Origin of the sequence: Sphingomonas sp. (assembly GCF_039595165.1) — a bacterium.
GTDB lineage: Bacteria > Pseudomonadota > Alphaproteobacteria > Sphingomonadales > Sphingomonadaceae > Sphingomonas.
Map to the genome: position 1 here is coordinate 57,672 of NZ_JBCNMA010000001.1, position 57,671 is coordinate 115,342.

A 57,671-nucleotide genomic window follows, 5' to 3' on the forward strand; every position below is an offset into this window, starting at 1 on the left:
GATCACCGCCCGTCCGCGCAACCGGGGCAGGGGGGCGGGGTGATAGCCGACCACGCGTCCCCCCGCGGCGGCGCGGAACTCGGGGCCGCAGATCTGCGACCAGCCGATGACGAACACGATGTCGGCGGCGATCCTCCGCATTTCCTCGAGAAACGCCGGCGCATTGCATTGCGCGACGGGGATCAGCGATGCGCCGTGCCGAGCGGCAACCGGCGCGAGGTCGACGAAATCCGAATGCCGCGCGGCGAGCTCGGGCGGGAGCGTCGCGATCGCGGCGAGGTCCCAGCCCGGAGTTCCGGCGATCGCGTTGGCGGCGACGCGCGTGCCCTCAACCGCGCCGATCAGCAGCGCGCGCATACGCCCTCCCGATGCTGAGGCCGTCGATGCGCTCGCCCTGGGCAACCGTGGAGAAGGTGCGAAGGATGATCCTGGCGTCGCGCGCGAGCGAGCGGTTGTCGATGTACCAGAGGTCGAGTGCGAGCTTGTCGGCGTCGCTGAGCAGCGCGTTGCCGTTGACCTGCGCCCAGCCGGTGAGCCCTGGCCGGACCTCGCCTCGGCGCTTCCCGCGCGCTCCCATCGCGTCGACCGTCTCGGGCAGGAGCGGCCGCGGCCCGACAAAGCTCATCTCGCCGCGGAGGATGTTCCAGAGCTCCGGCAATTCGTCGAGCCGGCTGCGCCGCAGGAGCTTGCCGAAGGGCGTGAGACGCGCTTCGTCCGGAAGGGGCGGGCTGTCCGTGTCGAGGTCGCGCATCGAGCGGAACTTGACGAGCTCGAACGCCCGTCCGCCCTCGCCCGCGCGGCGCTGGCGGAACAGCACCGGCCGTCCCAGCATGAGCGCGACCGCGCCGGCGATCAGCAGCAGGAATGGCGCAGCCGCCACCAGCGCCAGCGCCGCCAACCCCCGCTCGGCGAGCCGATGGTCGCTCAGCGCGCGGCGCGCGGACCGTGGGGGCGGGGCGCCGGTGAGGCCCATCTCGCCGAGCAGCTGCGCATTGACCTTGTCGACGCGGAAATGTTGCTGCGCCAATTGTCGCGAATGCGCGCCCATCGACCGCACCAGCGCGGGATCGGCGGCGAGCTGCGCCATCGCCTCGGCCAGCGCAGGGACATTACGCGGCGGGACGAGCAGCCCGTTCTCGCCCGGCAGGACGGTTTCTCGGCAGCCCGGCGTATCGGTGGTGATCACCGGCCGCCCGGTCGCCAGGGCTTCGAGGATCGTCCGCGGTAGCCCCTCGCGGTACCAAGTGGGCAGCACGAAAACGCTCGCCTGGGCGAGCCTGGGACGGACGTCGCGCGTTGCGCCGAGATATTCGATACCCTGCGCACGCCATGCGTCGACCTCTTCGGCGAGAAACCCGGCGGGACCCGGCTCGTGCGGGCCGAGGATCTGGAACCGCGCATCGGGATGCCGGTCGCGGATCGCAGCGGCCGCCGCGACGAACTCGCCGATCCCCTTGTTACGCATCAGCCGGGCGATGAGGAGGAAGACCGGCGGTCCGTCCGGGATCGGCACGTGCCGGAATTCGGAGGTGTCGATCCCCGAGCCCGGAACCTGGACGATACGGCGGTCGCGCCCGACGATGCCGTGGTGGCGCATCTCGTCGGCGTCATCCGCGTTGAAGACGAAGATTCCGGCCGCCCGCGCGACCGCCACACGGTAGAGCAGCGAGATCAGCCGCCGCAGCGGCCATGGCGTCGATGCATCGTCCGAATAGACGTGCCCGAGGCCGCTCACCATCGCGAAGAAGCGCGCGTCGCCGCCCGCCAGCCGCGCGGCGATGCCGCCATAGACGATCGGCTTCTGCGTATAAGCGAGAATCAGGTCAGGCGCTTCGGCGCGGATGGTCTTGATCAGCGCGCGGAGCGTGGCGAGGTCGCGCCACGGATTCGTCCCCGCGCGATCCATCGGCACCTGCCGAAAGCGGACGTGCATCGCCGCCAGCTCGGCGATCGTCGCCGCATCCTCGTCGGGGGCGCAAGCGACGACGTCATGGCCCTCGGCCACCATCTCGCGCAGCAGGGGGCCCCGGAAATTGACCAGGGAGTAAGCGAGGCTGGCAAGCACCAGGACCTTCATGCCCGGCCCACCCCGGCATCGCTCGCAAGCGTGCCCGCGCTGGCCGGGGCGGCGTCCATGGTCGTTCGCGCGATCGCGCTGGCGTAGAGCCGGCGATACTGCACCGCGATGTCGTTGATGTCGAAATGGGTGACGGCGCGCGCGCGTCCGGCCGCCCCGATGTTGCGCCGCGCATCATCGTCCAGCGCCGCGAGCCGTTCGAGCGCCGCGCCCATCGCCTCGGCATCGCGCGGCGGGACGATCAGGCCGCCCTCGCCGATCACCCAGGCGCTGTCGCCGACATCGGTGGCGACGCACGGCACGCCGCACGCCATCGCTTCGCCGAGGATATTGGGAAACGCCTCGCCCCAGGCGGAGGAGAGCGCCAGCAGGTCGAGCCCCGGCAGCCATTCGGCGATGTCGGTCCGCTCGCCAGCGAGCGTCACCGCGTCGGCGGGCAGGCACTCCGCGATCGCCCGCCGCAGCGCGCCGTCGGGCCGGTCCATTCCCGGCCCGACCAGGAGCAGCCGCAGGTCGTGACCCGCGGCTCGCGCGCGTGCGATCGCGCGGACCAGCATCGCATGGTCCTTCATCGGGTGGTTGCGCGCGACCATGCCGACCAGCATGCCGTCGCCGGAAACCTCGAGCAGCGCGCGCAGCCGCTCGCGTGCTGCCGGATCGGGGCGGTAGCGGGCCAGGTCGAAGCCATTGGGGATATGGATCGCGCGCGACGGGTCGAAGCCGATCGCCGCATGTTCCTTGGCCGCGGTGCGCGAATTGTAGATGATGCCGTCGACCGAGCGCGACAGCCGCGCGCTGAGCGCGAACAGCGCGCGGTTGCTGCGCTTCTCGACGCGCGGATCGGCCAGCGAATGGCGCACGTTCCACAGCACCGGAACCTTCCGGCCGGCAATCAGGCTCGCCACGCTGGCGGCGAGATTGCCATGGTACATCCAGCCCTGGAGAATGTCGGGCCGCAGCATCGCGGTGATGCGGAGCAGCCGGAGCGTGGCGATCGGGCCGGGAGTCCCGCGCGTCATGCCCAGCGTGTAGGTCGGGCAGCCGGTCTCCCGCAGGCGCGGCGCGAACGTGCCGGGCCGCATCAGCGAGAGCACCGCCGGCCGCGCGCATTTGCGCTTGGCCGCGCTGACCTCGATCAGCTTGACCAGCATCGCCTGGGCGCCGCCGACGTCAAGGCTGGTCGTGACATGCTGCACGAGCCCGGGCATCGCGGCCGGACAATTGAATGGCGCCGTCATGCTGCGAGCACCTCCCGATAGATTGCGGTGACCTTCTTCACATGATGCTCGACGCTGAACTTGCGCAGCGCCTCCTGGCGGGCGCGATGCGCGATCGTCTCCGCCAGATCGGGGTGGTCGATCAGCTCGAGCACGTGCGCGGCGAGATCGGCGGGATCGTCGGCGCGCGCGAGCAGGCCGGTGCCGCGGTTGCGGATCGCCTCGAGATTGCCGCCGGACGCCGCCGCCACGACCGGCGTGCCGACCAGCATCGCCTCGACCAGCGTGCGCCCGAACGGCTCCTCCACCGCGGGCACCACGAGCATGTCGCTCGCGGCCAGCCAGGGCTCGATCGGGCGGAGAAAGCCCATGATCCGAATGTGATCCGCCACGCCGATCTCGGCGATGCGGGCGCGGATGCGCGCCTCGATGCCCGGCTCGAACTCCTCGCCGAACATCAGCCCGACCAGGCGCAGGTCGGGCCGCAGCCGGCGCAGCGCGGCAATGGTCTCGACGAAGACGAGCGGGCGCTTGCGCGCGGAGAACTGGCCGAGAAAGGCGAGGACGATGGTGTCCGGCTCCACGCCGAGGCGGGATTCGAGCGTCCTGCGCGCGGCCTCGCGATCGATCTGCGCGATCGAGGTGTCGAACGGGCTGTGAACAACTGAGGATTTGCCGTGCGCCGACCACAGGCCGGGATGGGGGGAGGCGAAGTTCGAGACGCAGAGCACGCGGCTGGCCGATAGCGGCGCCTGCGTGCGCAGCCCCATGGCGCGGGGATTGCCGCGATGATGCCAGATATGTTCCGCGCCGGCGAGCCGCGTCGGCAGCGACCAGGTCGCGTGCATCGGCCCCTCGTTGGTGTGCACGATGCGGATGTCGTGCGCGTGCAGGAAAGCCCGCATCCGCAGCACGTCGCGCGGGAGTTGCGCGATCCTGGCGAGCGTGACGCGCTCGCCGGGCTGCCACACATGCACGTCGGGCGCGGGCGCGAAGCGGACGTCGGCGCCTTCGACGAACGCACGCAAGGGCCCTTCCACGTCGTGCAGGAGCACGATCGGCTCGAACTCCGACATGTCCAGCGACTGGACCAGCTTCATTGCCGAGACGTGGCTCCCCCCGACCAGGCGTCCAGCGAAGGGAAAGCAGATCCGCGTCCGCCGCGGATGGGCGTGATGCGAATGATGACCCTGTTCGCGCCCTTGAAGCGTCGCGATGGCGCCTTCGGGAACAGCTGCGGTTCGTCGCTCGAGATTCATCGATCGCCTGGCCCCACTGTTCAAAACACATGGGATTGTCGCGCATCGAACCCGTGCCCTCCACGGCAACTTCGGACATTGCCCAAAGGAATCAGGGCCGCGCACCGAAAGATTTTTCGCCGATCCGCAAAACGGGGGCGGCCGCGAACTCGGGCTATGCCGTCGACCGTCGGATGATCTGCTTGCCCCACGCCCGATCAAGAAGAGGTAGGCGGCCGGCTAAAAGGCGATCGGCCTGTCCTTTTGAACGCAATCTCTATGCCCGGCTTATTGCGCTCCGGCTTCAAGGTTAACTTTTCCCGACCACAGACATCGCGAGCGCAGGCAGCCGCCGGTGCTCGTGTCGCGACGGGGCAGCGGCATGACCATAAGCTTGGAACATCGGACTTCGTCTCTTGCGCGCGCGTCGCTCATCTATCTGATCGACGGCGTAATCGCGGCCATTTCGCTGGTCGCGGCGATCAGCCTGCGCGTTGGCTCGCTGCGCGCCGAGCAGGTGCTGGCGGAGCACCGCGCCGCTCTGCCCTTGTTCGTCGCGGTCGCGCTCGTCACCTTCGCCGCGATGCGGCTGCACCGGCAGGTCTGGCGCTATTCGTCGACCGACGAGATCTTCGGGATCATCAAGGCGGCGAGCGTCGCGGTGTTCGCCTATGTCGCGCTGCTGATCGTGATCGGCGGCGCCGACTGGCTGCCGCGGTCGATCCCGGTCATCCAGTGGCTCGTGCTCGTCGTGCTGATGGGCGGCGCGCGCATGGCGCGACGCCTCGCGGCGGAGTATCTGGGCGGGCGCTTCCATCCGCCCGCCGCGACGGCGCATCCGGAGCATGCCAAGCGCTCGGCGCTGCTGTTCGGATCGAGCGACGATATCGAGCAGCTCCTGCGCCAGCTCGAGCGCGAGCCCGATGCGGGGTTCCGCGCGGTCGGGATCCTCGACGAGACCGGTGCGCATACCGGGGCGCGCCTGCGCGGGGTTGCCGTGGTCGGGCGGCCGGCGGACCTCTCGCGCGTGGTCGGCAACCTCGCCGCGAAGGGCGAGCGTCCGGCCTGCCTGATCTTCGCCGGCCCGGTCGAACGGCTGCAGCGGATGGCGATGGTCGACATCATCGCGCAGGCGCAGAGCCTCGATCTGGAGATCGCTTATCGCCCGGGCTTCATCGGCTTCGCGCCGGAGCCTGGCGCCACGCTCGACTTCCGTTTCCTCAACGTCGCCGACTTGCTCGGGCGCGCGCAGGCCCCGCTCGACGGGCGCGCGGTCGCCGGGATGATCGCCGGGCGCCGCATCCTCGTCACCGGTGCCGGCGGCACGATCGGACGCGAGCTGGTGCGCCAGATCGCCGAGTTCGCACCCGCGCAGCTCGTCCTGCTCGATGCGAACGAATTCAACCTCTACGACGTCGATCTCGAGATGCGGGAGAACCACCCGCAGCTGTCACGCACGCCCGTGCTTTGCTCGATCCGTCAACGCAAGCAGTTGATGCAGGTGTTCGCCGAGCATCGCCCCGAGCTGGTCTTCCACGCCGCGGCGCTCAAGCACGTACCGCTGGTCGAGCTGCACCCGTCCGCGGGGATTCAGACCAATGTGCTGGGGACGCGCAACGTCGCCGATGCCGCGCGCCGCTACGGCGCGCGCGCGATGGTGCAGGTGTCGACCGACAAGGCGGTCAACCCGGTCGGGTTCATGGGCGTCACCAAGCGGCTCGGCGAGCTCTATTGCCAGGCGCTCGACATGGCGAGCCGGGGCGATCCCGCCGCGCCGCGCTTCATCACGGTGCGCTTCGGCAACGTGTTGGGATCGAGCGGCTCGCTGATCCCGCTGTTTCAGCGCCAGCTGAGCCGGGGCGGGCCGCTCACCGTCACCCATCCGGAGATCGAGCGCTTCTTCATGACCGTGCACGAAGCGGTTCAGCTGATCCTGCAGAGCGCATCGCGCGGGCTGCGCGACGGCATGCATCACGGTCGCATCTTCGTGCTCGATATGGGCGATCCGATCCGCGTGATCGACATCGCGCGGCGGATGATCCGGCTGGCCGGGCTCGATCCCGAGATCGATGTCGGGATCGACATCATCGGATTGCGGCCAGGCGAGAAGCTCTACGAGGAGCTATTCGACGTCGAGGAGGAGCGGTTGCCGTCGTCGATCCCGGGCGTGTTCGAGGCGGAGCCACGGCCGATTCCGCTGCGGACGCTGAACAAGGCGTTCGATGCGCTCGAGCGCGCCAGCGACGAAGCCGATGACAAGGCATGCGTCGTCATCGCCACGGGCCTGCTCGACCGGAAGGAAGCGCTCGTCGCTGAGGTCACCACGACCCCTACCGCCCGCCTGGAGGTCATAGCGCATGGCTGAGGTAGCCGTCTCGCTCGCTCCGCAGCAGCGTCCCGTCGCGCCGACCAAAGCGCGGGTCGGCGATCCGATCCGGTCGCGCTGGCCGGTCCATGACGAGGACGAGATCGCCGCCGTCACCGCCGTGCTGCGCAGCGGCAAGGTCAACGCCCTGCACCATGGCGAGCAGACGCGCGCGTTCGAACAGGCCTTTGCCGAACGCTGCCGCGCGCCGCACGCCATCGCGGTGGCGAACGGCACGCTGGCGCTGGAGCTGGCACTCCGCGCGCTCGGCATCGGGCCCGGGCATGAGGTCGTGGTGCCCGCACGCAGCTTCATGGCGTCGGCGAGCTGCGTCGCCGCCGTGGGGGCGACGCCGGTCTTCGCCGACATCGATCCCGACTCGCAAGCGATCAACCCGCACACGATCGCCGCTGCGCTCACGCCGCGGACGCGCGCGATCATCGTCGTGCATCTCGCCGGCTGGCCCGCGCCGATGCAGGAGATCATGGTGCTCGCCCGCGCGATTGGGCTGCTCGTGATCGAGGATTGCGCGCAAGCGCATGGCGCGCTGCACGATGGCGCGCCGGTCGGCGCGAACAGCGACGCCGCGGCCTTCTCGTTCTGCACCGACAAGATCATCTCGACCGGCGGCGAGGGCGGCATGCTGGTGCTGCACGAGGATGCGGTGTGGGAGCGCGCTTGGGCATATAAGGATCACGGCAAGTCGCCGCATGCCGGCGCGGCGATGGGCCCGCCGGGCACCTTCCGCTGGCTGCACGGCAGCCTCGGCAGCAACTATCGTGCGACGGAGATGCAGTCGGCGATCGGGCTGTGCCAGCTCGCCAAGCTCGACGACTGGATCGCGGCGCGCCAGCGCAACGCGCACATCCTCAATGCCGCGCTGGCGCCGCTGGCGGCCGCAAGACTGACGTTGCCGCCGTCGAACGTTCGCCACGCCTATTACAAATATTATGCCTTCGTGCACCCCGAGCGGCTGGCGCCGGGCTGGTCGCGCGATCGCATCGTCGGCGAGTGCATTGCCGCCGGGGTGCCGTGCGGCACCGGCAGCTGCCCCGAAATCTACCGCGAGCAAGCCTTTGTCGGTAGCCCGTCCGTACCGTTGAATCCGCTGCCTGTTTCCCGAAGGTTGGGCGAGACCAGCATGATGCTGCCGGTCGATCCCACGCTCGATGCCGATACGGTCGAGCGGATGGGGGCGATCGTCGCATCGGTGATCGAACGCGCCACCGCCTGACGGGGACATATATGGATTCGCCGCCGCTCCCGCAGTTGATCGTGATCGGCGCCGCCAAGGCCGCGACGACCTGGATCGCGCACCAGCTCCGCACGCGGCCGGACGTGTGCATGCCAGGCCCCGAGCCGCATTATTTCAGTCGTGAGTTCGATCGCGGCGAGGCGTGGTACCGGTCGTTGTTCGCCGACGCCCGACCGGGGCAGCTGGTCGCAGAGAAGTCCGCCGACTATCTCGCCCATCCCAAGGCGCCCGCGCGCATCGCGGCCTTGGTGCCCACGGTCCAGCTGATCGCGCAGCTGCGCAATCCGGTGGAACGGGCCTATTCCGATTACTGCATGCTGTTCCGCCGGGGGCAGGTCGACGGCGACGTCGATCGCTATCTCGACGGCCGGCGCACGACCGAGCGGCGCTTCCTCGAGGACGGGCTGTACGGCCGGCACATCCGCCGCTTCCTTGACCATTTCCCGCAAGCGCAGCTCAAGGTCATCCTGCACGACGAGATCAAGCGCGATCCCGCGGCGGTGGCGGCGGACGTGCTGCACATGCTCGGCCTGCCGCCGCGTGTCGACGGCGAGGCGATCGAGCGGCGCGTTAACGACGGGGCATCGGCGCTCGTCCCGCTCGCGCTGCGGCGGCTGCCCGCGCCAGTGAAGCGGCTCGCTGATCCACTGCGCGGCAAACCGTTGTTCGAGCGCGCGCGCCGGCTGATCGCGCGACCGGTACGCTATCCGCCCTTGTCCGACGACACGCGCAAGCGGCTCGCCGATTTCTACAGCGAGGATATCGACCAGCTCGCCCGCACGCTCGGACGCGACCTCGGTGCCTGGACGAAACCAGCACTGGCCGTCCAATGACCCATGTCGGGACCGCCTCGCCCGACTGGGTGATCGAGGACCAGGACCGGACGCCATACCATCATGCGATGCTCCGGCTGGCCGGGCCCGTGCTCCTCGCCGCGGTGTTCCTCGCGCCCTATGTCACCTGGCGTATCCTGCCGTCCTATCTGTTCACCTTCAGCGATGCGCTCTTCTGCCTCGCAGCGGTGTTGCTGCTCGCCGGGCGCGGGATCGCGATCCGTCCGCTGCAAGGCTGGTGGGCGCTGTGGATGCTGGGGCTGAGCGGCCTGCTGCTCGGCTTCTTCATCGGCAGCGTCGTCAATGGCGATGCGCTGCGCTGGATCATCGTCGCGGCCCAGTACAGCTTCGCCTTCGCGCTGCTGCCGGCGCTCATGCTGCGCGAGCGGCGGTCCTCGCTGGTCGCGGCCGCGCTGGCGCTGGTCGCCGGCGTCACCGCGATGGAGCTGTTCGGATCGGTCGTCTACCACGCGACAGGTGCTTCCTATGGTGCAGCCAAGCGCTTCGGATTCGAGTTCATCACCGGCGCGCACCGGCTCGGCGCGTTCATGGCCGACGCCAATTGGAACGCGGCGATGATCGCGATGACGACTCCGTTCGTCCTCTATCTCGCACGGATCGGGCGGCTGAACATGATCGTCGCCTTCGCCGCGCTCGGCATCCTGTGTTCGGGCCTGCTGCTGTCGGGCTCGTTCACCGGTTTCACCAGCACCGCGATCGGCATCGTGGCGTTCCTGATCCTCGACTGGGGCAAGCGGTCGATCGGCATGCTGTTCGGCATCATCGCGCTGGCGAGCGCGATGCTCGCCACCGGCGTGGCGCTGCCCACGGCGTTCCAGAACCGCGTGGCGATCGCGCTCGAGGCCGGCGACATCAGCCGCGCCGGCACCTTCGCCGGCCGGATGGAGCTGGTCGAAGAAGCCTGGGGCATCGTCGGCGACACCACTTTCGTGGGGTTGGGCGTCGACCAGTATCGCGTGGTCAGCGGGGACCGGGCGCCGGTGCACAATATCTACCTGCTCGCCTGGGCCGAGGGCGGGCTATTGTCGCTGATCGGCTGGCTGCTGATGATGCTGGTGCCGCTGTCGATCGCGATGCGCACCTTCGCCTATGACCGCGCTGCAGCGGCGCTGGTCATCGCCGTCGCGCTGCCTTTCCTGATCTTCTCCAACGCCGCGCCGCACATGTATGCGCGCAGCTGGGTGGTGCCCTTGATCCTGGCGCTCGGCGTCGCCCTCACGCGTCCCTCGACCGAGGTGATGGCGGTCCGCGAGGGCTAGCCCATTTGGGGCGTCCGCTGCCCACCATGCGTTCCCCAAGGGACAGGTCGAACCGGTAAACTCGCGCCACTGCCCTGCAATCAGGAAGGGGGAATTGCCGTGAACCGCCGAACGCTGTTGAGTGGCATCTGCGCATTGCCCGTGGCGGCATGCTCACAAGCCTATTCCGATCTGCCCGTCGCGAGCGCCGGCTCCGCCACGCGTTACACGCTCGGGCCCGGCGATTCGATCAAGGTCGCGGTCTATGGCTTCGACGCGATGGCCGGGAGCTATACCGTCAGCGACGCGGGGACGATCTCGCTGCCGATGCTGAGCACGCTGCAGGTCGCCGGCAAGTCGGCGCCCGAGCTCGAGACCGAGATCGCGGGCGTTCTGCGCACGCGCGAGCTGGCGCCCAACGCCAATGTCAGCGTGCAGGTGGAGAAATATCGTCCCTTCTACATCCTCGGCGAAGTCCAGCGCCCCGGCCAATATCCCTATGTGCCGGGCATGACCGTGCTCACCGCGGTGTCGATCGCGGGCGGCTACACCTTCCGGGCGAACAAAAAGGTGGCCAGCGTCGACCGGATGAACGGCGGCGCGCGTGCCAAGGCACGGCTCGACGCCGATTCGCAGGTGCTGCCCGGCGACACGATCGTCGTTCCCGAAGCCTGGTTCTGAGGGAGCCGGATCATGGCCAAGTGCCGATCCGTTCCGGCGACGCTAATGGGAGCGCGCCGCCGGGCGCTGCCGCTGATCGCGATTGCTCTCATCGGGGCCTCGCCCCTTGGCGCGCAGGAAGTCCGGCGCGGCGCGTCGCCGCTCGATCTGCCGCGCCCCGGCTATGAGCGCCGCCCGATCCGGCTTGGCCCGGCGCAGATGCGGATCGATGTCGAGATCGCCTCGATCTATGACACCAACGTCTATTCGACATCGCAAGACGAGATCGACGACATCGCGGTGGTCGCACGCCCGCGAGTCCAGATCGACTGGCAGTCCACCAACTCTGAACTTCACGGCGAAGCCTATGCCGACACCAAGCGCTATCTCGACCAGGGACGCGAGAGCGCAACCAGCTTCGGCGCCGCGGTGTCTGGGGGGATAGCGCCGGCACGCAATCACGCGCTTTCGACCGAGCTCCGCTTCGATCGCGCGGTCGAGAACCGCGCCGATCCCGAGGCACGCGCCAGCATCCTGCTCCCGCCGCGCAAGATCGACATCCTGACCAGTGAGTTCGGTTATGCGGTCAACGGCACGCGGATCGGCCTCAATCTGACGGGGGCGGTTCAGAAGTTCGATTTCCTCGACTCGGCTGAAGACGACCGCGACTTCACCATGCTGCGCGGGTCGGCGCGCGCCACCTGGCGGCCGGCGGCGCCGATCTCCTTCTTCGTCGAAGGCTATGTCAATCGGCGGAACTTCCGCACCGCGTTCGACATCAGCGGGATCAATCGCGACGCCACCACCTATGGCGTGCTCGCGGGCGTCAGCCGCGAGGTCAGCGCGCGGCTGCGCGGTCGGATCGGCGCCGGTCTGTTCCGTTTCGACCCGGATGACGGCGTGCTGGACGGGTACACCGGGTTCGCGCTGAGCGGCGACCTCACCTGGGCACCCCGCGCACGTACCGCCGTGACGGCGCAGCTGTTCCGTGGCGATGTCGCCACTGCGCGCGCCGGGGCGACGGGCCGAACCGACACGCGGCTCGCGGTGACGGTCAGTCAAGAAGCCTATCACAATGTGCTGCTTTACGGCCGCGCCGGCTGGACGCAGAGCCGGTATCGCGGGCCGGGCGCGGACACGCTGAATAGCTGGAGCCTGGCGGCCGAGGGCGAGTATCTCGTCGATCGCCGCTTCTCGCTCTTCGCCGGCGCGACCTATGCGCGGCGCTCGGCGCACGATCCGCTGGACGAGTATTCGCGTGCGCAATTCCAGGTCGGGCTTCGCGCCCGGTTTTGAGGATGACGATGGCCCATAGCGCTTCTGGACCCTTCTTCTCCCGGGCGACGCGCCCTGCCGCGGTGATACTCGCCATCATCTTGTCCTGCTCGATGACCGCATCGTGTCAGGCAGCCGATGACGAGCCGATCGTCGAGCGTCCGCTGGCGCGCGTGGCGCAGGCGGACCGGCTGGCGTTCCCGGGCGCCGAAGGCCATGGCCGCTTCGCACGCGGCGGGCGTGACGGGCGGATCATCGCGGTGACGACGCTCGCCGACGAGGGCGCGGGCTCGCTTCGCGCGTGCATCGAGGCGGTGGGTCCCCGCGTCTGCGTGTTCCGCGTGGCCGGCGTGATCCGCTATGTCCGCGAACGGCCGATCATCGTGCACCCCTATGTCACCATCGCCGGCGAGACCGCGCCAGGCGACGGCATCCTGCTCACCCATTCGGGTGGCAAGCAGGCCTTCACGCCCTTCGTCGTCAAGAACTCGCATGACGTCATTGTCCGCCACATCCGCGTGCGCACCGACCTTCCGGGTGAGCAGCGCGGCGCCAACAGCGCGTTCATCATCGAGAACAGCCGCAACGTGATCCTCGACCATGTCAGCGCGTCCTGGGCGCTCGACGAGAATGTCGGCGGCTATGCGCAGAACGATGCGATCACCATCTCCTGGTCGATCTTCGCCGAGGGCGTGCCGCGCCACGACAAGTGTGCGCTGCTGTCGAGCGACCCCAAGGGGCCCCAACAGCTAAGCTTCGTCCGCAACCTCTGCGCGCACAATGGCGACCGCAACCCGGACGTGAATTTTCCGCCCGGCTCCTGCGTCGAGGTGATCAACAACGTGCTGTACAATGCGAGCTCGCAGTTCACCGAAGTGTGGGAGAGCTATGGCGGCACGCCGGCGAACATCGTCGGCAACTATTACAGGCAGGGACCGAGTACCGCGGGACGCGCCTATGCCATCGACCGGCCGCTGGTCGGCTCGACCGGAAGCGCGCGTATCTATCAGACCGGGAACGTGATCGACGGCGATCGCGTGGTCTTCGCGCCGATCGCGCAGCAGGCGTTCGTCTCTGCGCCGGTCTGCCCGCTCAAGAGCACGGTGCTCGACGCGCGAGCGGCCTATACGCAGGTGCTCGGCGGGGCAGGGGCGTTTCCGCGCGATGCGGTCGACCTGCGGATCGCGGAGGAGGTCCGCACGCGGGCCGGCAAGATCGGCCGCGATAACCACGTCCTTCCGGCACTGCGCGCAGGCAGCCCCTATGCCGATGCGGACCGCGACGGGATGTCCGATGCCTGGGAACGTCACCACGGGCTCGACCCGGCGCGCAACGATGCGTGGAGCGACAGGGACGGCAATGGCTGGGCCAATCTCGAGGAATTCCTGAACTACGCCCACGAGTCCCGGCTGGCGGGTCGCGCGGTGCGCTAGATCAGCCGGCGAGTTCCATTATCAGATCCTCGACCTCCGATCCCGGACCGTGGCGTTCGACCACCGACAGCCGCCGCGCCTCGTCCATGCGGAACAGTGTGCCGCGATGGTCGGATGCGCCATGCGTGCGCAGGACGAGCAGCCATGCCCCCTGACCGGAAAGATAGGCGATCGTGTTGGCGACGGCGTCGCGCAGCGCGTCCGGCTCGAAATAATGGCGGTTGAGCAGGTTCGCCGCGCGCACCAGGTCGAACCGCGCGACAAAGGCCGGGTTGCGGCGCGTGATGTCGTCCTCGTGCCAGCGGAACGCGCCGGCGTGCCGCAGCCGGGGGCTCAGCAAAGCGACTTCCTGGCCTTCGCCGGCCGCGGCGCGCGCCATGGCGGGCTCACGCAGTCGCCGTTCGACGAGGGAGCGCAGGACGGCCATCCCGGTCCAGCGGTCGAGCCGCCGTTCCCACGGGCGAACCGCGCGCCCGAACACCTCATATTGAAGGACGTGGCCGTCGAGCTCGACGAGCGCGCGGCAGCCATGGGGAAGCGTAACGAGCCGCGCCCGCACCGACCGGTCGGTGCCGGTCACCTCCACTGCATGCCCGGCGGCACGCAACGCTTCCATCAGCTCGAGCGTGGTGACGCCCGACGAGATGCCGAGGTCGAGCACGTCGCCGAGCGGGCTGTCATGGGCGGCAAGGGTCGCGACCAGCGCCGCGTCGATTTTCGCCAGTCGGCACGGCTCGGTGCGCTTGAACGTGTTGTTCGCGGTCTTGAGCAAGCCGAAGAAGCGTGCCTCGTCACGAGTGGTGATCCGCTCCGGCGCGGCGGCGAAGAACGAACTGGCGCAATCCACGGCGGCTTCGGCTCCCGGTTGGCGTCCGGGCGGGCCGGACACGGTTCCGCTCTAGCACCGGGCGGCGCGACGATGGGGGGAACCCTCGGGGTACTCCTCCTGCCCACCCGCGCGAGCAGCCGCTTCGGAGTATCCATGCATCCATAGACGGCGGGGATGATCATGATGTTGAAGACTGCGGTCCGGGAAGAATCTGATTCCCGCGCGGGAGCATGGCCCGGTGCGCTCCGCCGGCCGTGGCGAACCGCCGCGATCACCGCCGGCGCGCTGTGCCTGCTCGCACTGTTCGCACGCATCATGACCTATCCGTTGCAGCACGATGAGCAATTCTACGTCTCCGCGGGAGTCCTGTTCGGCGACTATCCGCTCTATTCGGGAATCGGGTTCACCCACCTGCCCAACATCGCGCTGCTCTATGCGGGAGCCTTCGCGCTGTTCGGGGATACGCATTATCTGCTGATCGGCCGGCTCCTGACCGCCGCCGCCTGGATCGCGACGATCGCCGCGCTGTGGCTGATCGCGCGCGCCTATGTGCGAAGCGCGCTGATCGGCGGGCTCATGCTCGCACTGCTCGTCCTCAATCCGATGTTCCTCAACGCGACCGGGATGACGGCAACCAACAATTTTCTGCCGGTGCCCTTCATGCTGTTCGGGCTCTTCCTGTTCCTGCGCGCCGCCGACCGGAGCGGGCCCTCGCCGGTGCTTGCGTTGGCGAGCGGATTCCTCCTCGCCGTCGCAGCGGGGTTCAAGGCCAATTATGTCGTGCTGCTGATCCCGTTCGGGGTGGCCGCGCTATTGGTGCCGCCGGACCTGCCATTGCGCAATCGTCTGACGCGGGTGGCGCTACCGCTCCTGATCGGCGGGATCATCGGCGGCCTCCCATCCATCGTCTATGCGCTGGCCGATCCCGAGGGGTTCATCGCGCATGTGTTCAGCGCGCATCGCGGGCCGCAGCTCGCCTATTGGGCGGCCCATCCCGATCCAGCTGATCCCAAGGTGATTGGTATCGCCGGCAAGCTGCTGCTGACGCATCGCCTGTGGCTGTCGGGGGTGCCGATGCTGATGCTGGTCCTGCTATTGTCGTTCGTCGCGATCGCCGTTGTCCGGCGAGAGACGCTGGCGGTGCGCTGGCCGCACCTGCTGGTCGCCAGCCTCGCGACGTTCGGGACGGTCATCTCCTTCGCGCCGAGTCCGTCATTTCCGCAATATTTCACGCCGCCGCTACCTTTCGCCATCGTTCTTATCGGCCTGTTGTTCAGCGCGCTCGATACGCCGGGGCGTAATCTCGCGTGGCCACTGGTGGCGGCGGTGCTGGTGCTGACGGTGGTCACAGGTGCGCCGCTACTGCTGCCTTCGCTCGCCGGAGTGACCAATGCCAGCGGGTGGACGGGCTTCCGGGTTGCGCGCGATGGGGCGGCGATCACCGCACTGATGAAGGAACGGGGCGTGGACGGCCCGGTGGCGACCTTGTCCCCGATTCACGTGGAGGAAGGACATCTGCCGGTCTACCCGCACTTCGCGCTCGGACAGTTCCAGGTTCGCGCCGCGCAATGGGTGCCGGCGAACGAACGGCGGCACTATGACTATTTCGTCACGCCCGACGAGATCCCGGCGATGTTGCGCGCACGGCCGCCGGCGGCGATCCTGACGGGGATGGAGGGGAAAACCGATGCGGCGCTCGATGCGTTCGCCCGGGAACGGGGCTATCGCATGGTCCCGCTCTCCCTGCGCAAGGTCGAGGATGCCGACAGTGTCCGCCTTTACGTGTCCCGCTGATCAGCCGCGCATCTCGTCGCGTACGCCGTAGGTGACGGCGCGCAGCGGATGCGGTCCGGCGCGCCCGATCTCCGCCTCGACGATCGGCCGCGGCCGTCCTTCGACCTGCCGGAAGATACGGCCGAGATACTCGCCGATGCCACCCGTCCGTTCCCGATCGCGACCGTGAAGTCGTTGGTCATGAAGTGAAGATCGTGGAAGAACTTCTTCATGAGCAGCATCTCGTAGCCGCACGCGACGACGAAATCGGTGAAGCCGTAGCGCGAATGGATGTCCATGACGTGCAGGATGATACGCTTGCCGCCGATCTCGACCATCGGCTTGGGCGCGCGCACGGTCTCTTCCGAAAGGCGTGAACCAGGCCGCCGGCCATGAATACCATCTGCATCGCGCCGCTCCTCGCATGCCGCGGCTATTCCAGTACGGCTTCGTAACGCGGATCCAGCCTCGCGGCGCGCTTGGCGTCGGCCGTGGCGCCCTTCGCGTCGCCGCGCTGCTGGCGGACGATGCTGCGATTGTAATAGCCCCGCGCGGCTTGCGGCGCATGGCGCACCGCCAGGTCGAGATCGGCCGCAGCGCGGGCCAGTTCGCCATTGCGCTGATGGGCGAGCCCGCGATTGAGATAGGCGAAGGCGAGTTTCGGGTCCAGCGCGATCGCCTGGTCGAACGCGTCGATCGCGCGGTCCCAGTCCTGCCGCCAGCCCAACGCCAGCCCATCGGCGAGCCGCGCGGCGGCAATGCCTGCGGCGCCCTTCGCAGCCGGATTCACCAGGCGCCTGCAGCCGCGCAGGCTCTGCTCGGGGTCGTTAACCGTGCAGGCATTCCAGTCGCCGCGCCGCGCGACGGCAGCACGCGCGCGGGACAATTTGGCCCCCGAAACCACGATGTCGTCGCCGTCCGCCACGTTCGCCTCACCGGCCGCGGTGACGGGCGACGCGGATGCCATCTCAGGGCGGCGCACCCGGCTGCCCGTCACGACGATCGAGGGCTCCGGCGCAGGCGCGCTTTGCTTTGCCTCGGCGACGTGCGCGGGGGCTCTCGGCGCCGCAGGCGGGGGAGGCGCAGGTGCAGGCGGGGCAGGAGGTGCGGCGCTCGCAAGCGGTGCCTCCTCGAACCCTGAGGTCGGCGCTTCGCGTTGCGCCGTTTCGCCGCGTGCCGCGGCTTGGTCCGTCCTCGGCGCCGGAGCGGTCGCGGCCGTTGCGGAAGGCGCCGCGCCGGGCTTCCAGGCGGGCGCCGCGGGAGCCGGTGCGCTGGTCGCCACGGGCTGTGGCGCGCCGGCATTCGCCTGACGCTCGACGGCGCGGACGTCCGGCTGAGCGGCGGGCGGCTGAGCGGCGGGCGGCCGTCCGGGCGGCGTCTCAAGAGCCATCGGGATGCTGATCACCGCGACGAGAAGGATCGAAGCGAACGCGCCGATCTGTCCCCACCGTGCCTTCCATCGCGGCGCGCGAGGGCGTTCCGGCTCGGCGGCGGGTGCATCGGGAACCCCGTCGAACCGCCGCATCGCCGCCGCGATCGCCGCGTCGCGCCGGGCCGGGCGCGGCGGCGGGGGCTTGGGCAGCAGGCCGGAGAGATCATCCTGGTCCATTCAAGCCTCCCGACCAACCTGTCGGCGAGTGCCGGAGCCGGGCGCGCGATGAAGGCTGGGTACGGGCATGGGTCGACCTATAGCGGCAATCCCCGCCCGGTCGAAAGCACGATCGCGCGGCCTTCGCGCGGACAGCGGGGTACCGCCGCCGCGCTGCGGCACCCCTCCGTCATCATCGTTCCAGCGCCGCCATCGAGCGCGCGGTTTTCGCGGTGCGCACCAGCTGGAGGAATTCGGAACGATAGCCGAACCCGTCCTCGCCGCGCGCCGCGCTCGCCATGCGGAGCACGTCGTCGAAGGTCAGCGCGCCGTTGTGGCGTCCGCCGCGGAGCAGCTCGGCGAAGCCCGCGACCGCGGCGGCGAAGCGCGCATCCTGCGGCGCGTCCTCGAACCGCGCGTACTGCACCCGCCGGTCGATCGGGGTCGAGATCAGCCGGCTCGTGTCGGACTTGGGCAGCTTATAGCGGATCTTGACGAAGCCGAGCTCCTCGGCGCCGCAACCCGGGCAGCGCGGTGCGCCGACCTGGATGCCGTAGCGTAGGTCGCCGATCGTGCGCGGTCCGCCGACGGGCACGACCTCGTACAGCGCCGTCACCGTCTGGCCCGATCCGACATCACCCGCATCGACCTTGTCGTTGTCGAAATCGTCGCGATTGAGCAGGCGCGTCTCATAGCCGATCAGGCGATACTCGGCGACCGCGCGGGGATTGAACTCGACCTGGATCTTCACGTCCTTGGCGATCGGGAACAGCGTCGAGGTCGCCTCGTCGACCAGCGTCTTCCGCGCTTCGCCGACCGTGTCGATATAGGCGGCGGCACCGTTGCCGTTCTGCGCGAGCGCCTGCATCAGCGCGTCGTTGTAGTTGCCCATGCCGAAGCCGAGCACCGACAGGAAAACGCCCTTGCCGCGCTCCCGCTCGATATAACCCTTGAGCTCGTTCTGGTCGGTGATGCCGATGTTGAAGTCGCCGTCGGTGGCCAGGATCACCCGGTTGACGCCATTCGCATCGAAATTCTGCGCGGCGAGCGCATAGGCCTGGCGGATGCCCTCGGCCCCGGCGGTGCCGCCTCCCGCGCCGAGCCGATCGATCACCGCCAGGATCCGGTCCTTGCGGCTCGCCGGCGTGGGCTCGAGCGCCGTGCCGGCGGTGCCGGCATAGGTGACGATGGCGACGCTGTCGTTGCCGTCGAGCTGCTCGAGCAGCATCGCCAGCGACTGCTTGACCAGCGGCAGCTTGTTGGGCGCGTTCATCGACCCCGAGGTGTCGACCAGGAAGACGAGGTTCGCGCGGGGCCGCGTCGCGCGCGCGATCTCGAAGCCCTTCACGCCGATGCGGACGAGCTTGCGGCCGGGCGACCACGGGCTTGGGAACACGGCGACATGCGTGCTGAACGGCTCGGCCGCGGCGCGGGCCGGCGCATAGTCATAGGGGAAATAGTTGACCAGCTCCTCGGTCCGCACCGCCGCCGGCTGGGGCAGCACATTCTGGTTCAGCGAGGCCCGGACGAAGGAATAGGACGCCGTGTCGACATCGAGCGAGAAGGTCGACACCGGCTCCTCGCGGGCGATCTTGAACGCATTTTGCGCCGTGGTGGTGAACTTGTCGCGGCCGGTATCGCGATAATAGGGACGGCCCGGCCAGCGCTCGGCGTGGGGGGCATAGGCACGGCTGGCGAGGGTGGGCGGCGGCGGGGCCGAAGGTGACGCGACGAGGGTCACCGCCGTCGGAGCGCGCTGGTCCGGGCGGGCAATGCGCGTGCCGGTCACGACGATGTCCGATGCGGCTTGTGCTTCCTTCGCCTCCTGCGCGACGGGATCGCCGGTCGAAGACAGTGGCTTGTCGGCGCCGGCGCACGACGCGACGAACGTCAGCGCCAGTCCGGTCGCGATCACCTGAGGCAAACGGGGCATGATTCTCTCCCTTGGTTGTAGCGGGCGATATCGTCCGCATTTCCCTTCGACGCGCCGCGTCGGGAAATCCTTGGAGAGGGTTGGAGATTTTTTCGAAGCGGCTTCAGGCGTCTGTGTCCGGCCGTCCGGCGAGCAGCCGCCGCACCTCGTGCATGCGCCACGACACCGTCGCTTCGGCGACGCCCATGATCGCCGCCGCCTCGGCATGGGTGAGCTGCTGGCCGGCGACCAGTACGACCGTGTCGCGATAGGCCGCGGGCAGGCGGGCGATCGCGCTCTTCACCCACATCGCATCGTGAAGGTCGCGCCCATCCGGCCCTGGCGCCAGCCCTGCAACCACCGCGAACCGCTGGGCGAAGCCGCTGAACGACCGGCGGCGGCGATGCAGGTCGCGGCACGCGTTGAACACGATGCCGCACAGCCAGGTGGTGAACCTGGCCTCGCCCCGGAAGCTGCCGATCCGTTCGACCAGCGTGCAGCAAACGTCCTGCGCGATATCGTCGGCGTCGGCGCGCGATCCGGTCAGCTGCCACGCCAAGCCATGGATGCGATCGTAATGCCGCTCGAGCAATCGGCCGAACGCCTCGCGCTCGCCGGCGAGCGCGCCGGCAAGGAGGTCTGCGTCCGGATCGTCGCTTCGATCGGCCATGGCTCAGCCGAAATCCCGGCGGCGAAGGCGCGGGATTCGCTGCAGCGCGGCGCGACCGCATCGTTTCACCACCAGCGCGCCGCCGCTTCCCCTGACATGGCCGCAATGTGCACGATTCGCGACCGCGACGCCATCGGCGGCGGGCTGCGGCGTCGCCATTTCGCTTCCGTCGCGCGCAAGCCACTGTCATGATCTCGTCATCTCGCAACCGGAAGGGAGGATGGACGTGACCCGACGAATTGCCATTTCCCCTTCGACGACGATCTTCGAGAGCACATCGCGCCGGGCGCAGGCCCGCGGCGCGATCAATCTCGGCCAGGGTTTTCCCGATTTTCCGGAGCCCGCCGAGCTGCTCGACGCCGCCGCGCGCGCGGTGCGCGAGCGGTCGAACCAGTATCCGCCGATGCGCGGGCTTCCCACGCTGCGCGACGCGATCGCCGCTTATTACCGCGGGACGCAACAGCTCACGGTCGCGGATGAGGAGATCGTGGTCACTTCCGGCGGCACCGAGGCACTGGCCGCCACCTTTCTCGCGCTGCTGGAGCCGGGCGACGAGGTCATCCTCGTCCAGCCGCTCTACGATTCCTACCTGCCGCTGGTCGAGCGTGTCGGCGCGACCGCGCGGCTGATCGATCTCCAGCCGCCGGGCTGGACGCTGCCCCTCGAAGCGCTCGAGGCCGCGATCTCGCCGCGCACGCGGCTGATCGTGCTCAACACGCCGCACAACCCCAGTGGCACCGCGATCGACATGGCGACGCTCGAGGCGGTCGGCGCGCTGTGTGAGCGTCACGACCTGTTCCTGCTGTGCGACGAGGTGTGGGAGGCGACCCTGCTGGACGGCGCGCCGCACGTCTCGCCGCTGCATATCTCGAGCTTGCGCGAGCGCGCGGTCAAGATCGGATCGGCGGGCAAGATCTTCGCGCTGACCGGGTGGAAGGTCGGCTGGGTGGTCGCCGCACCCCCGATCGCCGCCGCGATCGCCGCGCGTCACCAGTTCCTCACCTTCACCACAGCGCCGTCGCTGCAATGGGCAGTGGCCGAGGGGCTCGCCCTGCCGCTGGTCTGGTACGACGCCCAGCGCGCGCGGTTCGAGGCTGCGCGCGACCGTCTCGTCGCCGGCCTCGGCGAGGCCGGTTACCGCGTCCTCCCGGCGCGTGGCACCTGGTTCGTGACGGTCGATCTCGCCGGCTCAGGGCTGCCCGCGGACGATCTCGCGGTCGCCGATCAGCTGATCGATCAAGCCGGCGTCGCGGCGATCCCGGTCTCGGCTTTCTATGTCGAGCGTGCCGAGACCAACTATCTCCGCTTCTGTTTCGCGAAGGAAAGCGCCGTGCTCGACACCGCCATCGAACGGCTCGCCGTGTTCCGCCGGGCGGTCGCGTGACCAGCTTCGCCGAAGCCGCCGACGCGATCATCGCCGCGGGCAACCGGCTCGACCAGCGCGGCCTGGCGCCGGCCACCGCGGGCAATTACTCGATGCGGCTGGCGGACGGGACTCTCGCGGTCACCGTCTCGGGCGCGCACAAGGGGCGGCTGGCGCCGGCACAGATCATGCGCGTGGACGCCCGCGGCGCCCCGCTCGACGCCAAGAAGCCCTCTGCCGAGACGCTGCTCCATTGCCTGATCTACGAGCTCGACCCGTCGGCCGGCGCGATCCTCCATACCCATTCGATCGCGGGGGTCGTGCTCAGCCGCAAGCTCGCCGAGGCGGACGCGATCGTTCTGTCCGGCTATGAGCTGCTGAAAGTCTATCCCGGCATCGATACCCATGCCGTCGATGTCGCGATGCCGCTGGTCGAGAACAGCCAGGACATGACGGCGCTGGCCGAGGAGCTGCGTACCTTGCTCGCCGCGCAGCCGGCGTTGCTGCCCGCCTTCTACATCCGCGGACACGGGCTCTATGCCTGGGGTCCGACGATGGCGGCGGCCGAAGCGGTGGCCGAGGGCAGCGAATATCTGCTGGCATGCGAATGGGAAGCCGCGAAGGCGCAAGGAGCGTAACGATGACCAGGCTGACCGGCTATCACGACACCGCCCCGCATGCGGCGCAGCACGACCTCACCGATCGCGACGCGATCGTCGCGGCGCTGGCGCCGACCGGCGTATATCTCGAGCACTGGGACGCCGCGTCGCTCGGCGACGATACGAGCGACGCGGCGATCCTCGCCGCCTTCGCGGACGAGATCGAGCGGCTGAAGGCGCGCGGCGGCTATCAATCGTGGGACGTGGCACGGCTGACGCCGGATCATCCGCAGCGCGCCGAGTTCCGCGCCAAGTTCCTGGCCGAGCACGTCCATGACGATGACGAGGTGCGCTTCTTCGTCGAAGGATCGGGCCTGTTCTACATCCGCAGCGGCGGGACGGTGCATGCGCTCGAATGCACGGCGGGCGACTTGATCGTCCTGCCCGCCGGCACGCGCCACTGGTTCGATACCGGCAAGCGCCCGCGCTTCACTGCGATCCGCCTGTTCACCACGCCCGACGGCTGGGTCGCGCGCTTCACCGGCGATCCGATCGCCGAAGCGATCCCGCACTATGACGGCGCCGCGTGAACGTCCGGGCGATCCTGACCGATATCGAGGGCACGACCTCGAGCATCGCGTTCGTGGCGGAGGTGCTGTTCCCCTATGCGCGCGCGCGGCTCGCCGATTTCGTGCGCGCCAACCCCGATGCGGTCGCGCCAGTGCTGGAAGGGGTTCGGCAGGAGGCGGGCGATCCGGAGCTGGACGTGGAAAGCTGCATCGCGCAGCTGCTCGCCTGGCACGACGCGGATCGCAAGATCGGACCGCTCAAGACGCTGCAGGGCATGATCTGGGCGGACGGCTATGCCGCGGGCGCGCTCTCCGGCTATGTCTATCCCGATGCGGTCGACGGACTGCGGCGCTGGCATGCGGCCGGGATCGCGCTCTACGTCTATTCCTCGGGCTCGGTCGCCGCGCAGAAGCTGCTGTTCGGCCATAGCGATCATGGCGACCTGACCCCGCTCTTCGCCGGCTATTTCGACACCGCGGTAGGCGGCAAGCGCGAGCCCGGCTCCTATGCGGCGATCGCGCGCGAGATCGGCTTGCCGGCGGATGCGATCCTGTTCCTGTCCGACGTGGCGGAAGAGCTCGACGCGGCGCACGCAGCAGGCATGCCGGGTATCCTCCTCGCGCGTGGCGATGCGCCCGCCGACGTGTCCTACCCCGTCGCGGCGAGCTTCGCGACCATCCTGGCTGAGGATATTCCGGCATGAAGATCGCAGGCGAAGCGACCCGCTCGATCTGGCTCGAACCGGACGGGTGGAGCGTCGGCATCTTCGACCAGCGCCGCTTGCCCTGGTCGGTCGAGCCCCTGCGCCTGGCACGCATGGAGGATGCGGCCATGGCGATCGCCGACATGGCGACGCGCGGCGCACCGCTGATCGGCGCGGTGGCCGCCTATGGCCTTGCCCTGGCGCTACGCGAGGATCCGTCCGACATGGCACTGGAGGCGGCGTTCGCCGCGCTGCTGCGCACGCGCCCGACCGCGGTCAACCTGCGCTGGGCGCTCGAGCGCATCCATGCCGCGGTGCGCCCGCTCGCGCCGGCCGAGCGCGTTGCCGCCGCCTATGCCTGTGCCGCTGCGATCTGCGACGAGGATGTCGCCGCGAACCGCGCGATCGGGGAGGCGGGACTGCCGCTGATCGAGCAACTCGCGCGCGCGAAAGACGGCCCGGTCAACGTCATGACGCATTGCAATCCCGGCTGGCTGGCGACGGTCGATTGGGGCACCGCAACCGCGCCGCTCTATCTCGCCCACGACCAGGGCGTCCCGCTGCACGTCTGGGTCGACGAAACCCGGCCGCGCAACCAGGGCGCGCTCACCGCCTTCGAACTGGCCGGTCACGGCGTGCCCCACAGCTTCATCACCGACAATGCCGGCGGCCTGCTGATGCAGCGTGGCGAGGTGGACATGGTCATCGTCGGCACCGACCGGGTGACCGCCAATGGCGATGTCTGCAACAAGGTCGGCACCTATCTGAAAGCGCTGGCGGCGGCGGCGCACGGCGTGCCCTTCTATGTCGCCTTGCCGTCGAGCACCTATGATTCCGCTACCGTCGACGGCGCGAGCGTGCCGATCGAGGAGCGGTCGGCGGACGAAGTACGCTTCGTGAGCGGCCCCGACGACGCCGGTGTCCTGCGTCGCGTCGCGACCTCGGTCTCGCCGGCGCGCAACCCTGCGTTCGACATCACCCCGGCCGCGCTCGTCTCGGGTTACCTGACCGAGAAGGGCTTGGTCACGTCCCCGGAAGAATTGTCGGCGATCCTCGCGCCAGCAAGCTGAGCCTCAGTCGACCGCTTGCTCGCCCTCGAACCGCGTGATGAGCCGCGCGCTGCGCTGGTTGCGCGTGTAGATCCACAGCCAGTTGAGCGCGACGCTCAGCCGGGAGCGGACTCCGACCAGAAAATAGATATGCGCGATCCCCCATAGCCACCAGGCGATCGCGCCGCGCAGCTTCAGCCAGCCGAAATCGATCACGGCCTGGCGCTTGCCGATCTGGGCGAGGCTGCCTTCATGGTGATAGCGGAACGGCGGTCGTTCGGGGCTTCCCGCGAGCCGCCGCCGGATTGCCTTGGCGACGAAGGCTCCTTCCTGCTTCGCTGCGGGCGCGATGCCCGGCACCGGCGATCCGTCCGGTGCGGTCACCGCCACGGTGTCGCCGATCGCGAAGATATCCGGATGGCCGGGAACGCTGAGGTCCGGCGCGACGATGATCCGCCCGTTCCGGTCAGCCGGCGCGCCCAACCATTCCGCCGCCGGCGAAGCACGCACGCCTGCCGCCCAGATGATCGTTCGCGCCGCGACGCGCCGATCGCCGAAAGTCACCGCGCCGCGCTCGATCTGCGTCACCGCGGCGCCGAGGCTCACTTCGACGCCGAGCTTCTCCAGCGCTCGCTTCGCATAGGCCGAGAGGTCGTCGGGATAGCCGTTCAGGACCTTTGGCCCTGCTTCCACGAGCAGCACGTTGGTCTGATGCGTGTCGATCGCGCGGAACTCGCGCGGGAGCGTGTCGTGCGCGAGGTCGGCGATGGTGCCAGCCAACTCGACCCCGGTCGGACCGGCGCCGACGATCACGAAGGTGAGCAAGGCGTCGCGCCGGGCCGGATCGGTCTCACGCTCCGCCTCCTCGAAGGCGAGCAGGATGTGGCTGCGGATGGCGGTGGCGTCTTCGACCGTCTTGAGGCCCGGCGCCACCGTTTCCCATTCGTCATGGCCGAAATAGCCGTGGCGCGCGCCGGTGGCGAGGACCAGCGTGTCATATGGCACCTCGCTCCCGTCGGCGAGGTGCACCGCATGGTTTGCCGGATCCACGCCGGTCACCGTGCCCAGGATCGTGCTGACGTCGCGGCGGCCGTGAAGCATCGATCGGATCGGCCAGGCGACCTCGGACGGGGCGAGCGATGCGGTGGCCACCTGATACAGGAGCGGTTGGAACAGATGGTGGTTGCGCTGGTCGATGAGGGTGATGTCGACCGGCGCGCCCTTCAGGCGTTTCACGGCCCATAACCCGCCGAACCCGGCGCCGACGACGACCACCCGGTGCCGTTCTGGGGAATCTCCATGAGCCGTCATCGGTGCTCCCTTCCGAGTCGCGGGGTCGCCTCGCGACACGCTTTATCTGAGTTCGATACGCGACGCGCGTGCGGACGTCGGCGCGATGCGGTGATGCGCGCGGCGTACCTCCGGCATCGATGCCGGGCGTCGATCGTCCGGCAGACGGCGGAATCGAGAACCAGCCTCTCAGGATCGTGATCTACCGGCCGTGCCGGCGAAGGCGCAGTTGACGGCCGGAGACGCGCATTCCTGCGCCGTCAAAGTTGGCCCTGGGTTGCAAGCTAACGGCCTGCGCGCCTCGTGGATGGGGACGAGTAGTCGCTGTCATCAGCCGCCGCAGGACTCGCGGATGATCAGGTCGGTCGGCAGGTGCTCGGGCTGATGATCGGGGTTGGGATCCAGCACCCGGGACACGAGCTTCCGCCCGGCCTCTTCCGTGTTCTGCCGGATCGTGCTGAGCGCCGGGGTGCTGAGGCGCGCGAGCAGCATGTCGTCATAGCCGACCACCGACACGTCGTGCGGCACCGACAGGCCCGCGCGGCGCAGCGCGCGGATCGCGCCGAGCGCGATCAGGTCGCTCGCGGCGATGATGCCGTCGAACGCGATGTGCCGGCGCAGCAGCCGCGTGACTGCGGCTTCGGCGGATTCGAGCTCGAACTCGACTTGCGCGGCGAGCTTGGGATCCACCTCGAGCCCGCTTTCCTTGAGCCCCTCCAGATAGCCGCGGCGGCGCTGCTCGGCCTCGGGATCGCTGCCGCCGAGAAACAGGATCTTCTTCCGCCCCAGCCGCGCGAGATGCAGCGTCGCGCGGCGCCCGCCGAGCAGATTGTCCGATCCCACCGTGCCATAGGCCTGTCCCGGCATGCGCGCGCCCCACACCACGAAGCGGGCATTGGTCGCCGCCAGACGGTTGAACTCCTCGTGCAGCATGCTCTGGCCGAGGAAGATCACGCCGCTCGCGCGGCTGGTGGTGACCACCGAGACGAGGTCGTCATAGTCGGTCGGCGCGGTATGGCTGACGGTGAAGTCGCAGCCGCGCGCGCGCGCCGCCTCGCCGATATTGGCGAGGAGCTCGAGGAAGAACGGATGGGAGAGCGGCAGCGGGCCGCCGCGCATGTGCGGCGTGACGATCGCGATCGACCCCTCCGCCCCGATCGGCGCGGCGGGCATGTGGCGGCGAAACGGATATTCGTGATCGCGCGCCAGCGCCCAGATGCGCTGCTTGGTCCGCGTGCTGATCAACGGATGGTCGTTGAGTGCGCGCGAGACGGTCGAGATCGAGACGCCGGCCAGCCGTGCCAGATCCTCGAGCGTCGTATTGTTGTTGCCCGTGCTGTTCATTCGCCTCAAATTGACCTCTTCGCCGGCACCGGCGGGGTTAACGCACCGAAAGTGTGAGTTTGCAAGGAAGGGGAGAGGCACGCGGGGAGCATGCCGGCGCCGATGGCGCCGATCCTCCGCCGATGCGCTTCGTGCAGATCTGGAACATGTGCCTCGGCCTGTTCGGGGTGCAGATCGTCTGGGGGCTGCAGAACGTCAACACGAGCCGCATCTTCCAGACGCTCGGCGCCAATATCGACGAGCTCGCCATCCTGTGGATCGCGGGCCCCGCGGCGGGGCTGCTGATCCAGCCGCTGATCGGTCATCTGAGCGACCGCACCTCGGGCCGCTTCGGGCGGCGGCGGCCCTTTATCTTCGTGGGTGCCTCGCTCGCCGCCCTGGCATTGTTCGCGATGCCCAATGCGCAGAGCCTGTGGAGCGCGAGCCTGCTGCTGTGGCTGCTGACCGCGTCGATCAACGTCGCGATGGAGCCGTTCCGCTCGCTCGTCGCGGACAAGCTGCCCGAGGGTCGACGCACCACCGGTTTCGCGATGCAGGTGTTCTTCATCGGGCTGGGTGCGGTGTTCGCCTCGGCGCTGCCCTGGATGCTCACCAACTGGTTCGCGGTCAGCGCGCATGCCGAGCCGGGCGTGCTGCCGATGTCGGTGCGCGCGGCATTCTACATCGGCGGCGTCTGCCTGTTCCTGGCGGTGGGATGGTCGGTGCTGACGACGTCCGAGCACCCGGCCCGCGTCGGTCCGGAGCAGACGGCCGCGCATGTCATCCCGACTGCGGCCGGCGCCGCGGCGCTGGCGCGCCGTGGGATGGGCTGGCTGCTCGGCGGGGGTGGGGTGGGGCTGGCCGCGTGGTTCGCCGGGGGCAAGCGCGAGATCTACCTGCTTGCGGCGATGGCGATGGTCTTCGGGCTTGCCCAGCTCGCTGCGGTGTGGCTGCGCCGGCGGGGCAGACGTTCGCTCGGCATGCTCGAAATCGTCGAAGACATCCTGCACATGCCCCGGCTGCTGGCACGACTCGCGATCGTCCAGTTCTTCACCTGGTTCGGCCTGTTTGCGATGTGGATCTACGCGACGCCCGCGGTCGCCGCGCGCCATTACGGCACCGCCGATCCGGCTTCGCCCGCTTATCACGCGGCGGCGGACTGGGTCGGTATCCTGTTCGCGGGCTATAACGGAGTCGCCGCGGTCGGCGCGTTCCTGCTCCCGCCGATCGCGGCGCGGATCGGACGGCGCGCCACGCATGCCTTCTGCCTGATCGCCGGTGCGGCGGCGTTGCTCGGTTTCGCGGTCATCGACGATCCGCGGATGCTGTGGCTGTCCGCGCTCGGGCTCGGCTGCGCCTGGGCGGCGATCCTGTCGATCCCCTATGCCATGGTCGCCAGTGCCGTGCCGCCCGGCAAGGCCGGAGTCTATATGGGTATCCACAACATGTTCTTGGTGCTGCCGCAATTGGTCGCGGCGACGGTGCTCGGCCCGCTGGTCGGACAGATGTTCCACGGGCAGGCGATCTCCGCCCTGCTCCTTTCCGCCGCCGCCCTGGCGCTGGCGGCGCTGTGCACCTTCGCGATCCCTCGGCGCGACGCGGCCTGACGCAGCGACGTCGCGCGATTCGGCGCGCGCAAGAGAGAGAAGTCTGCCTCGCATCGTCCCCTGTATGCAAATATTTGCATTACTTGCAATCGAATTCAGTGGATCGCCGGGAATCAGGGTGAGCCAGTGTTGAGCTGGTATTAGATATATATCTGATATTAATAGGAATAACGTGCACTCATATGCGCGGAATGTGTCGTGCAAAATTGTGCTTGCCTCTTTGCGTAGTTTACGCAAAATTGCGCAAGACAGATGAGTTGGGCCGCACATTGTGCCCAGGTCCGCTGGTAGCAGGCCGACCCCGAAGGGGCGGTGATGGGGAGGATGGGATGAAGGGAACCGACTGGGGTCGCGGCTGTCATGCCGCTTTGCGCGGCGGCGTATCGCTGGCGGCGCTCGCAATCATCGCGCTGGCAGGCGCAGCACAGGCCCAGGATGGCGCGCCGGCCGCACAGCAATCGTCCTCGGGCGAAGTTCCGCAAGAAGACGCGCCACGCGACGACATCGTTGTCATCGGTGTCCGCGCCGCGCTCGAAACTGCGCAGAACATCAAGAAGAACGCCGACACCTTCGTCGATTCGATCACCGCGACCGATATCGGCGCCTTCCCCGACAAGTCGGCCGCCGAGGCGCTGCAGCGCGTGCCCGGCATCACCGTCGGCCGGCTCCAGTCCGCCGACGACAGCACCCACCCGTCGGGCGAGCCGACCAGCGTGCTGATCCGCGGCCTCACGCAAGTGCGCACCGAGTTCAACGGCCGCGACAGCTTCTCCGCCGACTCGGCGCGCGGCCTGCAGTTCAACGACGTATCCCCGGAGCTGCTGGCGGGCGTCGATTCCTACAAGAACCAGACCGCGGAGATGATCGAGGGCGGAATCGCCGGCACCGTCAACCTGCGCACGCGCCTGCCGCTCGATCAGAAAGGGCTGGTGGTGACCGGCAGCGTCAAGGCCAACTATGGCGACCGATCCGAGCGCTGGACGCATGAATTCTCAGGTCTGGTGAGCTATTCGGTCGAGACGGGGATCGGACGCTTCGGCATCCTCGGCAACTATGCCGAGAGCCATGTGGTGACGCGCACCGAGAGCGTCATTATGGACAAGATCGACACTTACTGCAGCGCCGGCTTTGGTACGGCGGACCTTGCGATCGTTTCCGCCGATGGCACCATCCCGTGCACCGCCAACCCGTTCGGTGGCAGCGGCTGGGCCTATGCGCCCGACGGCATCCGCTATTCGCAGGTCGACTACGACCGCAAGCGTCGCGGCATCGCCGGCGCGGCGCAGTTCGAGAACAACGCCGGTACGCTCAAGGCGACGGTGCAGTATGTCGACTCGCACTACACCAATGCCTGGCTCGAGCGCGCCAGCCACACGATCTTCGACGGCAATTACTTCGGCACGCGCGCGTTCAATCCGCGCTCGGGCTCCGTGCTTGCCGGCAGCAGCGGCCTGACCTTCGGGCCGGACGGGATGCTGCGGTCGGGCCTGCTCACTCAGCCGCACGGCAGCTTCAGCGGCACGTTCGAGAGCGTGCAGGCGGCGATCAACGCCGGCTCCGCGGTTCCGGGGATGCCGTTCGTCAACTATTGCGGCGCCGGCGTGTGCGGAGCCGATCCCCGCAACGGCCTCTATTTCCAGAACGAGGCGCGCAACTTCGCGCATGAGGAGGGCACGAGCGACCTCTCCGCGAACATCCGCTGGGACCCGACCGACCGGCTTCACCTCAGCGCCGACGTGCAGTTCATCGACGCCTCGACCTACAACAACGACGTCCTGGTCGCGACCGGGTCGATGGCCAATATGCAGTATAGCGTGAACAAGGACGGCACGCCGCGGGTGGAGCTGCTGCCGGGGTCCAACGTCAACTATGCGAGTGGGGGGCTCGCCAACCCGCACAATTACTGGCTCCCCTTCATCCAGGGCCATGTCGAGGACAACGACGCCCAGTCCTTCGCCTTCCGCAGCGACGCGGAATATGAATTCGCCGACGGCGGCTGGCTCGACTCGCTCAAGGTCGGCGTGCGCTACGCCAATCGCCGCCAGAAGGTGCGCTACTCGACCTTCAACTGGACCCCGATCGCAGCGAGCTGGAACTGCAACGGGCCGGGCTTCAACATCGACAATACGACCGGTGGCGCCTATCCGACCGACACCGGCAATTGCGCCGGAAATGCCGGCCACGCGCCCTTCCGGGGCTATGGCGCAGGCATCTGGGAATCGGCGAGCCTGGGCGATTTCTACGACGGGCAGTCCTATCCCAACGGGCCGCTGGTCTATCTCAACCGCGCGACGCTGCGGAACTTCCCGCGGCTGATCTCGTCGCTGAGCGGCGCCGCGACCAACTCGCCGCTCGGCACAGGCTATACCGCGATCTGCGACCGTGCCGAGGCGACGGTGGACGATTGCTTCACGCCGGGCGAGGTGATGCAGGTCCGCGAGCGGACCAAGGCGGCCTATGCCATGCTGCGCTTCGGCGGGAACGACAAGACCCTGTTCGGCGGCGTCACGCTGACGGGCAATGTCGGCCTGCGCGTGGTGCGCACCGAGGAGGACAGCATCGGCAGCATCGCGTTTCCGGCGGCGACCCTCTTCGACGGCCTGCCTGCCTGTAATGCGCCGCTGACGGGCAACAACATCGTCAACATCAGCTGTTACCTGACCCCGGCGATCCGCGCATTCGCGAACGGCGCCGCGACGCCGGACACCTTCCGCTCCTCACGCACCGACTGGCTGCCGAGCGTCAATTTGCGGTTCGGGCTGGACGACAAGAACTTCGTCCGCTTCGCCTATTCCAAGGCGATTTCGCGGCCCGACATCGGCCTGTTGCGCAACACGCTGGCGATCAACAACCTGCTGATCAACACCACGCCGGACTCGCCCTACATCGTCTTCAACTCCCCCACCGCGCCGAAGACCGCGGCCAATGTCGTCGGCTACAACTTCGTGTTCGCGGCGAATTCGGGCAACGCGGCATTGAAGCCATTGAGCGCGGATCAGTTCGACCTGTCGTTCGAACGCTATATGGGCCCCAGCACCTCGTTGACGATCGGCCTGTTCTACAAGCAGCTGCACAACGCCATTTCCTACGGCCAGTTCACGCGCACCATCCCCAACGGCGCCTCGACCCAGACCGTGCAGATCAACGGGCCGAGCAACGTCAAGAAGGGCGGCAGGCTGATGGGGGCGGAGGTCGGTTATCAGACCTTCTTCGATTTCCTGCCCGGCTGGCTCAGCGGCCTCGGCACGCAGCTCAACTATACCTATGTCCACCAGTCGGGGATCCGCAACTCGAACTTGATCACCGCCTCTTCGAGCGGCGATATCGGGGCGTTCGGCGCGGGGCAGCAAGCGCTGGGCGGCAGCGGCTTCGTGATCGACTCGCGGCGCCTCGCCGGCATCTCGACGCACACGTTCAATGCGATGGCGCTGTATGAGAAGGGGCCGATCGGCCTGCGTATCGCGTATAACTGGCGGTCGCGCTACCTGACCCAGAACCTCGATTGCTGCATCGGCTTTCCGGTGTTTCAGAAGGCGGCGGGGTTCCTCGACGCGTCGCTCCGCGTCTCTCCGACCGACTTCCTCGAGCTGTCGATCGAGGGGAGCAACCTGCTCAACACCACCACCGTCTATCAGCAGCAGATCTTCGGGGATTCGCCACAGATGCCCGGTGCCGCGCCCAAATATTTCGACTCCGCCTGGAACCGAGTCGATCGGCGGTTCCAGTTCGGCGCACGGTTCAAATTCTAGGCTCTCCCTTGGCGCCGCTGCGAGCTGTCGCGGCGGCGCCTTTTTCTCCCGCTGATCGGTCGAGGCATGCAGATGCAGGCGAACCTCCCGCCATCTTCCCGCGACAAGTTCAGGATCGTGATCCTGGGTGGCGGCACGGCGGGCTGGATGTGCGCGGCGGGTCTGGCGCGGCTGCTCGACCCGGCCGACTATTGCATCACCCTGATCGAATCCGACGAGATCGGTACGGTCGGCGTCGGCGAGGCGACGCTGCCGCACATCAAGACGTTCAACGACATGCTCGGCCTGGACGAGGCGGAGTTCCTGCGCGACACGCGCGGCAGCATCAAGCTGGGCATCGAGTTCGTCGGCTGGAACCGGCCCGGCGGCCGCTACATTCACCCGTTCGGCACGTTCGGCGAACCCTGGGCCGGGGTGGATTTCCAGCACAGCTGGGCGCGCGCGCGGCTGGCGGGGCGGAATGTCGGATCGCTCCAGGACTATAGCTATGCGATCGCGCTGGCGCGGGCGAACGGGTTCGAGCCGCCCGACCAGGATCCGAAATCGATCCGCTCCACCTACGCCTATGCCTATCATTTCGACGCCGGGCTTTACGCGGCCTTCCTGCGCAACTGGGCGACCGCGCGCGGCGCCTCGCGGATCGAAGGTCAGGTGATGGAAGTCGGTTGCGATATGGCCGGCGGCCATGTCGAGAGCCTGACGCTCAAGTCCGGGGAGATGATCGCCGGCGATTTGTTCATTGACTGCAGCGGGTTCCGCTCGCTGCTCGTCGGCGAGGCGCTGCGTGTTGACTGGTGCGACTGGAGCCACTGGCTGCCGTGCGACCGCGCGCTCGCCGTGCCGTGCGAGCGGGTCGCGCCGCTCACCCCCTATACCCGCGCGACGGCTCAGCGCGGGGGCTGGACCTGGCGCATCCCGCTCCAGCACCGCACCGGCAACGGCCATGTCTTTGCGAGCGACTTCTGCACGGAGGACGAGGCATATGCCACGCTGATGGCGGCGATCGACGCGCCCGCGCTCGCTGAACCGCGGCTGCTGCGCTTCCGGGCCGGGCGCCGCGCCCGGGCATGGGCAGGCAATTGCGTCGCGATCGGCCTGGCCGGCGGGTTCCTGGAACCGCTCGAATCCACCAGCATCTTCCTGATCCAGGCCGCGGTCACCGATCTCGCCAGCCTGATGCCGACGCGGGCGACCGGCATCGACCCGCGCCTCGCCGCCGAGTTCAACCGGCTGTTCGAGGTTCATTACGACCGCGTGCGCGATTTCATCGTGCTCCACTATGCCGCCAATGCGCGCATCGGCGAGCCGCTCTGGGATCATGTCCGCGCGATGAGTCTGCCCGACAGCCTCGCGCACAAGATCGCGCTGTTCGAAGAATGCGCCGCTGCGCCCGGCTACAAGCTCGGCCTGTTCTCGCGCGACAGCTGGCTCGCGGTGCTGGAGGGGCAGGGGGTGCTGCCGCGCGCTTGGAACCCGCTGGCGGACCGCATCCCGCTCGATCAGCTCGAAGCGCGGCTGAGCGATCTGCGCGCGCGTATCGCGGCCAATGCCATCGACACCGGCTCGCATGCCGCGTTTCTCGCCGGCCATTGCGGCGACGCCGAACTGGAGCGCGCGCGATGAGCCTGCCGACGCGCATCGTCGTGGCCGGGCGCGACGCGGCGCTGTGGCTGAGCGCAGTGGTGCTCGCGCGTGCGCTGGAGCCGGCAGGCGTCACGGTCGCGGCGGTCGAGCTGCCTGGCGCGCACGGCCCCGCTGATGTCTATCCCACGCTCCCGCCGCTGGAGGCGCTGCACAACCGCATCGGGCTCGACGAGGCGGCGTTGCTGCGCAGCGTCGGCGGCTGCTTCTCGCTCGGCCAGAACTTCGCCGATGCGGCGGGCAGGGTGCCGGCCTTCCTCCACGCCTATGGCGGGGCCGGTGCGCCGATCGCGGGCGGGGATTTCTTCGCCTATTGGCTGAAGGCGCGCCGTTACGGGTTGCCGGTTCCGCTGGAGGAATTCTCGCTCGCTGCTGCCGCCGCACGGCAGGGCCGGCTGCTGATCCCGGGCGAAGAGACCGAGACTTATGGCCGCAGCGACTATGGCTATCATTTGCCGGCGCGCGCCTATGCGCAGAGCCTGAGATCGCTGGCGGAGAAGGCCGGCGTCGTGATCCATTCGGCTGAGACCGTGCGGCCCGTGCTCGATCCGGATCGCGGCGACATCGTTGCGCTGGCGACGGGGAACGGGCGGATCGGGGGGGATGTGTTCGTTGACGCGACTGGCCCCGAGGCGACGCTGATCACGGCGATCGACCCGGCACGCGAAAGCTGGCGCGCGCAGTTTCCCGCCGATCGCATGCTCGCCGCGCGCGGACCAGGCATCGCGCCGATCCCGGTCTATGCCGAGATCCGCGCGTGGGAAGGCGGGTGGACCGCGCTCCATCCCGCGACCGCGCACACGCACGTCGTGCAGGCCCATGCCTCGAGCACGTGCAGCGATGACGAGGCGCTGGACCGTGCCCGGTCGGCAAGCGGGCTGGCGCTGGACGACGCGATCGTCCGGCCGCTCGACCCCGGCCGGCGGACGGCGTGGCGGCGCAACTGCATCGCGATCGGCGAGGCCGCATGCGTGTTCGACCCGGTGCACAGCGTGGACTTGCACGCGATCCAGCTCGGGCTGGTGCACCTGCTCGCGAGCTTCCCGGCCGCCATGGGCGGCTTCGCCGCCCGGCGTGCCGAGTATAACCGCGTGATGCATGCAGCGTTCGAGCGAGTGCGCGATTTTCAGTCGGCACATTATGCGCTGGCGCGATATGCGGGCCGCTTCTGGGCGGCGGGCCGCGCGGCGCCGCGGCCGCGAGCGGTGGCGCATGCGATCGACCTGTTCCGGGCGCGCGGCGAGGTGCCTTCGTTCGAGGAGGAGAGCTTCCACCCTGACAGCTGGCGCGCCTTGTTCATCGGCCACGGTATCGTGCCCGACAGCTATCCGCCCGCGATCGACCGCACCCCGCCCGACGAGGTGAAGGCACAGCTTCGCTGCATGCTCGGTTTCGTGCGGGAACAGGTGCTCAAGGCGCCGACCCATGAGCAGTATCTCGCCCGCATCATGGCGCGCGCGCATGGCTGAGCCGCCGCGCGAGCCAGCGCCTCGCCCCGTTCGACCCGATCCGCCTTCCACGAAAGAGACCGCCCGATGATCCTGCGCATCCTCATCCTGCTGGTCTTGATCGTAGCGCCCGCCACTGCCGGCGCCGCGGAATGCGCGCAGTCGCCGGGCAAGGTGATCGAGCTGTGCGTGTCGGTCGCGCAGGGCGAGGCGCGCTATGAGGTCCGCCGCAACAGCAACATTCTGTTCGCGCCCGGACGCCTCGGCCTCGACTTCAAGGGGGAGCCCGCCGCCCGGTTCACGGCGCTGACCGGGGCCGAGCGGCGGGCGGTCGACACCAGCTGGCAGCAGCCTTGGGGCGAGCAACGGGTGATCCGCGACCATCATGTCGAGCTCGCCGTCACGCTGGCCGGCGACACCCCGCTCAATCGCGCGGTTCGCGTCGTCTTCCGGCTGTTCGATGACGGCTTTGGCTTTCGCTATGCCTATGACGCGATCCCCACCGGTCAGGCTGTCGAGGTCGCGGGAGAGCGAACCGAGTTCCGTCCGGCCGGCGCGTGGCAGGCCTGGTGGTACCAGGCGCTCGGCGCGGACCGCGACGAATATCTCTACACCCAGACCGACGCCCGCCGCATCACGCTCGCCGAGACGCCGCTGACGATGCGGGGCGCGGACGGCCTGCATCTTTCCTTCCACGAAGCCGCGCTGGTCGATTTCCCGAGCATGCTGCTGCAGGGCGACGGCGCAGGCACGCTCAAGGCGTGGCTGATGCCGCTGCCCGACGGCATCGCCGCGCGCAGGACCGGCCCGTTCGTCACGCCATGGCGCACCGTGCTGATCGGCGACAGCGCTGCCGCGCTCGCCGACAGCCGCATCACGCTCAACCTCAACGACCCCAGCAAGCTCGGCGACGTCAGCTGGTTCAAGCCCGGCAAATATGTCGGCGTGTGGTGGGAGATGCACCTCAACAAGACCAGCTGGGGCAGCGGCGCCTATCACGGCGCGACCACCGCCAACGTCAAGCGCTACATCGACTTCGCCGCCAAATACGGCTTCGACGGCGTGCTGGTCGAGGGATGGAACAAGGGCTGGGACGGCGACTGGATCGCCAATGGCGACAAGTTCAGCTTCACCCAGGCCTACCCCGATTTCGACCTTCCCGCGCTGGCCGCCTATGGCAAGGCGCGCGGGGTCAGGCTGATCGGGCATAACGAGACCGCCGGCGCCGTGCCCAATTACGAGGCGCAACTCGCCGGCGCGCTCAAGCTCTATGCCGATGCCGGCGTGTCGGTGATCAAGACCGGCTATGTCCGCCCGAGCGGCACCTTGGTCGATGCCGCAGGCGGCCAGCATTGGTTCGCCGACCAGTATCTTGTGCGCCATCACTTGCATGTCGTCGAAGAGGCGGCGAAGCGCCGCATCGCGATCAACACGCATGAGCCGGTCAAGGACACCGGGCTACGCCGCACCTGGCCCAGCTGGGTCAGCCGCGAAGGCGCGCGCGGGCAGGAGTTCAACGCCTGGGGCAACCCCACCAACCCGCCCGAGCATGTGACGATCCTGCCCTTCACACGAATGCTCGCCGGGCCGATGGACTATACGCCGGGCATTTTCGACCTCACCCAAGGAAAGAGCGAGCTGACGCGCCGCGTCCAGTCGACGCTGGCCACGCAGCTGGCGCTCTACGTCGTGCTCTACTCGCCGATCCACATGGCGGCCGACCTGCCCGAGAATTACACGGCGCGGCTCGACGCCTTCCAGTTCATCCGCGACGTGCCGACCGACTGGGAGATGTCGAAGACACTGGCTGGCGAGGTCGGCGACTATGCCGTGGTGGCCCGCCAGCCACGCGGCGGGCGGGACTGGTTTCTCGGCGCGGTGACCGACGAGAATCCGCGCAAGTTGATCCAGCCGCTCGATTTCCTTGCGCCGGGCAAGCGCTACGAGGCGCAGATCTATCGCGACGCGCCCGATGCTGACTTCCGGCACAATCCGCTCGCACTCGAGATCGAACGTCGCGTCGTCACCGGTGCCGACCGGCTCGAGCTGGCGCTTCGTCCCGGCGGAGGGACGGCGATCCGCTTCAAGCCGCTGGACTAGGTTCGGCCGCCTTTCGTCGTGGTGGGCCGCTCGCCACGTCGAGCTGCCAGACCCGGGTATGGGGCATGCCGATGCGATCGGCATATGCGTGGTGAACAGCGCGAACTTGCCGTCGCGCGAGACCTGCGGGTCGGCGACCGAGCGCAGATGAAAGAGATCGGCGCTCATCAATCCCCGCCTTGCTTGGAGGCGGGACGCGCCGCGCGGTCGGGCGCGAGAGTGGTTGAGTCTGTTGCGCCAATATAGGGGGCCGCGGTGCCCGCCCGACGCCGACGAGCGCGAACGTGGCCGGTAGTTGAGCCCCGCTTCGTAAACCGATCCCCATCTCGACCTCCCCATCAGAACACGATTCCGGGAATGGCCCTCCTCCCGCATTGACTCGTTCAGTTCTTTGTATATCGTGTTTCGTATACAGAACAGAGCCGATACCGTCAGGAAGAACGAAAATCGGGAGCGGATCGCGCTCCGGACCGACAGGGAGGTCGACTATGGGTACGGATTTCCGTTTCCGCGCAACTGGGCGCGCGGGGTGGTTGCTTCTTTCGACAACGTTGCTCTGCGCACCGGCAATAGCGATGGCTCAGAACGCGCCGGCTGAAGGCGCGGCGCAGGAGCCCGAAATCGTCGTCACCGGATCGCGCCTGGTACGCACGGATCTCACTGCTCCCAGCCCCACCACGGTGGTCGGCGAGGAGGATATCCAGACCACAAGCAGCGTGACGCTCGAAAAGACGCTCAACGAATACCCGCAGCTTGCCGCGGGCAATACGTCCACCGTCAATAACGGCGGCGGGGCGGGCGTGCTGCCGGCGAACCTGCGCGGCCTCGGCGCCACGCGGACGCTCACGCTCGTCAACGGCCGGCGGTTCATCCCCGCCGACTCGAACGGCTCGGTCGATTTGTCGAGCATTCCCGACGCGCTGATCAAGCGAGTCGAGATCATCACCGGCGGCGCCTCGGCGGTCTATGGTTCGGACGCGATCGCTGGTGCGGTCAACTTCATCCTCGACGACAATTTCCGCGGCCTGCAGGTGTCGGCCCAGGCCGGCATCACCGATCGCGGCGACGCCGGGTCGAAGAAGCTCGGCGTCACCTATGGCGTCAATCTCGAGGACGGCCGCGGCAACATCGCGCTCGCCGTCGGCTGGGCCAAGCAGGACCCGATCACGCAGGCGAGCCGGCCATTCGGCAAGGTGCCGCTCGCGGAGATCGGCGGCCAGCTGGTCTATTCGGGGTCGGGCAGCATCCCCGGCACGCGCGTTCCGCTGAGCGCCGCGCAGCGCGCGCAGCTGGTGGGCGTCAACATGACCCCGGGCGGCACCTGCACCTCGATCACCGGCATCCGCTTCGGCACCGACGGCACGCCCTTGCCCTATTGCCAGCCGGAGGACACCTACAACTACGCGCCGTTCAATCTGCTTCAGCGCCCGGTCGAGCGCGTCAACGTCTCGGCGATCGCGCACTACGACATCACCGAAGGGATCACGGCATATACCGAGGCTTTCTACGTCAACACGCGCAACGACTCGCAGCTCGCGCCCGATTCCTTCACTCCGGTCACGCCGGGCGCGGCGTCCTCGACGTTGCTCGTGCCCAACTACGCCACCAGCGTCGCGCTGTCGCCCGCGGTGCGTCAGTTCTTCATCAACAACCGCGCGATCTTCGATCCCGACAATGACGGCACCGCCGCCGTGGTCGGCAGCGGCCGCCGCGCCGACGAGCTCGGCACGCGCGACAGCTTCTACGAGCGCCAGTCCTATGCGATCACGAGCGGGCTGCGCGGCGAGTTCAAGCTCGGCGCAGGCGACTGGCGCTGGGACGTCTTCTACCAGTATCTGCGCAACCGCACCGACACGCGCAGCGAAGGCGTGATCAACCAGACTCGCCTCAGCCTGGGCCTCGACGCGGTGCTGAACGGCGCCGGCCAGCCGGTCTGCCGCTCGGGCGTGCAGGGCTGCGTGCCGGTGTCGATCTTCGGCCTTGGTGCGATCACCCCGCAGGCGGGCGCCTACCTCACGCCGACGCGCGCCAGCTACGACATCTTCCAGCGCCAGGTCGCGGGCGCCTCGCTCAGCGGCGTGCTGCTCAAGCTGCCGGCGGGCGAGGTGCCGATCGCGGTCGGCGTCGAGTATCGCAAGGACAAATACCAGTCGACGCCCAGCGCGATGGACCTCAACGGCGAATATGGCGCGGCGTCCAACAACGCGCTCGCCGGCGAGTTCGACGTGAAGGAAGTGTTCGGCGAGCTGCGTATTCCGATCCTGTCCAACACGCCCTTCTTCGAGACGCTCGCGATCGAAGGCGCCGCGCGCTATTCCGACTATTCGACCGTCGGCGGGGTGTTCACCTGGAAGGTCGGCGGCGAATATGCGCCGGTCAAATGGATCCGCATCCGCGGCGCCTACAACAGCGCGATCCGCGCGCCGAACATCAACGAGCTCTATTCGGCGGTCGGCCGCGGCTTCACCGGCGGCACCGACCCGTGCGCCCGGCCGGGCAGCGGCGCAGACAACCGCAGCGCCGCGCTCAAGCAGTTCTGCGTCTCGCAGGGCATCCCCGCCGCCGAGATCGACACCTTCACCCAGGCCACGCTCGGCCTGACCGAGGAGAGCGGCGGCAATCCCAACTTGCGCGAGGAGAAATCGAAGACCTATACGGTCGGCGCTGTGATCTCGCCGCCGTTCATCCCGGGGCTCAACTTCACGGTCGACTATTTCAACGTCGAGGTCGAGGACGCGATCTTCACCGTCAACGCCCAGCAGACGCTGAACGACTGCTACACCAATCTCGACGCAACCACGCCGACCTGCCAGTCGGTGTTCCGCCTGCCCGGCGGCCAGATCGACTATGTGCGCACCAACCTCAACAACATCGGTTCGCTCAAGGTCCGCGGCCTCGACGCCCAGATCGACTATCGCTTCACGCTTCCCCCCGCGCTCGGGATCGGCGGCGAGGATGCGAAGCTCGACCTGAAGGGGGTCGCGAGCTGGCTGTTCGAACGCTCGATCCAGACGCTGAGCAGCGTGCCGCCACAGGATTGCGCGGGCTTTTACGGCGCGGGCTGCTCGTCGGGCAGCGGCGGCTTCATCATCCCGGACTTCAAGCTCAACCTCAGCGCCGCCTACAGCAGCGGGCCGATCGACATCCGCGCGCAGGGCCGGATGATCGGCAATCTCGAAGCCTACCCAACGGTGACCACGATCGTGAAGAAATCGCCGTCGGTCTGGTATTTCGACCTGACCACGACCTTCCGCGCGAGCGAGCAGTTCACCTTCATGCTCGGCGTCGAGAACCTGCTCGACAAGATGCCGCCGATCCTCGGCACGACCTTCGTCGGCGACGCGAACGTCGACGTATCGCTCTACGATACGCTCGGCCGGCGTTTCTTCGCCGGCGTGCGGATGAAGTTCTAGCACCCCCTCGGCTGGTGGCGTGAACCCTGCGCCACCAGCCACCCTTTTCGCGGAAGGTCGACCGATGACGCTTCGCTTTTCCAGTTTCGCGGTGCTGCTCGCCGCCGCTTCGATGCTCGCCGCGCCGCTCGCCGTCACCGCGCGTCCGCAGGAGGCGAAGGCGTCTGCCGACATCATCCCGGGGCGTACGCTCGGCATCGGCCCGTTCCAGCGCGTGGTGCTGCGCAACGTCACGATGATCGACGGCACCGGCGCGCCCGCGCAGGGGCCGGTCGACATCGTGCTCTCGGGCGACCGCATCGCCGAGATCCGAACGATCGGCGTGCCCGGCGCGATCGACCCCAAGTCGCGCGCGGCGCCGGGCGATCACGAGATCGACTTGACCGGCCACTATGTCATGCCCGGCTTCGTCGACGCGCACACGCATCTCCACAACACGCAGGACGAGCAGGGCGTCCCCGCCGACTATGTGCTCAAGCTGTGGATCGCCAGCGGCATCACCACCGTGCGCGAGGTCGGCAGCAACCGGCCGATCGAATGGCTGGCCGAGGTCAAGGCGCGCAGCGCGCGCAACGAGATCGTCGCGCCGCGGATCGACATCTATCCCTTCTTCCATCGCATCCGCTCGACCCCGGTCAACGATGCGGTGAGCGCCCGCGCCGCGATCAACGAGGCCAAGCGCCGCGGCGCCGACGGCATCAAGTTCATCGGCGGCGCCGAGGACGTGCTGTTCGCCGCGATCGACGAGGCCAGGAAGATCGGCCTCCACACCACGATGCACCACGCCCAGCCGGTGGTCGCTTATGCCAACGTGCTCGACACGTCCAAGGCCGGGCTCGAATCGATGGAACATTGGTACGGCCTGCCCGAGGCGATGTTCACCGATCGCCAGCTCCAGCGCTGGCCCAACGAATTTGTCAACAATGACGAGCAGGACCGCTTCGGCGAGTCCGGCAAGCTGTGGCTCCAGGCCGCCGAGCCCGGCTCGGAAAAATGGGAAAGCGTGATGTCGACGCTGCTCGAGCGCAACTTCGCGCTCGATCCCACCTTCACCGCCTATCTCGCCAGCCGCGACCTGATGCGGATGAGCCGCGCGGTGTGGCACGACGAATATACCCATCCCGCGCTATGGGACTTCTATCGCCCGAGCCGCGAGCATCACGGCTCCTACTGGTTCGACTGGACGACCGAGCACGAGGTCGCGTGGAAGGACAATTACCGCCGCTGGATGACCTTCGTGAACGAGTACAAGAACCGCGGCGGCATCGTCACCGTGGGCTCGGACTCGGGCTATATCTACAACCTCTACGGCTTCGGCTACGCGCAGGAGATGGAACTGCTGCGCGAGGCGGGCTTCTCGCCGCTCGAGGTGATCCACGCCGCCACCCAGCAGGGCGCCCGGCTGCTCGGCCATGCCGACCAGCTCGGCACGATCCGCGTCGGCCGCAAGGCGGACCTGGTGGTGGTGAAGGGCAATCCGCTCGCCAATCTCAAGCTGCTGTTCGGCACCGGCACGCTCAAGCTCAACGACGCGACGGGCAAGCCCGAGCGCGTCGGCGGCATCGTGTGGACGATCAAGGACGGCATTCTCTACGACGCCAAGGCGTTGCGCGCGGACATCCGCCGCATCGTCGCCGAGGCCAAGGCGGCGCGCGGGATCGCACCCGGCCCGATGCCGATCGAAGCTCTCGACACCCACGCGCTGACTCATGACTGAGAAGGATAGCCCATGCTGAATCGTGCCCTGATCCCGCTCGCCGTCCTCGCCGCGATGCCGGCCGTCGCCCACGCCCAGGCGCCGGCCCAAGCGCCCGCTGCGGGCAGCGCCGACGCGCGGCTCAAGGCGCTGTACGAGCGCGAATGGGCGTGGCGCCAGCAGCAGGGGCTGCGCGGCAATCGCGGCGGCGACGATGATGGCGGGCCCGCGACGCTGCCCAAGATCGATGCCGCGACGCAGAAGGCGCGCCTCGACTATTGGACCAAGATCCTCGCCGAGCTCGACACCATCCCCGAGGCGCAGCTCTCGCCCGACGAGAAGGTCAACGCCGCGGTGTTCCGCCAGTCGATCACGACCATGGCGAACGAGATCCGCTTCAAGACCTATGAAGCGCCGTTCAACTCGGACACCTTCTTCTGGTCCGGCCTCAGCCCGCGTTCGGGCGGCTTCCGCACCGCGCAGGGCTATCGCAACTATATCGCCCGGATGCGCGACCTGCCGCGCTATTTCGACGACCAGATCGCCAACATGCGCGCTGGCATCGCGCGCGGCTACACCGTGCCGCGCGTCTCCGCCACCGGCCGCGAGGAGACGGCCAAGCCCTATCTGCCCGCCGATCGCAGCAACAGCTTCTTCGACCCGTTCAAGGCGATGCCCTCGAGCATCCCGGCCGCGGAGCAGGCGGCGCTGACGGCGGAGGGCGAGAAGGCGATCCGCGAGGCGGTCGCGCCCGCCTATGCCAAGCTCTACGCCTTCCTCAAGAACGAGTATCTGCCCAAGACGCGAACCGTGCTCGCCGGCGAGAGCCTGCCCGACGGCAAGGCCTTCTACCAGGCGCAGATCAAGGGCTTCACCACGCTCGACCTCACCGCCGAGCAGATCCACGAGATCGGCCGCAAGGAAGTCGCGCGCATCCGCGCCGAGATGGAGAAGGTCAAGGCCAAGGCCGGCTTCCAGGGCGATCTGCCCGCCTTCATGGAATTCCTGCGCACCGACCCGCAATTCTACGCCAAGACCCCGTACGAGCTGCTCGCCAAATCGGCCTATGTCGCCAAGAAGATGGACGCCAAGCTGCCCGAGACGATCGGCTTCCTGCCGCGCCGCCGCTTCGCGATCCTGCCCGTGCCCGCGGCCCTCGCGCCGATCTACACCGGCGGCCGCGGCGGGCTCGAGAGCTGCCTGATGAACACCTACAACCTGCCGTCGCGGCCGCTCTACACCTTGCCCTCGCTCACGCTCCACGAGTGCAATCCAGGCCACAGCTTCCAGGCGGCGGTGGCGCAGGAGGCGATCCGCCGGCCGGCTTTCCGCCGCGCCACCGGCTTCTCGGGCTATGGCGAGGGCTGGGCGCTCTATTGGGAGTGGCTGGGCGGCCAGATCGGCATCTACGAGACGCCGTACGAGGAGTTCGGCCAGCTCACCTACGAGATGTGGCGCGCCGCGCGGCTGGTGATCGACACCGGCATCCACCATTATGGCTGGACCCGCGAGCAGGCGCAGCAATTCCTGCGCGACAACGCCGCGCTCTCCAACCACGAGATCGAGACCGAGATCGACCGCTACATCGCCTGGCCGGGGCAGGCGCTCGCCTACAAGCTCGGCGAGATGTTGATCCGCCGCAAGCGCGCCGAGGCGGAGGCCAAGCTCGGCACCGCGTTCGACCAGCGCAACTTCCACGACCTGATCCTGTCGCTCGGCTCGGTGCCGCTGCCGGTGCTCGAGGCGCGGCTCGACCAGTTCATCGCCGACGGCGGCAAGCTGCCCAAGGGCTGGAACCCGGCGCTGCCCGAATATGAGAAATAAGCACGCCTTTTCCAGCGGCCGGCGGGCGCTGCTCGCCGGCGTCGCCGCCGCGGCGTTCCTGCCGGTGCCGCTACTCGCACAGGGTCAAGCCCTGTCGCGACTGCCGGCGGGCCTCGCGCCGCTGCCGCTGGAGCAGGTGCAACTGCTGCCCTCGATCTGGACCAGGGCGCGGGACGCCAACCTCCGCTACCTCCACGCGCTCGAGCCCGACCGGCTGCTCCACATGTTCCGCGCCAACGCCGGGCTGGCGCCGAAGGGCGAGCGTTATGGCGGGTGGGAAAGTGACACCATCGCCGGGCACAGCCTCGGCCATTACCTCACCGCCATCGCCCTGATGCACGCCGCCACGGGCGACGCCGAATGCCGCCGCCGCGCGACCTACATCGTCGACGAACTCGCCGCCTGCCAGGCCGCGAGCGGCGACGGCTATGTCGCCGGCTTCACGCGCAAGAAGGACGGCAAGGAAGAGAACGGCAAGATCATCTTCGCCGAGATCGCCGCGGGCGACATCCGCTCATTGGGCTTCGACCTCAACGGCTGTTGGGTGCCCTTCTACAATTGGCACAAACTCTATGACGGGCTGTTCGCCGCCGCCGATCATTGCGGCGCGACCCGCGCGCTGCCGGTGGCGGTCGCGCTCGGCACCTATATCGACGGCGTCTTCGCAAAACTTGACGACGCGCAGGTGCAGACCGTGCTCGATTGCGAGCATGGCGGAATCAACGAGAGCTTCGCCGAGCTCCACGCGCGCACTCGCGACCCGCGCTGGCTGCGCCTCGCCGAGCGGCTCCGCCACCGCAAGGTGCTCGATCCGCTGGCGCAGGGGCGGGACTCGCTGCCCTGGATCCACGCCAATACCCAGATCCCCAAGCTGATCGGCCTCGCCCGGCTGCACGAGATCACCGGCCGCGCCGATCATGCCGCCGCTGCGCGCTTCTTCTGGGAGACGGTGACGCGCGATTACAGCTACGTCATCGGCGGCAATGCCGACCGCGAATATTTCCCCGCGCCGCGCACCGTCTCGAAGCACATCACCGAGCAGACCTGCGAGAGCTGCAACAGCTACAACATGCTCAAGCTCACCCGCCATCTCTATGGCTGGCGGCCCGAGGCGCGGCTGTTCGACTATTACGAGCGCACCCACCTCAACCACATCCTCGCACACCAGGATCCGGCGACCGGCGCCTTCGCCTATATGGTGCCGCTGATGTCGGGGAGCGCGCGGAGCTGGTCGAAGCCGTTCGACCATTTCTGGTGCTGCGTCGGCACCGGCATGGAGAGCCACGCCAAGCACGGCGATTCCGCCTGGTGGGCGGGCGCGGACACGATCGTCGCCAATCTCTACATCCCCTCGGTCGCGCGCTGGGACAAGGGTGGGGCGGCGCTGCGGATGGAGACCCGCTATCCCTTCGCCGAGACGGTCGAGGTCACCGTCGAGAAGGCGTCGGGCAAGCCGTTCGCGCTGGCGCTGCGCATTCCCGGCTGGTGCCGCGGCGCGACGCTGGCGGTGAACGGCGCGGCCGTGCCGCTCGATGCGCCGGACGGCTATGCGCTGCTGCGCCGGAGCTGGCGCGCGGGCGATCGCGTGACCCTCACGCTGCCGATGGCGCTGCGCAGCGAGGCGACGCCCGATGATCCCTCGACCATCGCGCTGCTCCACGGCCCGCTGGTGCTCGCCGCCGATCTCGGCCCGGCGAGCCAAGCCTTCACCGGCCCCGCACCGGCTTTGGTCGCGGCGAACATCGTGGCGAGCGTCCATCCGGTCGACCGCGCCGCCGCGCGTTTCCGCACCCAGGGGAGCGGCCGGCCCGGCGACCTTGCGCTCGCGCCGTTCTTCAGCCAGGTCGATCGCCGCACCGCCGTCTATTTCCGCGCCTTCGACGATGCCGGCTGGCAGGCCGAGCAGGCCGCCTTCGCCGCCGAGCAGGCGGCCGCCCGCGCGCTCGCCGCGCGATCGGTCGACATCGTCGAGCTCGGCGAGATGCAGCCTGAGCGCGACCACAAGCTCGAGGCGGCGGTCAGCTATCCCGTCACCTATCGCGGCCGCCACGGCCGCGACGCACGGGCAGGGGGCTATTTCAGCTTCACCGCCAAGGTGCGCCCCGGCCCGTTGACCTTGCGCGCCACCTATTGGGGCGAGGAGCGCAACAAGCGCTTCGACATCCTCGTCGACGGCGAGCGCATCGCCACCCAGACGCTCGAGGGCGAGCGTCCCGGCACCTTCTTCGACGTCGACTATCCGATCCCGCTCGCGCTCACCCGCGGCAAGGAAGCGGTGACGATCCGCTTCCAGCCGTCCGATGCCCGCACTCGCTGCGGCCCCGTCTTCGGGGTCCGCATCCTCGCCGAACCCAACGCCTGAACCCGGAGAGCCCGATGCGCTTGTTCGTCTTCCCGCTGCTCGCCTCGGTCGCGCTCGCCGCGCCGGCCCCCGCCCAGACCGCCCCCCAATCTGCCGACGCGCGGCTGAAGGCGCTGTACGACGCCGAATGGCAGTGGCGCACGCAGGAGCTCGGCCTCGACCCCGACGGCGATCGCGAGGGCAGCGACCGGCTGCCGCGCGTCGATCCCGCCAGCCAGGCGCGCCGCGCCGCCTATTGGACCAAGGCGCTCGCCGAGCTCGACAGGATCCCGCTGGCCGAGCTCTCGCCCGAGGAGCGGATCAACGCCGAGGTGTTCCGCACCGCGCTCGAGCGCTTCATGGTCGAGCAGAAGTACCGCGAGTATGAGGACCCGTTCGGCTTCTGGACCTGGATCGCCCCGCGCGGCGGGCTGAGCAGCGTCGCGGCCTATCGCAACTATATCAAGCGCCTCGGCGACATGCCGCGCTATGTCGACGAGCAGATTACCAACATGCGCGCCGGGCTCGCCCGCGGCTTCACCAAGCCGCGCGTCTCGCTCGCCGGCCGCGACGGGCCGATCGCGCCACTCGCCTCGGCGGACCTCGACACCAACCCGCTGTTCACCACCTTCAAGGCGATCCCGGGCAACATCCCGGAGAGCGAGCGCGCCACTTTGGCCGCCGAGGGCCGCACCGCCGCCGCCGCCGCCGCGCCGGCCTTCGCCAAGCTGCGCGCCTTCGTCCGCGACGAGTACATCCCGAAAGCGCGCACCGCCACGGCGGGCGAGGCGCTGCCCGACGGCAAGGCCTATTATGCCGCCAAGATCCGCGAATATACGACGCTCGACCTCACCGCCGACCAGATCCACGAGATCGGGCTCAAGGAGGTCGCGCGCATCGACGCCGACATGAAGGCGACGATGGCCAAGGCCGGGTGGAAGGGCGACTTCGCCGGCTTCCTCCACTTCCTCAAGACCGACCCGCAATTCACCGCGAAGACGCCCTATGAGCTGATGGCCAAGTCGGCCTACGTCGCCAACCGCATCAACGGCCAGCTCAAGTTCCTGGTCGGCCGCCTGCCGCGCTACCGCTTCACGATCCGCCCGACGCCGGACAACATCGCGCCCTTCGCCACCGGCGGCAATGGCGGGCTCGAGAGCTGCCTGATGAACACCTACAATCTGCCGGCGCGGCCGCTCTACACCATCCCGCCGCTCACCGCGCACGAATGCGCCCCGGGCCACAGCTTCCAGGCGGCGCTCGCGCTCGAAGGGCCCAACCGCCCGGCGATCCGCAAGTCGACCTATTTCTCCGGCTATGGCGAGGGCTGGGGACTCTACACCGAATGGCTCGGCATCCAGATGGGCATCTACGAGACGCCCTATGACGAGTTCGGGCGCGAGACTTACGAGATGTGGCGCGCCGCCCGCCTGGTCGTCGACACCGGACTCCATCACAAGGGTTGGACCCGCCAGCAGGCGCTCGACTATATGAAGGCGCACACCGCGCTCTCGGATCACGAGGTCACGATCGAGGTCGATCGTTACATCAACGATCCGGGCCAGGCGCTCGCCTACAAGCTCGGCGAGATGCTGATCCGCCGCAAGCGCGCCGAGGCGGAGGCGAAGCTCGGCGCCAAGTTCGACCAGCGCTGGTTCCACGACACGCTGCTCGGCCTCGGCTCGGTGCCGCTGCCGACGCTCGAGCGCGTGCTCGACCAGTGGATCGCGGGCGGCGGTAAGGATCCGTACGCCGACGCCAAGGACTGATCACAACCGGGGGATTTCCATGCGCCTGATTCTGCTCGCAACCGCCGCCGCGCTGCTCGCGACCGTTCCCGTGGTCGCGCAGAACCGACCGTCCGATGCCGCCGAAAAGCACGTCGAGGGCAATGAGGACAAGGCCGCCGCGAGCGCCGTCGAGCACGCCCAGCCGAGCCGCGGCAGCGTCGCGGTCGGCGGGAGGACGATCGGCTACACCGTCACGCCCGGCACGCTGACCATCCGCAACGACGAGGGCGAGCCGGTCGCGTCGATGTTCTACGTCGCCTATGTCGCCGATCGCGCGAAGGGCGGCGCCGAGCGGCCGCTCACCTTCGCGTTCAACGGCGGCCCGGGCTCGTCGAGCATGTGGCTGCACATGGGTTCGATCGGGCCGGTCAAGGTGCAGGTGCCCGGTACCGGCGTCGAGGCGGGCCCGCCGTTCCGCGTCGGGCCCAACCCGGACACGATCCTCGACAAGAGCGACCTCGTCTTCATCGACGCGATCGGCACCGGCCTGTCGCGCCCGATCGGCAAGGCTAAGGGCGCGGACTTCTGGGGCGTCGACCAGGACATCGACGCCTTCGCGCGCGGCATCATCCGCTACCTCACGATCAACGACCGTTGGAACTCGCCCAAATTCCTGTTCGGCGAGAGCTACGGCACGCTGCGCGCCGCCGGCCTCGTCTACACGCTCGCAGAGCGCGGGGTGCAGTCCAACGGCGTCGTGCTGCTCTCTTCGATCCTCAACTATGGCGTGCGCCAGCCCGGTTATGACCGGATCCATCTGACCCTGTTGCCGAGCTACGCCGCGACCGCCTGGTACCACAATCGCATCCCCGACCGCCCGGCGACGCTCGAGCCGTTCCTGAGCGAAGTGCGCGCCTGGACCAGCGGCCCCTATGCCGCGGCGCTGGAGAAGGGCGACGATCTGCCGCCCGCCGAGCGCGACGCGATCGCCCAGCAGATGAGCGCCTATACCGGGCTTCCGGCGGACTTCCTGATCAAGGCCAATCTGCGCGTCGACCTTGCGCGCTTCCGCAAGGAATTGCTGCGCGACCAGCGGCGTACCGTCGGCCGGCTGGACTCGCGCTTCACCGGCATTGATGCCGACGCGGCTGGCGACGGCCCCGAATATGACGCGACCGACGTCGCGATCACCGGTCCCTATGTCGCCGCGCTCAACCATTATCTGTTCGGCACGCTCGGCTACCGCACCGACCTCAATTACCGCCCGAACTTCTACGCCCAGATCGGCGGCGGGCGCTGGGACCAGAAGCACCGCGCGCCCGGCGGCGGCAATTCAGGCGGCGGCGGGACGATGGCGCTGGCCGCGACCTCGCTCGACCTGTCGGCGGCGATGCGCCGCAACCCGCGGCTCAAGGTGCTGTCGGCGAACGGCTATTACGACTTCGCCACGCCCTTCGGCGGCGCCGAATATGATCTCAAGCATCTCGGGCTCGAGCCGGAGCTGCGCGGCAACATCAGCTACCGCTATTATCCGTCCGGTCACATGGTCTACACCAATCCCGACGCCGCACGGCAGTTCAGAACCGATTTCCTCGCCTTCATCGACGAGGCGACCCGGCCCTGAAGACCGATATCGGGAGAGAATGATGCTGACGACCCTGCTGGCCGGCCTGCTCCAGGCGGCGACCTCCGGCGCGCCGGCCGCGCCGCCGATGGGGTTGCCCGCCGGCGCCGATCCCAGGAACTACCCGCCCGCGCTCCCGCTTCCCGACGCCCCCGGTCCGCGCCAGGACTGGCCGATCCGGGAAGCCGATCATGTGGTGAAGAATTACCGCTTCAACTCGGGCGAGACCTTGCCCGAGGTGCGGATCCACTACACCACGCTCGGCCAGCCCCACCGCAATGCGAAGGGCGAGATCGACAATGCGGTGATGGTGCTCCACGGCACCGGCGGGACCGGCAAGCAGTTCCTCTCGCCCAACTTCGCCAATGAGCTCTACGGCCCGGGCCAGCCGCTCGACATCACCAGATACTGGATCATCCTGCCCGACAATGTCGGCCATGGCGGCTCGTCCAAGCCGTCCGACGGCCTGCGCATGCGCTTTCCGAAGTACGGCTATCGCGACATGGTGACGCTGCAGCACGACCTGCTGACCCGGGGCCTCGGCATCAAGCGCATGCGGCTGATCATGGGTACGTCGATGGGCTGCATGCATTCGTTCCTGTGGGGTGAGATGTATCCCGACGTGCCCCAGGCGCTGATGCCGCTGGCGTGCGAGGTGGTGGAGATCGCCGGGCTCAACCGCACCTGGCGGCAGCTGCTGATCGACGGGGTCAAGGCCGATCCCGCCTGGATGAACGGCGAGTACAAGACTCAGCCGCTGCTAGGCCTGCGCACCGCCGCGTCGATGTCGATCGTGGCCGGCGGGGCGCCGCTCAACGCGCAGGCGCGCATGCCCACCCGCGACCAGGCGATCGAGGCGGCGCGCCGCAGCGTCGAACGCGACGTGGCCAGCCGCGACGCCAACGACCTGATCTATCAGTTCGAATCCTCGAGCGACTACAATCCCTGGCCCGAGCTCGAGAAGATCAAGGCGCCGACCACTTGGATCAACTCGGCGGACGACTTCATCAATCCGCACGGCTTCCCTTATCCGGAGCAGGCGGTGGCGCGCGTGCCGAGCCTCAAGTTCCGCCTGATCCCGGAAACCAGCCTGACCTCCGGCCACGGCACGCACACTTCGGCGCGTTTCTGGAAACAGGATCTGGTCGATCTTCTCGCCCGATCCGAGCAGCGCTGAGCATCCTCGGCGCGAGCCGCCGGGTCGCTTTACCGGCTGGCCTGGTGCACGCGCTGCTCCAGCCGATCGGCGACCGAGCGGCGGATCGGCTGGCCCGCGCGGACCTTGCGCCACGTATTATAGCTGATGCCGAATTGCGGCATCAGCGTTTCGTCGGTCTGACCCTCCAGCGTGGCCGACATCCGGGCGACGATCCCGGCATCCACTGCGCGAAGCGCGGCTCTGCCTTGCTGGCTGGACTCGTTTGATTTCATCCCGGCTTGTCCCTGCAACCTGTCCCTGTAGTACGCGCAACGCACTGATTCGATGTGTATATACAGTATACAATTTATATATGTGGTCCAGTATTTGTTGCTCGCGCACGCTGTGAACGGGGAAGTTTGTCGCGGTGGGCTGCGCGCCTAAACGAAGGGCCCGCCAATTGGGCGAGCCCTTCGCGGTGTTCTGTCGACAGTGGGTCAGCTATCGGCGCCGGCAGCTTTCCGGCCCGCCACGCTGCGCATCCGGCCATAGGCGAAATAGACGATCAGCCCGATCAGGTTCCACCCCAGGAAGCGGGTCAGCGTATGCGTCGGCAGGCTGAACAGCAGATAGAGGCAGCCCAGGATCGCCAGCGTTCCCACCACATAGGGCGCCGGGCAGCGGAACACGCGCGGCAGCTCGGGCATCTTCTTGCGCAGGATCATCATGCACGCCGCCACGGCGATGAAGGCCAGCAGCGTGCCGGCATTGGCGAGCTCGGCGATCTCGTCGAGCCGGAAGAAGCCCGCCACCAGCGCCACGAACACGCCCGTCACGCCGGTGATCAGCGCCGGCGAGCCGGTCCGCTCCGACACGCGGCTGAGGCTGCGCGGCAGCAGCCCGTCGCGCGACATCACGAAGAAGATGCGGCTCTGGCCGTACATCATGACGAGAATGACCGAGGGCAGCGCGATCAGCGCCGCCAGCCCGATCGCCCAGGCGGCGAGCGGATGGTCGAGCATGCGCAGCACATAGGCGAGCGGCTCGGCCGACTTGCCGAGCTCGACATAGCTGACCGCGCCGATCGCTGCGAAGGCGACCGCCATGTAGATCAGCGTGCACGCCGCCATCGACCCGATGATGCCGATGGTGAGGTCGCGGCCCGGGTTCTTGGCTTCCTCGGCCGAGGTCGCCACCGCGTCGAAGCCGTAGAAGGCGAAGAACACGATCGCCGCGGCCGCCATCACGCCGCGCGTGGTGCCGCCCTCGACATGGCTGGCGAAGCCATAGGGCATGAACGGCTCGAAATTGGCGCCGGTGAAGGCGGGCAGCGCCAGCGCCACGAACAGGGCGAGCGCGGTCATCTTGATGACGACGAGGATGATGTTGAAGGTCGCGCTCTCGCGCGTGCCGGCGATCAGCATGCCGGCGATGGCGAGCGCCACCAGCACGGCGGGCAGGTTGATGATCCCCCCGGCATGCGGTCCCGACAGCAGCATCGCGGGCAGGTGAATGCCGGCCGCTTCGACCCAGCCGACGAGATAGGCCGACCAGCCCACCGCCACCGTGCTGCACGCCAGCGAATATTCGAGGATCAGGCTCCACCCGACGATCCACGCGACCGACTCGCCGATCACCGAATAGGTATAGGTATAGGCGCTGCCCGCGGTGGGGATCAGCGTCGCCATCTCGGCATAGGCGAGCGCCGCGCAGGCGCACACCGCGCCGGCGATGGCGAAGGCCAGGATCACGGCCGGCCCGGCGCGGTCGGCGCCGACGCCGGTGAGCGTGTAGATGCCGGTGCCCACGATGGCGCCGATGCCGAGCGCGATCAGATGCGGCCAGCTCAGCGTCTTGCGGAGCTCGCGCCCCTGCTCCGCGCCCTGCGTGTGGAGCGGCTTGCGTGGCCCCAATATTCCTCGCGCCAAGGACATTCCCCTCTTGTTGCTGTTCAGACCACCGTGAATCCTGCCCAGAACGGGTCTTCGCGGTCGATCCAGATCGTGTTGAAGCCGGTGGCGATCGCCGAACCCTCGATCGAGGGGATGATCGCGGGCAGGTCGCCCACGCTCGTCGCCGCCTCGACCCGGCCGATGAAGCGGCTGCCGATATAGCTTTCGTGGACGAAGCGATCGCCCACCTCCAGCCGGCCGGTGGCGGTGAGATGTGCGAGGCGCGCCGAGGTGCCGGTGCCGCACGGGCTGCGGTCGATCGCGCGCTCGCCATAGAAGACGGCGTTGCGTCCGTCCGCGCCTTCGCCCTTGGGCTCGTCCGCCCAGAGGAGGTGCGTGACGCCGCGGATCGTCGGCTCGAGCGGGTGCACCGGCTCATAGGCCTCGCGCACCATCGTGCGGATCGTGCGGCTCAGCTCGACGATCCGCGCGGCGCCGAGGTCGTCGAGCCCGGCATAGGGGCCCTGCGGCTCGATGATCGCATAGTAATTGCCGCCATAGGCGACATCGATCGACAGCGGACCGAAGCCGGGTACGTCGATCTCGAGCCCTCGTCTGGCGAGATAGGCGGGGACGTTGCGGATCTTCACCGAACGCACCCGGTCGCCCTCGGCTTGGTACTCGATCTCGATCTGCCCGGCGGGGACTTCGACCTTGAGCTTGCCGGGTTCGCGCGGCTGGATCAGCCCCTGTTCGAGCCCGAAGGTGATCATGCCGATCGTGCCGTGCCCGCACATCGGCAGGCATCCGCTCGTCTCGATGAACAGGATCGCGCAATCGGCGTCGCCGGCGGGCGGATAGAGGAAGCCGCCGGACATCATGTCGTGTCCGCGCGGCTCGAAGCACAGGCCGGTGCGGATCCAGTCGAACCGCGCCAGGAAGTCCTGGCGCCGCTCGGCCATGTTGCTGCCCTTCAACAGCGGCGCACCGCCGGCCACCAGCCGGACGGGATTGCCGGCTGTGTGACCGTCGATGCAGAAGAAGGTATGGCGCATCAGGCGGTTGCGGCCGCAAGCGTCGGGCGCGTCGCCGCGCACTTCTCGACCATCGCGATCACCTCGGCGCGCCGCGCGCCCTCGAGCGGGAGGCGCGGCATGCGCACGCGCTCCGATCCGCGGCCCATGATCTGCTCGGCGAGCTTGATCGACTGGACCAGGTCGTGATCCGCATCGAGGTGGAGCAGCGGCATGAACCAGCGATAGATGCGCCGCGCCTCCATCCAGTCGCCGCGCTCGACCGCCTTGACCAGCGCGACCGACTCCTGCGGGAAGGCGCTGGTGAGCCCGGAGACCCAGCCGGTCGCGCCGAGCAGCAGGCCTTCGAGCGCGACGTCGTCCAGCCCGGCCATCACCACGTAGCGATCGCCATAGCGATTGATCGTGTCCGTCACGCGCCGGGGGTCGGGCGCGCTTTCCTTCACCGCGATAATGTTCGCCACCGGCACGAGCTTGTCCAGCGTGTCGAAGCCGATCGATACGCGATAGGCAGGCGGATTGTTGTAGAGCATGATCGGCAGCGACGTCGCCTCGGCAACGGTGCGGAAATGCATGTAGAGTTCTTCGGGCTTGGGCACATAGACCATCGCCGGCAGCACCATCAGGCCGTCGATGCCGATCGCTTCCGCATCGGTCGCATAGGCAGCCGCGCTCGCCGTGGTGAATTCGGAGACGCCCGTGATCAGCGGCACGCGCCCGCCCACCGCTTCCACCGCCGCGCGCAGCACCGCGCGCTTCTCCCCGGGCTCGAGCGAATTGTTCTCGCCGCAGGTGCCGAGCAGGATGAGACCGTTCACGCCATCGTCCACCAGGGCGCTGAGCACCTTCTGCGTCGCGGCGATATCGACCGAACCGTCCGGGGCAAATTGAGTGGTCGCGGCCGGATAGACTCCGGACCACATGGGCATGTCGAATTTCACTGAAGAACCTCCGTTGAACTGAGAGTCGTATACGATATAAGATTGTACATGCCAACACGGAAAATCACACCGCAGCGCGCGCTCGTGGTCGGCGGCGGAATCGTCGGCCTCAGCGCGGCGATCGATCTCCAGCGCCGGGGACTCGCCACTGAACTGGTGACCGCGAGTCCCATGCGCGGCACCGCGTCCTGGGGAAATGCCGGTCATATCGCGGTCGAGCAAGTGGAGCCGCTGGCGTCGTTCGCGACGATCCGGAGCTTCCCGCGCCGGCTGTTCGCGCGCGGCGGCGCACTCGGCCTGCCGCCCGGCGACATCCGTGCCTGGCTGCCATTCTCGCTGCGCCTGGTCGGCGCCGCCCGACCGCGATCCTTCGCGCGCGGCGCCGCGGCGCTCAGCGCTGCGCTGGCCGAGGCGACGCCCGCCTGGCGCCGCTTGCTGGACACCGTCGCAGCGCCGCAGCTGCTGGTCGATTCGGGCCATTTCATCGTCTGGGAGACGCCGGAGACCGCGGCGCGGAATCGCGCGCACTGGATGGGCGCGCCCATTGGCACGGCGCGCGTGCGCGATGCCTCGCCCGAAGAGATCGCTCTGCTCCGGGCGCTGGTAGCGCAGCCGATCGCCGGCGCGGTCAAGGTGGAGGGGAGCGGGCAGATCGCCGATCCCGATGCGCTCGCCGATGCGCTCGAACGGGGATTTGCGCGCTTGGGCGGCGAAATCCGTATCGGGCACGTCCAATCGCTGGTGCAACGGGCCGACGGTCAGGTCGTCGCGCTGCTCGACCACGGCGAAGCGCTGGAGGCCGATGCGATCGTGGTGGCGACCGGTGCGGCGACGCCGCCGCTGCTGGAGCCCCTCGGTCACCGCGTGCCGCTGATCGCCGAGCGCGGCTATCATATCCAGTCCGCCGGCACCGGCTGGCCCGCGGACCTGCCGCCTGTGGTGTTCGAGGATCGCTCGATGATCGTCACGCGCTTCGCCTCGGGCCTGCGCGCGGCGAGCTTCGTCGAGTTCGGCCGGCTTGCCAGCCCGCCCGACCCGCGCAAATGGGCGCGGCTCCATGCCCATGCCGAAGCGCTCGGCCTGCCGATCGGCACGGATGCCGTTCCCTGGATGGGCGCGCGTCCGACGTTCCCGGACTATCTGCCGGCGATCGGGCGCAGCGCGCGCGCGAACAATCTCTTCTACGCCTTCGGCCACCAGCATCTGGGGCTCACGCTCGGCCCGATCACCGGCGAGGCGATCGGCGCGCTGGTGACGGGGCAGGCGCCCGCGCTCGACCTCGCGCCGTTCGATCTGCGGCGTTTCCGGGGCTAGCGATCAGTCCAGCAGCGCCTGGATATCGGCCAGCAGCTTCGCGGACACCTCGACCCCATCGGCCTCGCTGCGCGCCCGCGCGGCGTAGCGGCGCTCGGAGGGAAGGCGCGCGCCCTGCGCCTGGATGCCGTCGAACAGCATCTCGGCGGCGTCGAGCTGCCGCGCCACCGCCCCGCCCAGGAACCCGGCCGGATCGATCGCGATCACCAGTTCGCCGCCCAGCGGCGAGGCATTGGCGCCACCGTCATGCTCGATCGAAGCGCGGCTGGTCAGGTCGCCGATCAGCGGCCCGGCGATCAGCTCGACCATCGTCGCGAGCGCGGATCCCTTGTGCCCGCCGAACGTAAGCATCGCGCCGCCCAGCGCCGCCGTGGCGTCGGTGGTGGGTCGCCCCGCCGCGTCGATGCCCCAGCCGAGCGGGATCGGCTTGCCGGCGCGGCGGTGCAGCTCGATCTCGCCGCGCGCGACCGCGCTCGTCGCGAAATCGAAGACATAGGGATGCCGGCCCGGACGCGGCCAGCCGAACGCGATCGGATTGGTGCCGAAGATCGGCGCGGTGCCCCCGGCGGGCGCCACCCAGGCATGACTGGGGGTGAAGGCGAGCGCGACCAGCCCTTCCTCGGCCAGTGCCTCGACTTCGGGCCATAGCGCCGCGAAGTGCACGCAATTGTTGATCGCGAGCGCGGCGATGCCGTTGGCCTTCGCGATGGCCGCGAGCGGTCCTCTGCCGAGCGCGAAGGCGAGCTGGGCATAGCCGCCCCTGGCGTCGACGCGCACCAGGCCCGGCGCGCTCTCGACGATCTCCGGCTCGGCATCGAGCGCGACCTTGCCCGCGCGGATCGTGTGGGCGCACACCAGCAGCCGGTACAGGCCGTGCGAGGTGCAGCCGTCGCGCTCG

Annotated in this window: 43 protein-coding genes (2 of these 43 cut by a window edge); 27 read left to right on the forward strand and 16 right to left on the reverse strand. The window is 68.5% G+C overall.

The annotated features are described in order from the left end of the window. The 4 genes in view from ABDV68_RS00215 to ABDV68_RS00230 are tightly spaced (each overlapping or abutting the next) and all read right to left on the reverse strand, a layout consistent with a single transcriptional unit that may run on beyond the window. Positions 1-357 carry the start of a formyltransferase family protein gene (locus tag ABDV68_RS00215; protein ID WP_343517620.1) on the reverse strand. The gene continues 558 nt to the left of window position 1, outside the view, so 357 of the gene's 915 nt are visible here — the first part of the coding sequence; the start codon lies at positions 355-357; its stop codon lies off the left edge, out of view. Beyond that, positions 329-2,077, reverse strand: a complete 1,749-nt coding sequence (locus ABDV68_RS00220; protein WP_343517621.1) for a sugar transferase — start codon at positions 2,075-2,077, stop codon at positions 329-331. Before ABDV68_RS00220 ends, ABDV68_RS00215 begins: the two co-directional genes overlap by 29 nt. Beyond that, the gene (locus ABDV68_RS00225; protein WP_343517622.1) at positions 2,074-3,315 is read right to left on the reverse strand and encodes a glycosyltransferase; all 1,242 of its coding nucleotides are present in this window, start codon (positions 3,313-3,315) and stop codon (positions 2,074-2,076) included. The genes ABDV68_RS00220 and ABDV68_RS00225 overlap by 4 nt, the downstream gene beginning before the upstream one ends. Continuing rightward, positions 3,312-4,394: a glycosyltransferase family 4 protein gene (locus ABDV68_RS00230; protein WP_343517623.1), complete on the reverse strand. Its 1,083-nt coding sequence runs from the start codon at positions 4,392-4,394 to the stop codon at positions 3,312-3,314. Before ABDV68_RS00230 ends, ABDV68_RS00225 begins: the two co-directional genes overlap by 4 nt. Positions 4,395-4,914: 520 nt before the next feature. Here ABDV68_RS00230 and ABDV68_RS00235 point away from each other — a divergent pair. The 7 genes from ABDV68_RS00235 to ABDV68_RS00265 all read left to right on the forward strand — a co-directional run bounded on the left by ABDV68_RS00235 (position 4,915) and on the right by ABDV68_RS00265 (position 13,612). Next, a complete protein-coding gene (locus ABDV68_RS00235) occupies positions 4,915-6,897 on the forward strand; it encodes a nucleoside-diphosphate sugar epimerase/dehydratase (RefSeq protein WP_343517625.1) in 1,983 nt (660 codons plus the stop codon). Then, on the forward strand, positions 6,890-8,131 hold the full coding sequence (locus ABDV68_RS00240; protein ID WP_343517626.1) for a DegT/DnrJ/EryC1/StrS aminotransferase family protein: 1,242 nt from the start codon (positions 6,890-6,892) through the stop codon (positions 8,129-8,131). The genes ABDV68_RS00235 and ABDV68_RS00240 overlap by 8 nt, the downstream gene beginning before the upstream one ends. A gap of 11 nt (positions 8,132-8,142) precedes the next feature. Further along, on the forward strand, positions 8,143-8,985 hold the full coding sequence (locus tag ABDV68_RS00245) for a sulfotransferase (protein ID WP_343517627.1): 843 nt from the start codon (positions 8,143-8,145) through the stop codon (positions 8,983-8,985). Then, the gene (locus tag ABDV68_RS00250; protein WP_343517628.1) at positions 8,982-10,265 is read left to right on the forward strand and encodes an O-antigen ligase family protein; all 1,284 of its coding nucleotides are present in this window, start codon (positions 8,982-8,984) and stop codon (positions 10,263-10,265) included. Before ABDV68_RS00245 ends, ABDV68_RS00250 begins: the two co-directional genes overlap by 4 nt. 99 nt (positions 10,266-10,364) lie before the next feature. After that, on the forward strand, positions 10,365-10,925 hold the full coding sequence (locus ABDV68_RS00255; RefSeq protein WP_343517629.1) for a polysaccharide biosynthesis/export family protein: 561 nt from the start codon (positions 10,365-10,367) through the stop codon (positions 10,923-10,925). A gap of 12 nt (positions 10,926-10,937) precedes the next feature. Next, positions 10,938-12,200 (forward strand): outer membrane beta-barrel protein, encoded by a 1,263-nt coding sequence (locus ABDV68_RS00260; protein WP_343517630.1) that lies wholly within the window; start codon positions 10,938-10,940, stop codon positions 12,198-12,200. Between the two features lie 92 nt (positions 12,201-12,292). Further along, positions 12,293-13,612, forward strand: a complete 1,320-nt coding sequence (locus ABDV68_RS00265; RefSeq protein WP_343517631.1) for a pectate lyase — start codon at positions 12,293-12,295, stop codon at positions 13,610-13,612. A 1-nt stretch (position 13,613) separates the two neighbouring features. On the opposite strand, the gene ABDV68_RS00270 is transcribed toward ABDV68_RS00265, so the two are convergent. Continuing rightward, on the reverse strand, positions 13,614-14,501 hold the full coding sequence (locus tag ABDV68_RS00270; RefSeq protein WP_343517632.1) for a hypothetical protein: 888 nt from the start codon (positions 14,499-14,501) through the stop codon (positions 13,614-13,616). Between the two features lie 114 nt (positions 14,502-14,615). Here ABDV68_RS00270 and ABDV68_RS00275 point away from each other — a divergent pair, with 114 nt between their 5' ends. Next, a complete protein-coding gene (locus tag ABDV68_RS00275) occupies positions 14,616-16,235 on the forward strand; it encodes a hypothetical protein (protein ID WP_343517633.1) in 1,620 nt (539 codons plus the stop codon). On the opposite strand, the gene ABDV68_RS00280 is transcribed toward ABDV68_RS00275, so the two are convergent. The 4 genes from ABDV68_RS00280 to ABDV68_RS00295 form a co-directional block, all read right to left on the reverse strand. After that, the gene (locus tag ABDV68_RS00280) at positions 16,220-16,570 is read right to left on the reverse strand and encodes a hypothetical protein (protein WP_343517634.1); all 351 of its coding nucleotides are present in this window, start codon (positions 16,568-16,570) and stop codon (positions 16,220-16,222) included. The genes ABDV68_RS00275 and ABDV68_RS00280 overlap by 16 nt on opposite strands. A gap of 77 nt (positions 16,571-16,647) precedes the next feature. Beyond that, a complete protein-coding gene (locus ABDV68_RS00285) occupies positions 16,648-17,823 on the reverse strand; it encodes a tetratricopeptide repeat protein (RefSeq protein ID WP_343517636.1) in 1,176 nt (391 codons plus the stop codon). Positions 17,824-17,995: 172 nt separating this feature from the next. Then, positions 17,996-19,735, reverse strand: coding sequence for a VWA domain-containing protein (locus ABDV68_RS00290; protein ID WP_343517637.1), 1,740 nt, complete (start codon positions 19,733-19,735; stop codon positions 17,996-17,998). 103 nt (positions 19,736-19,838) lie between these two features. Continuing rightward, positions 19,839-20,306 carry a sigma-70 family RNA polymerase sigma factor gene (locus ABDV68_RS00295; RefSeq protein WP_343517639.1) on the reverse strand — a complete coding sequence of 156 codons (468 nt, stop codon included), beginning with the start codon at positions 20,304-20,306 and terminating at the stop codon, positions 19,839-19,841. On the opposite strand from ABDV68_RS00295, the gene ABDV68_RS00300 reads away from it, so the two are divergent. From ABDV68_RS00300 to mtnA, 6 genes are read left to right on the forward strand one after another with little or no spacing between them, the layout of a single operon-like run. Further along, complete coding sequence (locus ABDV68_RS00300) at positions 20,292-20,576, forward strand: hypothetical protein (RefSeq protein ID WP_343517640.1); 285 nt, start codon at positions 20,292-20,294, stop codon at positions 20,574-20,576. The genes ABDV68_RS00295 and ABDV68_RS00300 overlap by 15 nt on opposite strands. Before the next feature lie 28 nt (positions 20,577-20,604). After that, entirely contained in the window at positions 20,605-21,768 is a 1,164-nt protein-coding gene (locus ABDV68_RS00305; RefSeq protein WP_343517641.1) for an aminotransferase, read from the forward strand. After that, on the forward strand, positions 21,765-22,385 hold the full coding sequence (locus ABDV68_RS00310; protein WP_343517642.1) for a methylthioribulose 1-phosphate dehydratase: 621 nt from the start codon (positions 21,765-21,767) through the stop codon (positions 22,383-22,385). The genes ABDV68_RS00305 and ABDV68_RS00310 overlap by 4 nt, the downstream gene beginning before the upstream one ends. A gap of 2 nt (positions 22,386-22,387) precedes the next feature. Continuing rightward, positions 22,388-22,936 carry a cupin gene (locus tag ABDV68_RS00315; protein ID WP_343517643.1) on the forward strand — a complete coding sequence of 183 codons (549 nt, stop codon included), beginning with the start codon at positions 22,388-22,390 and terminating at the stop codon, positions 22,934-22,936. After that, a complete protein-coding gene (gene mtnC, locus ABDV68_RS00320; RefSeq protein ID WP_343517645.1) occupies positions 22,933-23,619 on the forward strand; it encodes an acireductone synthase in 687 nt (228 codons plus the stop codon). Before ABDV68_RS00315 ends, mtnC begins: the two co-directional genes overlap by 4 nt. After that, positions 23,616-24,689 carry an S-methyl-5-thioribose-1-phosphate isomerase gene (gene mtnA / locus ABDV68_RS00325; RefSeq protein WP_343517646.1) on the forward strand — a complete coding sequence of 358 codons (1,074 nt, stop codon included), beginning with the start codon at positions 23,616-23,618 and terminating at the stop codon, positions 24,687-24,689. Before mtnC ends, mtnA begins: the two co-directional genes overlap by 4 nt. 3 nt (positions 24,690-24,692) lie before the next feature. Here mtnA and ABDV68_RS00330 read toward each other — a convergent pair whose 3' ends face one another. Together ABDV68_RS00330 and ABDV68_RS00335 are read right to left on the reverse strand one after the other, a co-directional pair. Then, positions 24,693-25,979 carry an NAD(P)/FAD-dependent oxidoreductase gene (locus tag ABDV68_RS00330; protein ID WP_343517647.1) on the reverse strand — a complete coding sequence of 429 codons (1,287 nt, stop codon included), beginning with the start codon at positions 25,977-25,979 and terminating at the stop codon, positions 24,693-24,695. 309 nt (positions 25,980-26,288) lie between these two features. Continuing rightward, entirely contained in the window at positions 26,289-27,302 is a 1,014-nt protein-coding gene (locus tag ABDV68_RS00335; protein ID WP_343517648.1) for a substrate-binding domain-containing protein, read from the reverse strand. A gap of 122 nt (positions 27,303-27,424) precedes the next feature. Between ABDV68_RS00335 and ABDV68_RS00340 the strand changes: the two genes are divergently transcribed. From ABDV68_RS00340 to ABDV68_RS00395, 12 genes are all read left to right on the forward strand, one after another. Beyond that, positions 27,425-28,888, forward strand: coding sequence for an MFS transporter (locus ABDV68_RS00340; protein ID WP_343517649.1), 1,464 nt, complete (start codon positions 27,425-27,427; stop codon positions 28,886-28,888). Positions 28,889-29,217: 329 nt separating this feature from the next. Further along, entirely contained in the window at positions 29,218-32,637 is a 3,420-nt protein-coding gene (locus ABDV68_RS00345; RefSeq protein ID WP_343517650.1) for a TonB-dependent receptor, read from the forward strand. Positions 32,638-32,703: 66 nt separating this feature from the next. Further along, the gene (locus ABDV68_RS00350; RefSeq protein ID WP_343517651.1) at positions 32,704-34,260 is read left to right on the forward strand and encodes a tryptophan halogenase family protein; all 1,557 of its coding nucleotides are present in this window, start codon (positions 32,704-32,706) and stop codon (positions 34,258-34,260) included. Further along, positions 34,257-35,747 carry a tryptophan 7-halogenase gene (locus ABDV68_RS00355; RefSeq protein ID WP_343517652.1) on the forward strand — a complete coding sequence of 497 codons (1,491 nt, stop codon included), beginning with the start codon at positions 34,257-34,259 and terminating at the stop codon, positions 35,745-35,747. Before ABDV68_RS00350 ends, ABDV68_RS00355 begins: the two co-directional genes overlap by 4 nt. 66 nt (positions 35,748-35,813) lie before the next feature. Beyond that, complete coding sequence (locus tag ABDV68_RS00360; protein ID WP_343517653.1) at positions 35,814-37,826, forward strand: glycoside hydrolase family 97 protein; 2,013 nt, start codon at positions 35,814-35,816, stop codon at positions 37,824-37,826. 575 nt (positions 37,827-38,401) lie between these two features. Next, entirely contained in the window at positions 38,402-41,239 is a 2,838-nt protein-coding gene (locus ABDV68_RS00365; protein WP_343517654.1) for a TonB-dependent receptor, read from the forward strand. A gap of 64 nt (positions 41,240-41,303) precedes the next feature. Further along, positions 41,304-42,956 carry an amidohydrolase family protein gene (locus ABDV68_RS00370; protein WP_343517656.1) on the forward strand — a complete coding sequence of 551 codons (1,653 nt, stop codon included), beginning with the start codon at positions 41,304-41,306 and terminating at the stop codon, positions 42,954-42,956. 12 nt (positions 42,957-42,968) lie between these two features. Beyond that, positions 42,969-44,759 carry a DUF885 family protein gene (locus ABDV68_RS00375; RefSeq protein ID WP_343517657.1) on the forward strand — a complete coding sequence of 597 codons (1,791 nt, stop codon included), beginning with the start codon at positions 42,969-42,971 and terminating at the stop codon, positions 44,757-44,759. Beyond that, positions 44,749-47,121: a glycoside hydrolase family 127 protein gene (locus ABDV68_RS00380; RefSeq protein WP_343517658.1), complete on the forward strand. Its 2,373-nt coding sequence runs from the start codon at positions 44,749-44,751 to the stop codon at positions 47,119-47,121. The genes ABDV68_RS00375 and ABDV68_RS00380 overlap by 11 nt, the downstream gene beginning before the upstream one ends. A gap of 14 nt (positions 47,122-47,135) precedes the next feature. Continuing rightward, a complete protein-coding gene (locus ABDV68_RS00385; RefSeq protein ID WP_343517659.1) occupies positions 47,136-48,869 on the forward strand; it encodes a DUF885 family protein in 1,734 nt (577 codons plus the stop codon). Between the two features lie 19 nt (positions 48,870-48,888). Further along, positions 48,889-50,454, forward strand: a complete 1,566-nt coding sequence (locus ABDV68_RS00390) for a peptidase S10 (protein ID WP_343517660.1) — start codon at positions 48,889-48,891, stop codon at positions 50,452-50,454. Positions 50,455-50,473: 19 nt separating this feature from the next. Next, on the forward strand, positions 50,474-51,631 hold the full coding sequence (locus tag ABDV68_RS00395) for an alpha/beta fold hydrolase (protein ID WP_343517662.1): 1,158 nt from the start codon (positions 50,474-50,476) through the stop codon (positions 51,629-51,631). Between the two features lie 29 nt (positions 51,632-51,660). Here the strand turns inward: ABDV68_RS00395 and ABDV68_RS00400 are convergent, their stop codons facing one another. The 4 genes from ABDV68_RS00400 to ABDV68_RS00415 form a co-directional block, all read right to left on the reverse strand. Then, positions 51,661-51,885, reverse strand: a complete 225-nt coding sequence (locus ABDV68_RS00400) for a hypothetical protein (protein WP_343517663.1) — start codon at positions 51,883-51,885, stop codon at positions 51,661-51,663. Between the two features lie 204 nt (positions 51,886-52,089). Continuing rightward, complete coding sequence (locus tag ABDV68_RS00405) at positions 52,090-53,526, reverse strand: amino acid permease (protein ID WP_343517664.1); 1,437 nt, start codon at positions 53,524-53,526, stop codon at positions 52,090-52,092. A gap of 17 nt (positions 53,527-53,543) precedes the next feature. After that, on the reverse strand, positions 53,544-54,539 hold the full coding sequence (locus tag ABDV68_RS00410) for a 4-hydroxyproline epimerase (RefSeq protein WP_343517673.1): 996 nt from the start codon (positions 54,537-54,539) through the stop codon (positions 53,544-53,546). Next, positions 54,539-55,447, reverse strand: coding sequence for a dihydrodipicolinate synthase family protein (locus ABDV68_RS00415; RefSeq protein ID WP_343517674.1), 909 nt, complete (start codon positions 55,445-55,447; stop codon positions 54,539-54,541). Before ABDV68_RS00415 ends, ABDV68_RS00410 begins: the two co-directional genes overlap by 1 nt. A 60-nt stretch (positions 55,448-55,507) precedes the next feature. Here ABDV68_RS00415 and ABDV68_RS00420 point away from each other — a divergent pair, with 60 nt between their 5' ends. Continuing rightward, on the forward strand, positions 55,508-56,773 hold the full coding sequence (locus ABDV68_RS00420) for an FAD-binding oxidoreductase (protein ID WP_343517665.1): 1,266 nt from the start codon (positions 55,508-55,510) through the stop codon (positions 56,771-56,773). Positions 56,774-56,776: 3 nt separating this feature from the next. Here the strand turns inward: ABDV68_RS00420 and ABDV68_RS00425 are convergent, their stop codons facing one another. Continuing rightward, on the reverse strand, positions 56,777-57,671 hold the 3' portion of the coding sequence (locus ABDV68_RS00425; protein ID WP_343517666.1) for an Ldh family oxidoreductase. Its footprint extends 119 nt past the window's final position; only the last 895 of its 1,014 coding nucleotides appear in the window; its start codon lies beyond the right edge, outside the window — the gene reads right to left on this strand; the stop codon is at positions 56,777-56,779.

Coding starts and splice junctions, on each gene's coding strand:
- ABDV68_RS00220 (WP_343517621.1), bottom strand. CDS start 2,077: ATGAAGGTCCTGGTGCTTGCCAGCCTCGCTTACTCCCTGGTCAATTTC.
- ABDV68_RS00225 (WP_343517622.1), bottom strand. CDS start 3,315: ATGACGGCGCCATTCAATTGTCCGGCCGCGATGCCCGGGCTCGTGCAG.
- ABDV68_RS00230 (WP_343517623.1), bottom strand. CDS start 4,394: ATGAAGCTGGTCCAGTCGCTGGACATGTCGGAGTTCGAGCCGATCGTG.
- ABDV68_RS00235 (WP_343517625.1), top strand. CDS start 4,915: ATGACCATAAGCTTGGAACATCGGACTTCGTCTCTTGCGCGCGCGTCG.
- ABDV68_RS00240 (WP_343517626.1), top strand. CDS start 6,890: ATGGCTGAGGTAGCCGTCTCGCTCGCTCCGCAGCAGCGTCCCGTCGCG.
- ABDV68_RS00245 (WP_343517627.1), top strand. CDS start 8,143: ATGGATTCGCCGCCGCTCCCGCAGTTGATCGTGATCGGCGCCGCCAAG.
- ABDV68_RS00250 (WP_343517628.1), top strand. CDS start 8,982: ATGACCCATGTCGGGACCGCCTCGCCCGACTGGGTGATCGAGGACCAG.
- ABDV68_RS00260 (WP_343517630.1), top strand. CDS start 10,938: ATGGCCAAGTGCCGATCCGTTCCGGCGACGCTAATGGGAGCGCGCCGC.
- ABDV68_RS00265 (WP_343517631.1), top strand. CDS start 12,293: ATGACCGCATCGTGTCAGGCAGCCGATGACGAGCCGATCGTCGAGCGT.
- ABDV68_RS00275 (WP_343517633.1), top strand. CDS start 14,616: ATGATCATGATGTTGAAGACTGCGGTCCGGGAAGAATCTGATTCCCGC.
- ABDV68_RS00285 (WP_343517636.1), bottom strand. CDS start 17,823: ATGGACCAGGATGATCTCTCCGGCCTGCTGCCCAAGCCCCCGCCGCCG.
- ABDV68_RS00290 (WP_343517637.1), bottom strand. CDS start 19,735: ATGCCCCGTTTGCCTCAGGTGATCGCGACCGGACTGGCGCTGACGTTC.
- ABDV68_RS00300 (WP_343517640.1), top strand. CDS start 20,292: ATGCCGCTCGAGCAATCGGCCGAACGCCTCGCGCTCGCCGGCGAGCGC.
- ABDV68_RS00305 (WP_343517641.1), top strand. CDS start 20,605: ATGGACGTGACCCGACGAATTGCCATTTCCCCTTCGACGACGATCTTC.
- ABDV68_RS00315 (WP_343517643.1), top strand. CDS start 22,388: ATGACCAGGCTGACCGGCTATCACGACACCGCCCCGCATGCGGCGCAG.
- mtnA (WP_343517646.1), top strand. CDS start 23,616: ATGAAGATCGCAGGCGAAGCGACCCGCTCGATCTGGCTCGAACCGGAC.
- ABDV68_RS00330 (WP_343517647.1), bottom strand. CDS start 25,979: ATGACGGCTCATGGAGATTCCCCAGAACGGCACCGGGTGGTCGTCGTC.
- ABDV68_RS00335 (WP_343517648.1), bottom strand. CDS start 27,302: ATGAACAGCACGGGCAACAACAATACGACGCTCGAGGATCTGGCACGG.
- ABDV68_RS00340 (WP_343517649.1), top strand. CDS start 27,425: ATGCGCTTCGTGCAGATCTGGAACATGTGCCTCGGCCTGTTCGGGGTG.
- ABDV68_RS00345 (WP_343517650.1), top strand. CDS start 29,218: ATGAAGGGAACCGACTGGGGTCGCGGCTGTCATGCCGCTTTGCGCGGC.
- ABDV68_RS00350 (WP_343517651.1), top strand. CDS start 32,704: ATGCAGATGCAGGCGAACCTCCCGCCATCTTCCCGCGACAAGTTCAGG.
- ABDV68_RS00355 (WP_343517652.1), top strand. CDS start 34,257: ATGAGCCTGCCGACGCGCATCGTCGTGGCCGGGCGCGACGCGGCGCTG.
- ABDV68_RS00360 (WP_343517653.1), top strand. CDS start 35,814: ATGATCCTGCGCATCCTCATCCTGCTGGTCTTGATCGTAGCGCCCGCC.
- ABDV68_RS00365 (WP_343517654.1), top strand. CDS start 38,402: ATGGCTCAGAACGCGCCGGCTGAAGGCGCGGCGCAGGAGCCCGAAATC.
- ABDV68_RS00370 (WP_343517656.1), top strand. CDS start 41,304: ATGACGCTTCGCTTTTCCAGTTTCGCGGTGCTGCTCGCCGCCGCTTCG.
- ABDV68_RS00375 (WP_343517657.1), top strand. CDS start 42,969: ATGCTGAATCGTGCCCTGATCCCGCTCGCCGTCCTCGCCGCGATGCCG.
- ABDV68_RS00380 (WP_343517658.1), top strand. CDS start 44,749: ATGAGAAATAAGCACGCCTTTTCCAGCGGCCGGCGGGCGCTGCTCGCC.
- ABDV68_RS00385 (WP_343517659.1), top strand. CDS start 47,136: ATGCGCTTGTTCGTCTTCCCGCTGCTCGCCTCGGTCGCGCTCGCCGCG.
- ABDV68_RS00390 (WP_343517660.1), top strand. CDS start 48,889: ATGCGCCTGATTCTGCTCGCAACCGCCGCCGCGCTGCTCGCGACCGTT.
- ABDV68_RS00395 (WP_343517662.1), top strand. CDS start 50,474: ATGATGCTGACGACCCTGCTGGCCGGCCTGCTCCAGGCGGCGACCTCC.
- ABDV68_RS00400 (WP_343517663.1), bottom strand. CDS start 51,885: ATGAAATCAAACGAGTCCAGCCAGCAAGGCAGAGCCGCGCTTCGCGCA.
- ABDV68_RS00405 (WP_343517664.1), bottom strand. CDS start 53,526: ATGTCCTTGGCGCGAGGAATATTGGGGCCACGCAAGCCGCTCCACACG.
- ABDV68_RS00410 (WP_343517673.1), bottom strand. CDS start 54,539: ATGCGCCATACCTTCTTCTGCATCGACGGTCACACAGCCGGCAATCCC.
- ABDV68_RS00415 (WP_343517674.1), bottom strand. CDS start 55,447: ATGCCCATGTGGTCCGGAGTCTATCCGGCCGCGACCACTCAATTTGCC.
- ABDV68_RS00420 (WP_343517665.1), top strand. CDS start 55,508: ATGCCAACACGGAAAATCACACCGCAGCGCGCGCTCGTGGTCGGCGGC.